General features: G+C 55.1%; 56 protein-coding genes (2 of these 56 running past the window's edge). 46 read left to right on the top strand and 10 right to left on the bottom strand.

The window, feature by feature from the left end:
• The 7 genes from AM410_RS23860 to AM410_RS01410 form a co-directional block, all read left to right on the top strand.
• Positions 1–97, top strand: partial view of a hypothetical protein gene (locus AM410_RS23860; protein ID WP_159082265.1) — the 3' portion only. The gene continues 314 nt to the left of window position 1, outside the view; only the last 97 of its 411 coding nucleotides appear in the window; its start codon lies beyond the left edge, outside the window; it ends in the stop codon at positions 95–97.
• Positions 98–614: 517 nt separating this feature from the next.
• Positions 615–863, top strand: coding sequence for a class II holin family protein (locus AM410_RS01440; protein ID WP_108647448.1), 249 nt, complete (start codon positions 615–617; stop codon positions 861–863).
• A 1-nt stretch (position 864) separates the two neighbouring features.
• Positions 865–1,404 (top strand): lysozyme, encoded by a 540-nt coding sequence (locus tag AM410_RS01435; RefSeq protein WP_108647446.1) that lies wholly within the window; start codon positions 865–867, stop codon positions 1,402–1,404.
• Complete coding sequence (locus AM410_RS01430) at positions 1,401–1,868, top strand: lysis protein (RefSeq protein WP_061715840.1); 468 nt, start codon at positions 1,401–1,403, stop codon at positions 1,866–1,868. Before AM410_RS01435 ends, AM410_RS01430 begins: the two co-directional genes overlap by 4 nt.
• A gap of 59 nt (positions 1,869–1,927) precedes the next feature.
• Positions 1,928–2,308, top strand: a complete 381-nt coding sequence (locus tag AM410_RS01425) for a hypothetical protein (protein ID WP_108647444.1) — start codon at positions 1,928–1,930, stop codon at positions 2,306–2,308.
• Positions 2,309–2,806: 498 nt separating this feature from the next.
• Positions 2,807–2,995 carry a hypothetical protein gene (locus tag AM410_RS01420; protein WP_064673402.1) on the top strand — a complete coding sequence of 63 codons (189 nt, stop codon included), beginning with the start codon at positions 2,807–2,809 and terminating at the stop codon, positions 2,993–2,995.
• Positions 2,996–3,491: 496 nt separating this feature from the next.
• Positions 3,492–4,949, top strand: a complete 1,458-nt coding sequence (locus AM410_RS01410) for a glycosyltransferase family 2 protein (RefSeq protein WP_108647443.1) — start codon at positions 3,492–3,494, stop codon at positions 4,947–4,949.
• 147 nt (positions 4,950–5,096) lie between these two features.
• Here AM410_RS01410 and AM410_RS01405 read toward each other — a convergent pair whose 3' ends face one another.
• On the bottom strand, positions 5,097–5,618 hold the full coding sequence (locus AM410_RS01405) for a hypothetical protein (RefSeq protein ID WP_108647441.1): 522 nt from the start codon (positions 5,616–5,618) through the stop codon (positions 5,097–5,099).
• 107 nt (positions 5,619–5,725) lie between these two features.
• On the opposite strand from AM410_RS01405, the gene AM410_RS01400 reads away from it, so the two are divergent.
• The 21 genes from AM410_RS01400 (at position 5,726) to AM410_RS01300 (ending at position 25,218) form a co-directional block, all read left to right on the top strand.
• Positions 5,726–6,319, top strand: a complete 594-nt coding sequence (locus AM410_RS01400) for a hypothetical protein (protein ID WP_108647439.1) — start codon at positions 5,726–5,728, stop codon at positions 6,317–6,319.
• Positions 6,319–6,669 (top strand): HNH endonuclease, encoded by a 351-nt coding sequence (locus tag AM410_RS01395; RefSeq protein WP_108647437.1) that lies wholly within the window; start codon positions 6,319–6,321, stop codon positions 6,667–6,669. Before AM410_RS01400 ends, AM410_RS01395 begins: the two co-directional genes overlap by 1 nt.
• Before the next feature lie 157 nt (positions 6,670–6,826).
• Positions 6,827–7,300: a phage terminase small subunit P27 family gene (locus tag AM410_RS01390; RefSeq protein ID WP_032636952.1), complete on the top strand. Its 474-nt coding sequence runs from the start codon at positions 6,827–6,829 to the stop codon at positions 7,298–7,300.
• Positions 7,300–9,036 (top strand): terminase large subunit, encoded by a 1,737-nt coding sequence (locus AM410_RS01385; RefSeq protein WP_108647436.1) that lies wholly within the window; start codon positions 7,300–7,302, stop codon positions 9,034–9,036. The genes AM410_RS01390 and AM410_RS01385 overlap by 1 nt, the downstream gene beginning before the upstream one ends.
• Positions 9,036–10,340 (top strand): phage portal protein, encoded by a 1,305-nt coding sequence (locus tag AM410_RS01380; RefSeq protein ID WP_108647434.1) that lies wholly within the window; start codon positions 9,036–9,038, stop codon positions 10,338–10,340. The genes AM410_RS01385 and AM410_RS01380 overlap by 1 nt, the downstream gene beginning before the upstream one ends.
• A gap of 13 nt (positions 10,341–10,353) precedes the next feature.
• Entirely contained in the window at positions 10,354–11,202 is an 849-nt protein-coding gene (locus AM410_RS01375) for a head maturation protease, ClpP-related (protein ID WP_108647432.1), read from the top strand.
• Positions 11,203–11,211: 9 nt separating this feature from the next.
• On the top strand, positions 11,212–12,423 hold the full coding sequence (locus tag AM410_RS01370; RefSeq protein ID WP_108647430.1) for a phage major capsid protein: 1,212 nt from the start codon (positions 11,212–11,214) through the stop codon (positions 12,421–12,423).
• Between the two features lie 42 nt (positions 12,424–12,465).
• Complete coding sequence (locus AM410_RS01365; protein ID WP_108647429.1) at positions 12,466–12,792, top strand: head-tail connector protein; 327 nt, start codon at positions 12,466–12,468, stop codon at positions 12,790–12,792.
• A 9-nt stretch (positions 12,793–12,801) separates the two neighbouring features.
• Positions 12,802–13,140, top strand: a complete 339-nt coding sequence (locus tag AM410_RS01360) for a phage head closure protein (protein ID WP_108647427.1) — start codon at positions 12,802–12,804, stop codon at positions 13,138–13,140.
• Positions 13,137–13,586: an HK97-gp10 family putative phage morphogenesis protein gene (locus AM410_RS01355; protein ID WP_108647425.1), complete on the top strand. Its 450-nt coding sequence runs from the start codon at positions 13,137–13,139 to the stop codon at positions 13,584–13,586. The genes AM410_RS01360 and AM410_RS01355 overlap by 4 nt, the downstream gene beginning before the upstream one ends.
• The gene (gene gp17, locus AM410_RS01350) at positions 13,583–13,930 is read left to right on the top strand and encodes a tail completion protein gp17 (protein WP_059290927.1); all 348 of its coding nucleotides are present in this window, start codon (positions 13,583–13,585) and stop codon (positions 13,928–13,930) included. Before AM410_RS01355 ends, gp17 begins: the two co-directional genes overlap by 4 nt.
• 53 nt (positions 13,931–13,983) lie before the next feature.
• Entirely contained in the window at positions 13,984–14,454 is a 471-nt protein-coding gene (locus AM410_RS01345) for a phage tail tube protein (RefSeq protein ID WP_108647423.1), read from the top strand.
• Positions 14,455–14,508: 54 nt separating this feature from the next.
• The gene (locus tag AM410_RS01340; protein ID WP_108647421.1) at positions 14,509–14,910 is read left to right on the top strand and encodes a phage tail assembly chaperone; all 402 of its coding nucleotides are present in this window, start codon (positions 14,509–14,511) and stop codon (positions 14,908–14,910) included.
• Between the two features lie 23 nt (positions 14,911–14,933).
• Positions 14,934–15,197, top strand: coding sequence for a phage tail assembly protein T (locus AM410_RS01335; RefSeq protein WP_108647420.1), 264 nt, complete (start codon positions 14,934–14,936; stop codon positions 15,195–15,197).
• Between the two features lie 34 nt (positions 15,198–15,231).
• Positions 15,232–18,486: a phage tail tape measure protein gene (locus AM410_RS01330; protein ID WP_108647418.1), complete on the top strand. Its 3,255-nt coding sequence runs from the start codon at positions 15,232–15,234 to the stop codon at positions 18,484–18,486.
• Between the two features lie 13 nt (positions 18,487–18,499).
• A complete protein-coding gene (locus AM410_RS01325) occupies positions 18,500–19,093 on the top strand; it encodes a hypothetical protein (RefSeq protein ID WP_108647417.1) in 594 nt (197 codons plus the stop codon).
• Positions 19,093–19,677, top strand: a complete 585-nt coding sequence (locus AM410_RS01320) for a hypothetical protein (RefSeq protein WP_108647415.1) — start codon at positions 19,093–19,095, stop codon at positions 19,675–19,677. Before AM410_RS01325 ends, AM410_RS01320 begins: the two co-directional genes overlap by 1 nt.
• A 6-nt stretch (positions 19,678–19,683) precedes the next feature.
• On the top strand, positions 19,684–20,082 hold the full coding sequence (locus tag AM410_RS01315) for a DUF6950 family protein (protein WP_063214805.1): 399 nt from the start codon (positions 19,684–19,686) through the stop codon (positions 20,080–20,082).
• Positions 20,082–22,880, top strand: coding sequence for a phage tail tip fiber protein (locus AM410_RS01310; protein WP_108648568.1), 2,799 nt, complete (start codon positions 20,082–20,084; stop codon positions 22,878–22,880). Before AM410_RS01315 ends, AM410_RS01310 begins: the two co-directional genes overlap by 1 nt.
• Positions 22,881–22,883: 3 nt before the next feature.
• On the top strand, positions 22,884–23,852 hold the full coding sequence (locus tag AM410_RS01305) for a DUF6453 family protein (RefSeq protein WP_108647413.1): 969 nt from the start codon (positions 22,884–22,886) through the stop codon (positions 23,850–23,852).
• A 64-nt stretch (positions 23,853–23,916) separates the two neighbouring features.
• Entirely contained in the window at positions 23,917–25,218 is a 1,302-nt protein-coding gene (locus AM410_RS01300; protein ID WP_108647411.1) for a phage tail fiber protein, read from the top strand.
• Positions 25,219–25,334: 116 nt separating this feature from the next.
• On the opposite strand, the gene AM410_RS01295 is transcribed toward AM410_RS01300, so the two are convergent.
• On the bottom strand, positions 25,335–25,511 hold the full coding sequence (locus tag AM410_RS01295) for a helix-turn-helix transcriptional regulator (RefSeq protein WP_236900130.1): 177 nt from the start codon (positions 25,509–25,511) through the stop codon (positions 25,335–25,337).
• A gap of 564 nt (positions 25,512–26,075) precedes the next feature.
• On the opposite strand from AM410_RS01295, the gene AM410_RS01290 reads away from it, so the two are divergent.
• The 9 genes from AM410_RS01290 to AM410_RS01250 all read left to right on the top strand — a co-directional run bounded on the left by AM410_RS01290 (position 26,076) and on the right by AM410_RS01250 (position 38,269).
• Positions 26,076–27,092, top strand: a complete 1,017-nt coding sequence (locus AM410_RS01290; RefSeq protein ID WP_108647407.1) for an iron ABC transporter substrate-binding protein — start codon at positions 26,076–26,078, stop codon at positions 27,090–27,092.
• A 24-nt stretch (positions 27,093–27,116) separates the two neighbouring features.
• The gene (locus AM410_RS01285; RefSeq protein WP_014168956.1) at positions 27,117–28,691 is read left to right on the top strand and encodes an ABC transporter permease; all 1,575 of its coding nucleotides are present in this window, start codon (positions 27,117–27,119) and stop codon (positions 28,689–28,691) included.
• 1 nt (position 28,692) lies between these two features.
• Positions 28,693–29,733, top strand: a complete 1,041-nt coding sequence (locus AM410_RS01280) for an ABC transporter ATP-binding protein (protein WP_063156326.1) — start codon at positions 28,693–28,695, stop codon at positions 29,731–29,733.
• Positions 29,734–29,948: 215 nt separating this feature from the next.
• Positions 29,949–32,132: a TonB-dependent receptor gene (locus AM410_RS01275; protein ID WP_073395651.1), complete on the top strand. Its 2,184-nt coding sequence runs from the start codon at positions 29,949–29,951 to the stop codon at positions 32,130–32,132.
• A gap of 102 nt (positions 32,133–32,234) precedes the next feature.
• Positions 32,235–33,623 carry a phenylalanine transporter gene (gene pheP, locus AM410_RS01270; protein WP_047955158.1) on the top strand — a complete coding sequence of 463 codons (1,389 nt, stop codon included), beginning with the start codon at positions 32,235–32,237 and terminating at the stop codon, positions 33,621–33,623.
• 184 nt (positions 33,624–33,807) lie between these two features.
• A complete protein-coding gene (locus AM410_RS01265; protein ID WP_025204781.1) occupies positions 33,808–35,046 on the top strand; it encodes an MFS transporter in 1,239 nt (412 codons plus the stop codon).
• A gap of 15 nt (positions 35,047–35,061) precedes the next feature.
• Positions 35,062–36,087 (top strand): sugar phosphate isomerase/epimerase family protein, encoded by a 1,026-nt coding sequence (locus tag AM410_RS01260; RefSeq protein WP_050737443.1) that lies wholly within the window; start codon positions 35,062–35,064, stop codon positions 36,085–36,087.
• Entirely contained in the window at positions 36,080–37,222 is a 1,143-nt protein-coding gene (locus AM410_RS01255; protein ID WP_073395652.1) for a Gfo/Idh/MocA family protein, read from the top strand. Before AM410_RS01260 ends, AM410_RS01255 begins: the two co-directional genes overlap by 8 nt.
• A gap of 75 nt (positions 37,223–37,297) precedes the next feature.
• Positions 37,298–38,269 carry a LacI family DNA-binding transcriptional regulator gene (locus tag AM410_RS01250; protein WP_073395654.1) on the top strand — a complete coding sequence of 324 codons (972 nt, stop codon included), beginning with the start codon at positions 37,298–37,300 and terminating at the stop codon, positions 38,267–38,269.
• Here AM410_RS01250 and AM410_RS01245 read toward each other — a convergent pair whose 3' ends face one another.
• A complete protein-coding gene (locus AM410_RS01245) occupies positions 38,270–39,514 on the bottom strand; it encodes a mechanosensitive ion channel family protein (protein ID WP_014168964.1) in 1,245 nt (414 codons plus the stop codon).
• Positions 39,515–39,580: 66 nt separating this feature from the next.
• Positions 39,581–41,017, bottom strand: a complete 1,437-nt coding sequence (locus AM410_RS01240; protein WP_032681520.1) for an MFS transporter — start codon at positions 41,015–41,017, stop codon at positions 39,581–39,583.
• Between the two features lie 107 nt (positions 41,018–41,124).
• On the opposite strand from AM410_RS01240, the gene AM410_RS01235 reads away from it, so the two are divergent.
• Both AM410_RS01235 and AM410_RS01230 read left to right on the top strand, forming a co-directional pair.
• Positions 41,125–41,994, top strand: a complete 870-nt coding sequence (locus AM410_RS01235) for a helix-turn-helix transcriptional regulator (protein WP_014168966.1) — start codon at positions 41,125–41,127, stop codon at positions 41,992–41,994.
• Positions 41,991–43,025 carry a hypothetical protein gene (locus AM410_RS01230; protein ID WP_020885137.1) on the top strand — a complete coding sequence of 345 codons (1,035 nt, stop codon included), beginning with the start codon at positions 41,991–41,993 and terminating at the stop codon, positions 43,023–43,025. The genes AM410_RS01235 and AM410_RS01230 overlap by 4 nt, the downstream gene beginning before the upstream one ends.
• A gap of 121 nt (positions 43,026–43,146) precedes the next feature.
• Here AM410_RS01230 and nfsB read toward each other — a convergent pair whose 3' ends face one another.
• From nfsB to AM410_RS01215, 3 genes are all read right to left on the bottom strand, one after another.
• Positions 43,147–43,800 (bottom strand): oxygen-insensitive NAD(P)H nitroreductase, encoded by a 654-nt coding sequence (gene nfsB / locus AM410_RS01225; protein WP_049023163.1) that lies wholly within the window; start codon positions 43,798–43,800, stop codon positions 43,147–43,149.
• A gap of 121 nt (positions 43,801–43,921) precedes the next feature.
• Positions 43,922–44,290, bottom strand: a complete 369-nt coding sequence (locus AM410_RS01220) for an MmcQ/YjbR family DNA-binding protein (RefSeq protein ID WP_073395655.1) — start codon at positions 44,288–44,290, stop codon at positions 43,922–43,924.
• Positions 44,280–44,870: a TetR/AcrR family transcriptional regulator gene (locus AM410_RS01215; protein WP_020885134.1), complete on the bottom strand. Its 591-nt coding sequence runs from the start codon at positions 44,868–44,870 to the stop codon at positions 44,280–44,282. The genes AM410_RS01220 and AM410_RS01215 overlap by 11 nt, the downstream gene beginning before the upstream one ends.
• Positions 44,871–45,060: 190 nt before the next feature.
• On the opposite strand from AM410_RS01215, the gene AM410_RS01210 reads away from it, so the two are divergent.
• Both AM410_RS01210 and AM410_RS01205 read left to right on the top strand, forming a co-directional pair.
• The gene (locus AM410_RS01210) at positions 45,061–46,164 is read left to right on the top strand and encodes an MBL fold metallo-hydrolase (RefSeq protein WP_020885133.1); all 1,104 of its coding nucleotides are present in this window, start codon (positions 45,061–45,063) and stop codon (positions 46,162–46,164) included.
• Positions 46,165–46,196: 32 nt separating this feature from the next.
• Positions 46,197–46,538, top strand: a complete 342-nt coding sequence (locus AM410_RS01205; protein WP_020885132.1) for a RamA family antibiotic efflux transcriptional regulator — start codon at positions 46,197–46,199, stop codon at positions 46,536–46,538.
• A 60-nt stretch (positions 46,539–46,598) separates the two neighbouring features.
• Here the strand turns inward: AM410_RS01205 and AM410_RS01200 are convergent, their stop codons facing one another.
• Positions 46,599–46,847: a DUF1158 domain-containing protein gene (locus tag AM410_RS01200; protein ID WP_025204775.1), complete on the bottom strand. Its 249-nt coding sequence runs from the start codon at positions 46,845–46,847 to the stop codon at positions 46,599–46,601.
• A 488-nt stretch (positions 46,848–47,335) separates the two neighbouring features.
• Here AM410_RS01200 and AM410_RS01195 point away from each other — a divergent pair, with 488 nt between their 5' ends.
• The 3 genes from AM410_RS01195 to AM410_RS01185 all read left to right on the top strand — a co-directional run bounded on the left by AM410_RS01195 (position 47,336) and on the right by AM410_RS01185 (position 54,356).
• Entirely contained in the window at positions 47,336–50,044 is a 2,709-nt protein-coding gene (locus AM410_RS01195) for a cation-transporting P-type ATPase (RefSeq protein WP_014168974.1), read from the top strand.
• A gap of 106 nt (positions 50,045–50,150) precedes the next feature.
• The gene (locus AM410_RS01190; protein ID WP_032681515.1) at positions 50,151–51,212 is read left to right on the top strand and encodes an efflux RND transporter periplasmic adaptor subunit; all 1,062 of its coding nucleotides are present in this window, start codon (positions 50,151–50,153) and stop codon (positions 51,210–51,212) included.
• Between the two features lie 9 nt (positions 51,213–51,221).
• Complete coding sequence (locus AM410_RS01185; protein WP_073395657.1) at positions 51,222–54,356, top strand: efflux RND transporter permease subunit; 3,135 nt, start codon at positions 51,222–51,224, stop codon at positions 54,354–54,356.
• Here AM410_RS01185 and AM410_RS01180 read toward each other — a convergent pair.
• Positions 54,307–55,428 carry a YbdK family carboxylate-amine ligase gene (locus AM410_RS01180; RefSeq protein ID WP_073395659.1) on the bottom strand — a complete coding sequence of 374 codons (1,122 nt, stop codon included), beginning with the start codon at positions 55,426–55,428 and terminating at the stop codon, positions 54,307–54,309. The genes AM410_RS01185 and AM410_RS01180 overlap by 50 nt on opposite strands.
• A gap of 143 nt (positions 55,429–55,571) precedes the next feature.
• Between AM410_RS01180 and AM410_RS01175 the strand changes: the two genes are divergently transcribed.
• The gene (locus tag AM410_RS01175) at positions 55,572–56,462 is read left to right on the top strand and encodes an oxidoreductase (RefSeq protein ID WP_063925388.1); all 891 of its coding nucleotides are present in this window, start codon (positions 55,572–55,574) and stop codon (positions 56,460–56,462) included.
• Here AM410_RS01175 and AM410_RS01170 read toward each other — a convergent pair.
• Positions 56,459–57,253 (bottom strand): AraC family transcriptional regulator, encoded by a 795-nt coding sequence (locus AM410_RS01170; RefSeq protein WP_025204769.1) that lies wholly within the window; start codon positions 57,251–57,253, stop codon positions 56,459–56,461. The two genes, AM410_RS01175 and AM410_RS01170, sit on opposite strands and share 4 nt — an antisense overlap.
• 118 nt (positions 57,254–57,371) lie before the next feature.
• Between AM410_RS01170 and AM410_RS01165 the strand changes: the two genes are divergently transcribed.
• On the top strand, positions 57,372–57,671 hold the 5' end (the start) of the coding sequence (locus tag AM410_RS01165; protein ID WP_108647405.1) for an FUSC family protein. Its footprint extends 1,656 nt past the window's final position; 300 of the gene's 1,956 nt are visible here — the first part of the coding sequence; the start codon lies at positions 57,372–57,374; its stop codon lies off the right edge, out of view.

Raw genomic sequence — 57,671 nt, 5'->3', positions numbered from 1 at the left:
GAATTTTGAAGACACTCTTGAAGGTACTATTGAATACGAAATTCTTGAAGGCCACATCGTCATTAGATTGGACGAAACTGCGTGGGATGTAAGATAAACATAAACTTATGTATAGACCTCTTATAGAGGTCTTTTTTTTTATATTTAAAAGACTAACAGCAATTGAGATAGGGTTAGTTTTCCGGTGCATTTTTGACGCAAGGTAGCCGTTGGTGATCTTTTGGTAGCTCGCTTTGAGTACTAAAAAAGTGCGGAGAACGACATCACTCCTCTCCGCATTAATGATGCCAGTGCGCACCCGCTTGTATGTCTTTTATCCATGTAGATATAAGTTGATAACTTAACGCAAATAATAACATCAGAAAACTATGTGAAAAGTTAATTATTTTAAAGGGTTAAATTGTGCTTCTTAAGGATTATTTAATTTATTGCAATATCAAGAGTTGGAAACTCTTGAAATGGAGTTAACTCTTACTTGTCATTAACTTGCCCAGCTTATTGCTGGTTTTTTTATTTCAGGCTCCGGGAACCATCATCGACATGCCTACTTGTTAAATCGTCCCGAGGGCCTGACCCCTTACACACAGCTCCCGCCATTACGCGAGGAGATAGAGATGATCCGATATATGCCTGACAAAATCGCATCCGCAGTCTCGTATTGCGTGTCTGGCAGTCTTATTTGTGGAGGCGGCATTTTGCAATGGTTGCACGACCTCGACTGGAACAATGTTGCTGTGATTGGCGGTTTTCTTATCGGTATCGCCACATACCTGACCAACCTTTACTTCAAAAGACGCCAGACCAAGGCATACGAGAAGGCCCTCAAGAAGGGCTACATCACCGCACCACCACAGGATAATTAACATGGCATTGACAAGAGCAAAACTCAGCGCAGCCATGCTATCCCTGATCGCCGCTGGCGCTTCAGCTCCTGTGCTTTTTGACCAGTTCATCAGTGAGAAAGAAGGCAATGCGCTCGTTGCTGTGATGGATCCCGGTGGCGTCTGGTCACTATGCCATGGCGTGACAGTTATTGATGGCAAGCGTGTCGTAAAAGGCATGACTGCTACTGAAGTGCAATGCAAGAAAGTGAATGCCATTGAGCGTGACAAAGCTCTTGCCTGGGTCGACCGAAATATCAAGGTCCCACTGACCGAACCGCAGAAAGTGGGCATTGCATCCTTCTGCCCATACAACATTGGGCCCGGTAAATGCTATCCATCGACGTTCTACCAGCGCATCAACGCTGGTGACCGTAAAGGGGCATGCGAAGCAATCCGCTGGTGGATTAAAGACGGTGGCCGTGATTGCCGACTAACTAAAGGCCAGAAGAATGGCTGCTATGGTCAGGTTGATCGACGAGACCAAGAAAGTGCGCTGACGTGCTGGGGTATAGATCATTGAGCCGACTAACAGCAATCATCTGCTCTGTCGTTATCTGCCTGCTGGTTTCCATGGCCTGGGCGATTAACCACTATCACGACAACGCCATCACCTACAAATACCAGCGCGATAAAACCACTGAGAAGCTTAACTTGGCGAACGCTACCATCAAAGACATGCAGACCCGCCAGCGCGATGTCGCTGTGCTGGATGCCAAATACACGAAGGAGTTGACCGATGCGAAAGCTGAAAATAATGCTCTGCAGCGCAAGCTTGATAATGGTGGCAGGGTGCTCGTCAAAGGGCGCTGCCCTGTGTCAGCTAAAATTCAAGCCTCCAGTCCCTGCAGCGTGGGCAATGATGCCACCATCGAACTCTCAGACGTTGCTGGACGAAACGTTCTCGGTATCCGGGCCGGAATTCTCAGCGACCAAACCAAAATAAAATACCTCCAACAATACATCTCTGAACAATGTCTGAAATAACTCTTTTTAAACTGGGTTGATAGGAATAGAGTTGAAATCTCAGTTTAAAGGAGATGAGAATGAATAAAAACTATGCAGGCATGGCTGAGCCAAAAAATGGCGATTGTGTTATGTTGGGTTTGGAAATTGGTCCGCATGCAACAGTGAAGTACTTAGGCGATTTTTCGGGAGGGCAGGCTGGGTTTACCGATGGTCGTTCTGGATTTAATGCGAGTTATAAGCTAGTTGGTGAGCCTGGTGGAAATGAGATTCGTCTCTATTCTGGCGATAAGCTTGAATACTGCTTACATGGTAGTAGGGCTGCGCAGCCGCAAAAAGATTCAGATGGGTTTTCATTTTACCCGGACCTTCCGCTAGCTGTCGGACAAACCCTAAGGCTAACTCATGTCTCGAACAGTTTTGTATCTATAGAATTGAGGCTTAACAGCCTGTACAATTAGACTATAGCTTTATTTTCAAGCCACTGACTCACTGGTGGCTTTTATTCCCATCACCATGGGTCGGCTCATCGTAATGGCAATATACCCATAAGCGGATAACCAACCAAATATCCCCGAAGAGGATGGTAAGGCTCCCAAAGTCCGACATCTACCAAATCACGCTAACCATCCAAACAGGCGACACCTTCAAGGGCAAAAGAGGTCTCGACCTCAGGCTGAGTTGGTAGACGGTTTCGTTATGCTCGGTGCAGTAACGATAGAGGGGATGGGGCGACAGGGTAAAACCAATCTACCTGACTGAACATGACAAAGACGTTATGCATCGTGGAAAGAAGGACGACGTTATGATGCATAACAAGCCTTAGAAAAGAAGCTGTTCAAAAACGGTAACAAACAGTGGAGCATCTATAGGTATCAAGTGCGGATGTGCTTGCAACCGACAAAATAGTTTTCTAATATTACCTCTCAGGTAAACGTAATGTTTACTAGGGAGGAAAAATGGAACTAAACATTATCACTTTGATGAAGGCTATCATTGGCGGCGCAAGCTTGGGTTTCGCTTTGCCTGGTGGACTGTCTTTCCTGATCCCTGCATTTACTGTTACTGGTGGCATTGCATACGGGTTTGCTGTCGCAGGTGCTGTTACTCTTCCTGCAATTTACGCAGCCAGGAAGTTAGCTAACTAAGATGAGCCATCTTGCTTGGTTAGCGCCTCAAAACGCTCAAGAGTTAACCAGATTTTACTTCATCCTTTGCGTTCTATACCTTGTTATTCATCTGGTATGGGACGCATTCTGTAAAGAAACGCCAAAGTTTTCACTGGAACGACTTCAATACAAGATGAATGAAGTTTACTCATCGTCGACTTTCGCAACAAGTGCGTTTTTTATTGTCATTTTATTTGATGTCAAAAACCCTCTCCGTACATCTGATGCATTCGTGTTTCCCTTGATTATTGCTGCACTGACTGGATTTATGATTTCCATATCAGCAATAGCGCCAAAAAAAGTAAACATCTAAATTTGACTGCATAAGCAAGGGTTGTAAGGTCGCTACGGCGGCCTTTTTTATTGCGTATCGCACGCGTGTACCGCAGAGAATCTTTCAGAAATGAGCCTAGGTTTTACCTTATCTCTCGGCGGCTTTGCCGTGCGACAGGCTCACGCCTAAAAGGAAAATCAAATGCAGGTCACTATTGATGGTGTCCCGTATGCGCCTGCCTGCTCCATTTCATCGCGGATCGGGATTGCAATAACGACACACCAGCGCGCCGACGTATTGAAAAGAGCGCTTGAACAGCACATGAAGCATCTTCCCGCAGGCGCGCTGGTGGTTGTTATCGATGACGGTTCAAAGCCTGCAGCGATAGCGCCCGACGGCGTGCAGCTGCTTCGCCATGATGAATCACTCGGCATTGTTGCCTCAAAGAACGCCAGCTTAACTGCTCTGATGGATGCCGGGTGTGAGCATCTTTTCCTGTGGGACGATGATGCATGGCCGATTGCTGATAACTGGCACCTGCCTTACATCGAATCACCTGAGCCGCACCTGGCTTACCAGTTTCTCGATCTGGCTGGCCGCAATAAGCTGAATGACCTTTCGGTCCTTTACCGGGACGATAAGCATATTGCATACACCGGGCAGCGCGGAGTGATGCTGTACTACCTCAGCGGCGCTATCGAGAAAGTAGGCGGATTCGATCCGGTATACGGCCGTGGCATGTACGAACACAGCGACCTCGCCCTGCGTATCCATAATGCTGGCCTGACGACCTGGGCTTATGGTGATGTGGTCGGTTCAGAAAAGCTGATTCATTCTCTTGATGAGCATGAGGCTGTAGAGCGTTCGGTACCGAGGCCAGACCGACAGGCGCTGGTGGAACGTAACGTGAAGATCCACAACGAACGGCGTGATTCCGGATATACCGGTTACGTTCAATACCGGCAGCAGCGTGACGCGGTAATCACAACACTGCTTACAAGTCAGCCTGACCCGCAGCGCGGTACCAAACTGACGGCCTCGCCTGACATGCTGGCTAAATGGGCCGCATCACTCCGGCAGTGTGGACGTATCGCGCTGGTGGATGAACTGCAGACAGTCCCGGCAGATGTTGAACTTCACCGCGTCCCTGACGTGCAGATGAATGTCTATTTCCGGCGCTGGCTGTATATCTGGCAGCACCTGCGCGATCACCCTGAATACCGGTTCGTCTGGTGTACCGATGGTACCGATGTCGAAATGCTTCGCGCACCGTGGGAAGAAATGCAGCCCGGAAAGGTATATGTCGGCTCTGAACCAAAGACCTACGCCGACGCCTGGGCAAAGCAGAATCATCCCGAGTGTATCTATCAGGAATTCATTGAAGTGCACTGCAACGATGTGATGCTTAACGCTGGTCTGATGGGTGGCACCCGCGCTGATGTAATGGCGTTCGCTCACGGCATCATCCGTCTTTACTACCGGATCGAGAGTTATCGTTTCTGGAAGAAAGAACAGGCTGGCGCCGCGGTGGGTGACATGCTGGCGTTCGGTATTGTCGCGCAGTCATTTGCTGACAGGCTGATCACCGGCCCTCTGGTGCATACAGTGTTCAAAACTGACGGAGTCGGGAAAGAAAACGCTTGGTGGAAGCACAAATGAGGTTTGTATCAACGATGAAAATTTTCACTGCTGTGATGCATAAGAATAGTTTCTACATACACGCTGACACTCGGAACCCATTTTGGGTGACACTTAGTAAAAAGCTTGGATGGGGCAAATTTGAATTAATCCGCCCCTCAGATGAATTCAGCCCTTCTGGAGGGCTCTTTGAATTAGTTGAATTGCGTTCGGCAGATTCAGAACCCCCTGAGTCAGTAGCTGTAGGGTCAAATGTTTTATGGCGTCTGCCGGAAGCTCTCGAAGTTTTGAAATCAATCCCTTCTTCTGATCTTCAGGCATATTTGCAACGCGGATTATGTCCTCAAGCGCAATTATAGTGTCGTTGTGAAGACGTACAGTTTGAACTTTTAAAATGGCACTCAAGCCGCCATCATCGAGTAAGAAATCTATACCTTTCTCGGTGATGTAGCATACCGATGCATTGAAAATAAATTCCACACCGGCCATTGTGTCGCTACGTACGAATGGTGTTGTTACTAGGCCATGCATTTCGAGATAAAGCATACAGGCCACGAAGTGATCATAATTATCGAACTTTTCAATGAGTTCAATCTCTTGTGCCTTGTTCAACGTGTTGGGGGCACAGTCTATAAGTGCGTTGAGAATTTCCAGTTGTAATGCTCTATCGTATTTTCTTGTTTTATCCATGGATTTACTCCTTTGATGGTTACATAAGAGTAACCTGAATAGCCTTATTAAACACCCTGACAAAAGAACAGTAGCCGCCATCGTGCGGCTTTTTTATTGGAGATTCGCTGGTGGCTGAAGAGATTAAGTTTGTGGTGGTCGGCCATCACACCCGCATAGGACAAGCGCAACGTCTTGCCGCGTTGCTGGATGCTCATCTGCTGATTGACGATGGTAACCATGGCGCGAACTGGAATCATCGACGCGCCCTTGAATGGGCAGCAGAACAAACATGCCGGGTAATTGTTGTTGAAGATGATGCTCAGCCTTCAAGCAGTCTTACTGGGCTGGTGATAGGTCACTGGCTAAACCGCTTCCCTGATTCTCTGGTGAGTTTTTATCTCGGTACAGGCCGACCACCTCAGTATCAAATGCAGATAGCCGAGCGGCTGATTGTTGCTGATAAAACTCAGGCTGACTACATCACTCTGCCGCGACTGATACACGGGGTGTGCTATAGCGTACCTCCGCAACATATCAACCGCGTGCTGTCTCGATGGGATAACAGTAAGCCCGCTGATTATGCCGTGGGTGATGCCTGGGGTGGTGCAGTGGTCTATCCGTGTTACTCGCTGGTGGACCATGCAGACTTTGAATCAGTCGAGTGTCACCCTGACTCAGCACCACGAACAGAACGCCGCAGGGCGTGGAGATTAGCCTGATGCCTGCGTTAATACCGAGAGCATGCCGCAAGCGTGGCTGTCATGGAACAACCACAGACCGCTCAGGCTATTGTGCAAAGCATCTTAACGAAGGCTGGCAGCAGCATCAGCGAGGACAGAGCAGGCACCAGCGCGGTTATGGCAGTAAGTGGGACAGGCTGCGCCCAATCGTTCTCGACAGGGATAAACACCTCTGTCAGGAATGCCTGCGAAATGGAAGGTATACACCCGCTGAGACGGTGGACCATATCACCGCCAAAGCAAATGGGGGGACCGATGACCTTTCCAACCTCGAAAGCCTCTGCAAGCCCTGCCACAGGGCGAAAACAGCGGTCGAAAGACTCAAGTGACATCAATTCTCATTTGAATCGACCGAGGGGGAGGGCGGGTTGAAAGTTCAGGAACGACGCGCCAAAGGACCGCCGCCTAACCTCTTTTCACATCGCCGCAGGTTAGAAAACTTTTTTTAGGGGTCCCCCATTCGATGATTAATAGGAGTTTTCGATTATGTCTGGACCACCGAAAACCCCGACCCATCTACGTTTGGTGAGGGGTAACCCATCAAAACGCCCGATCAATGAGAACGAACCAAAACCCGCTGCAGGGGTACCCCCAACGCCGAAGCATTTCGACAAGCAGGGGAAATACTGGTTTAAGCGGATGGCCGACGAGCTCGATGCTATCGGTGTGATGTCCCAACTGGACGCCAGAGCCCTTGAGTTGCTGGTTGAGGCATATACCGAATACCGGCACCACTGCGACACGCTTGAAATTGAGGGGTACACCTACCGGACCGAAACGCAGAGCGGGGATGTGATGATCAAAGCTCACCCGGCGGCCATCATGAAAGCTGATGCCTGGAAACGTCTTCGCGCCATGCTCGGAGAGTTCGGGATGACGCCAGCCAGCCGCTCGAAAGTGAATGCAAAAGGTCCTGATGCGGTTGATCCGCTGGCCGAGTTTATGAAAGCGAGGGATTAATGGCTAAGGTTGCAGAAGGCATCCGCTACGCCGAGAGGGTCGTGGCCGGGGAAATAATTGCCTGTGAGTTTGTGCGCCTTGCCTGTCAGCGTTTTCTTGACGATCTGGCACACGGCGAAGAGCGCGGAATTTTCTTTAGTGAGCCGCGCGCGCAGCACATTCTGAATTTCTATAAGTTTGTTCCTCACGTAAAGGGCGCGCTGGCAGGCCAGCCTATTGAGCTGATGGACTGGCATGTTTTCATCCTGATTAATATTTTTGGTTTTGTTATCCCGCTGGTTAACGAAGAAACGGGAGAAACCGTCCTGCGTAACGACGGCAGCGGTCGGCCGGTGATGGTTCGGCGCTTCCGTACTGCAGATGTTGAGGTGGCCCGTAAAAATGCCAAATCAACACTTTGCTCAGGCGTTGGGCTGTATATGGCTGGGGCCGACGGCGAGGGCGGTGCGGAGGTTTATTCCGCCGCTACCACCCGTGACCAGGCGAGAATTGTTTTTGAAGATGCGAAGAATATGGTCAAGAAGGCGAAAGCCACTTTTGGGCGACTCTTCGAATTCAACAAACTCGCCATCTACCAGGAGCAAACGGCCTCCAAATTCGAGCCATTATCATCAGATGCGAACAACCTCGACGGCCTGAACATCCACTGCGCCATTGTCGACGAGCTGCATGCACATAAAACCCGTGATGTATGGGACGTTCTAGAGACGGCCACCGGCGCGCGCCTGCAATCACTGCTTTTCGGTATCACCACCGCCGGCTTCAACAAAGAAGGCATCTGTTACGAACTACGCGATTACGCAATCAAGGTCCTGCGCGGCCTGGTTAAAGACGATACGTTTTTTGCCATCATCTACACCTTAGATGAAGGTGACGATCCCTTTGATGAAAAAGTCTGGCAGAAGGCGAATCCGGGGCTGGGTATCTGTAAGCGCTGGGATGATCTGCGCCGCCTGGCTAAAAAGGCGAAAGAGCAGGTTTCGGCCAGGATTAACTTTTTCACCAAGCACATGAATATCTGGGTTACAGCTGAGTCTGCCTGGATGGACATGATGAAATGGGAGAAATGTGAGTTTATCGCTCCGCAGCACGAACTTAAAACCTATCCCTCCTGGGTGGGCGTAGACCTTTCAAACAAAATTGATATCTGTGCGGCCGCCAAAGTATGGCGCGCGCCAGGTGGCCACGTTCATGCGGATTTCAAATTCTGGCTGCCGGAGGGACGCCTTGAGAAATGTTCACGCCAGATGGCAGAGCTCTATCGTAAGTGGGCTGAGCTGGACAAGCTAATCCTTACCGACGGGGATGTAATCGACCATGCTCAGATTAAGGAAGAGCTGCAGCAGTGGGTTGCTGGTGAGAGCCTGAAAGAAATTGGCTTCGACCCGTGGAGTGCCACGCAGTTCAGCCTTGCGCTGGCAGAAGAAGGGTTGCCGCTGGTGGAAGTGCCGCAGACGGTTCGCAATTTCTCTGAGGCGATGAAAGAGGTCGAAGCACTGGTATACGGTGGCCGCTTCCATCACAGCGATCACCCGGTAATGAACTGGATGATGTCCAACGTAACCGTCAAACCTGACCGGAACGAGAACATTTTCCCGAACAAGTCCACACCAGAGGCCAAGATTGATGGCCCGGCGGCATTGTTCACAGCAATGAGCCGCGTTCTGGTTAACGGTGGCAACGACCAGCAGGATCTCTCCGGATTCTTCAATAATCCCATCATGGTAGGTTTCTGATGAAAAAAAACAAACAGCCAGGCAGGGTGAAAAGCGCTCTGCTTAACTGGCTCGGTGTGCCTATCAGCCTGACTACCGGAACGTTCTGGGAGGAATGGTTTGGCACCAGCAGCAGCGGGAAGGTGGTAACAGCTGATAAAGCCATTCAGTTATCGGCTGTGTGGGCATGCGTAAGGCTGTTAAGCGAGTCTATTTCAACCCTTCCGCTGAAAATATACGTTCGACAGCTTGACGGTTCGCGTAAAGCGGCAACCGACCATCCGGCCTATTCGATACTGTGCCGCCGACCCAATTCAGAAATGACACCATCCCGCTTTATGCTGATGGTGGTCGCCAGTATCTGCCTGCGCGGGAATGCCTTCATTGAGAAGAAATTCATCGCGAATCGCCTGGTTTCCCTGGTGCCTTTGCTGCCGCAGAACATGGTGGTTAAACGTCTTACTACCGGGGCGCTGGAATACAAATACACTGAAAATGGCAACGAGCGCGTTATTCCGATCAAAAACATCATGCACATTCGCGGGTTCGGTCTGGATGGCGTTTGCGGCATGATGCCGATGAAGACTGGCCGGGATGTGATCGGTTCAGCAATGGCGGTTGAAGAGTCCGCGGCGAAGATATTCGAACAGGGCCTGCAGAGTTCAGGATTCCTCTCTTCTGATAAAGCTCTGGATGACACCCAACGTGAAAAACTTCGCGGTTACATGGCGGCGTTTACCGGTTCGAAAAATGCCGGGAAGATCATGGTGCTTGAGGGTGGCTTAACGTACCAGGGCGTGACCATGAACCCGGAAGATGCTCAGATGCTCGAAAGCCGCGCATTTAGCATTGAGGAAATCTGCCGCTGGTTTCGCGTGCCGCCTTTCATGGTTGGTCACACCACGAAACAAAGCAGCTGGGCATCAAGCCTGGAAGGTATGAACCTGCAGTTTCTGACCCATACACTTCGACCGCTGCTAGTGAATATTGAGCAGGAAATTGGCCGGTGCTTACTCGACAGCGATGACGAAGTGTTTGCGGAATTCTCTGTTGAAGGTCTACTGAGAGCCGATAGTGCCGGTCGCGCGGCATACTATACCAGCGCGCTTCAAAATGGCTGGATGTCCCGTAATGACGTTCGTCGTCTTGAGAACATGCCGCCGATTGAAGGGGGCGACATTTACACCGTTCAGCTCAACCTGACGCAACTGAAAAATCTCGAAAGCAGCAACCCTGCTGTTCAGGCCCTTGCCCTGCGAGAGCTGCATAACCACGTATTCCCCGACATTTCCTTTGAACAATCTCCGCTGAAACAGGCCGCTTAGGAGCACTTTCCTGATGAGCAAAAAACAACTTCCGGTAGCACCGGCGGGTCGCCCCTGCGCGCGCGTTACCTGTGAAACATTACCGTCCGCACTGGACCGCTGGGACGGCGGGATCAAGGCGGCGGCCACCGACGATAACAGCATTTCTGTTTTTGATGTTATTGGGCAGGACTACTGGGGCGAAGGGGTAACAGCTAAACGTATTGCCGGTGAGCTTCGGGCGATGAACGGTGCCGATGTTACGGTGAATATCAACTCCCCGGGCGGCGACATGTTTGAAGGCCTGGCAATTTACAACCTTCTCCGCGAATACGAAGGCCGTGTGACGGTGAAGGTACTTGGCATTGCCGCCAGTGCCGCCTCAATAATTGCGATGGCCGGGGATGATATTCAGATTGGCCGTGGTGCCTTCCTGATGATTCACAACTGCTGGGTATATGCGATGGGAAACCGTCATGACTTTGCTGAACTGGCTCAGTCACTGGAACCATTCGACACCGCCATGGCTGACATCTACGCTGCGCGTTCCGGTCTGGATATGGCCGCCGTACAGAAGTTGATGGATGCGGAAAGCTATATCGGTGGCAGTGATGCTGTGGCGAAGGGACTGGCAGACAGCCTGCTTTCTGCTGATGCGGTCAGCGATGGTGACGAATCTCCCGCCGCCGCGCTGCGAAAACTCGATGCGTTACTGGCTAAAACCAACACCCCGCGCTCTGAGCGCCGAAAACTCATTAAAGCCTTATCCGGTGGCATGCCTGGCGCTGTCACCAACCACGACGGTACGCCGGGCGCTGCCGAAGATATCAAACCTGAAACCATCAATTCACTTGAAAGCGCCCTGGCGGCGTTAGTCAAATAAGGACCCTTTATGTCTGAAGTAAACGATATTCTGAAAAAAGTCACTGCCAGCATTGAAGAGGCAACCGGCAAATTCAACGCGAAAGCAGAAGAAGCAGTCAAAGAGGCGCAGAAGTCTGGCAAGCTGTCAGAAGAAACAAAGGCCGCCGTTGATAAAATGGCTACTGAGTTCAACGCCCTGCGCGAAGCAGAAAAAACGCTGAAGGCCGCTATGGGCGAGCTTGAACAACACGTTGCCCAGATGCCGCTGGCAAACGCGAAACAGGTTGTGGAATCAATCGGCCAACAGGTGATCTCTGCTGAAGCGCTGAAAACCTTTGCCTCTGGCGTGGAAGGTGGAAAACGTATCAGCATCCCGGTTAAGGCCGCACTGACTTCTACAGATATACCTGATGGTGTCGTCGAACCCCAGCGAATTCCTGGCATCGATACGGCACCAAAACAGCGCCTGTTCATTCGCGATCTGATTGCGCCTGGCCGCACTTCCTCTCCGGCTATTTTCTGGGTGCAGCAGACAGGCTTTACCAACAACGCGAAAGTGGTTCCTGAAAATACGCAGAAACCATACAGCGACATTGAGTTTACGCCGAAAATCACTGGTGTAAGCACTATCGCTCACCTGTTCAAAGCCTCCAAGCAAATCCTGGATGACTTCGCACAGCTGCAGTCAACCGTTGATGCCGAAATGCGCTACGGACTGAAGTACGCAGAAGAGCAGGAAATTCTCTTCGGTGACGGTACCGGTGTGCATCTGCATGGCATCGTTCCTCAGGCGTCAGCGTTTAACCCGGCGTTTACTGTTGAACAGCAGAGCGGTATTGATGATCTGCGTCTGGCAATGCTGCAGGCGCAGCTGGCGCGATTCCCTGCATCTGGCCACGTCCTTCACTTCATTGACTGGGCACGTATCGAGCTGACCAAAGACAGCCTTGGCCGCTACATCCTGGCTAACCCTGCGGCGCTGACTGGACCGACTCTGTGGGGTCTGCCAGTTGTTGCCACCGAAGCGGCAGCCTTCCAGGGTAAATTCCTGACCGGTGCTTTCAACGCTGGCGCGCAAATCTTCGACCGCGAAGATGCGAACGTGGTGATCTCCACGGAGAACGCCGACGACTTCGAGAAAAACATGATCTCCATTCGTTGCGAAGAGCGTCTGGCGTTGGCTGTCAAACGCCCTGAAGCTTTCGTGTATGGTTCATTCAGCACTGGCGCGGGTAGCTGATAAATATTGCGGCCTTCGGGCCGCTTTTTTCGGGGCAAACAAATGCTTGATCAGAATATGGTGAAACAGCACTGCCGCGTTGATACCGATTTTACCGGCGATGATGCTCTGCTGAACATATACATGGGCGCGGCGGCTCGGTACGTCCAGACATGGACAAGACGAACGCTCTATGAGTCTGAAAGCAGCCCTGGCTACGCAGACGACCCGGACCCGATTCTGCTTAATGACGATGTTAAGGCGGCCATGTTACTGCTGATCGGACACTGGTATGCCAACCGTGAATCGGTAGCCATTGGGCAGACCGTTGCAGAGGTCCCGCTTGCAGTTGAAGCCCTGCTGCAGCCGTATCGAATTTACGGGGTATAGGAGGATTTCATGCAGGCAGGAAGACTGAGAGACACGGTGATAATTCAGAATATTACTACATCCAGAGATCCTTCTGGTCAGCCTGTTGAATCATGGCATGACGGCGCAGAAACCTGGGCAGAAGTAAAAGGTATTAGTGGGCGCGAGCTGGTAGCCGCTGGTGCTGAAACCGCAGTCGCCACTATCAGGGTATGGACTCGATTTCGTAGCGATATAACTGCTGCGTCCAGACTCATGGTTATGACTGGCCCGTTCAAGGGGGCTATTTTGAATATCGTTGGTCCGCCAATCCCTGATTCTCGTGGTATTCAGCTCGAAATTCTTTGCAAACAGGGTACCGAAAAATGATTGAGACGAGCCTCGATTTTTCCGGTTTGAATGACATCGCAAAGGACCTGGAGGCGCTTAGCCGCGCTGAAAACAACAAGGTTCTGCGTGATGCCACGCGCGCCGGAGCAGAAGTGCTAAAGGAAGAAGTGATTGCACGCGCTCCTGAGAGAACTGGAAAACTGAAGAAAAACGTGGTCGTTTTGACTCAGCGATCACGCCGCCGCGGGGAGATTTCTTCCGGTGTCCATATTCGTGGCCGCAACATGCGAACCGGTAATAGCGACAACACCATGAAAGCCAGCGACCCGAGAAATGCGTTCTACTGGCGGTTTGTTGAAATGGGGACGGTGAATATGCCGCCTCATCCGTTTGTGCGTCCTGCGTTCGATATTCGCCAGGAGCAGGCGACGGAGGTCGCGATCAGACGCATGAACCAGGCGATTGATAAGGCATTAAGTAAATGACGGAAGATGATCTCTATCCACTGCTCGCGCCGCTGGCCGGTGGGCAGGTTTATCCCTACGTTGCGCCGCTCGGTAGTGACGGGAAGCCTTCAGTCTCGCCGCCCTGGGTAATTTTCTCGATTATTACCGACGTGGCCGCTGACGTTCTCTGCGGTCAGGCTGAATCAGCCGTTTCCGTGCAGGTTGATGTGTATTCCAGCACCATCACTGAAGCGCGCACGATCAGAAATATGGCGCTTGATGCCCTGCAGGTGCTGAAGCCGGAAAGCATTGTTAAAACGCCAGGCTATGAGCCTGATCTGCGATATCACCGGGCGACGCTCGAATTTCAGGTAACCGTTTAACCTTACCCACCACAACAGACCGCTCAGGCGGTCTTTTTTTATCTGGAGAAATCATGACCAGTAAGTATGAAGTCACAAAGGGGATGACCTTTGCCGTCTCCGACGCGCCAGTAACCGCTGAGGATTTTAACTCCTCAACCTTCCCGGGTGCTGGCATTACCTGGCTGGAAGCGGCCTGTGCAACAAAGGAAATCACCTTCACGGGCGGTCAAAAAGGGGATATCGACGTAACCACGCTTTGCTCGACGGAACAGGAGCAAACCAACGGCCTCGCCGCGCCTGCTGAAATGAGCATTACCCGTAACTGGGTTGGCGATGAAGCAGCACAGGAGGTACTGCAGACCGCTTACGAAAATGACGAACTCCGTGCGCTGCGCGTGGTATTCCCGTCTGGCAACGGTTTTTACGTGCTGGTGGAGGTACGCCAGAGCTCGTGGTCTGCAGCAACCTCTTCCGTTGTTGGCGCTACCTATTCTCTGCGTGTACGCGGCAAACCTAAGCGCATCTATGCGTCTGGTTCCTGAGCGGCTTCGGCCGCTTTTTTTATCCCTCCGACCATGTAACAAGAGAAAAATGAAATGGCGCAAAAAACATCACAGAATTCATTACGCAACGTGGCGCTTACAGCATCGAAAGCCTATCGTACCAAAGAAGGTATCACGGTCCCTGAATGGGATGGCGCAAGGGTAACGCTGCGTGAACCCTCAGGCGATGCCTGGGTGAAATTCCGGGAGATCGTTAATCCCCAGCTCGCTGAGGGCGAAGAGGCACCGACGCTGACGGAGGCGGAAAAGTTTCTGCGTAACAAAAAGGCTGATGTGGTTCTGTTTATTGACGTTCTGCTGGATGAAAACGGCGAGCGCGTATTCAGCGACGAGGATCAGGAGTTGGTATCTAAAATTTATGGTCCCGTACACTCCCGCCTGCTGGCTCAGGCCCTAAACCTCGGCATGAGTCAGGAAGAAGCGGGAAAGCCGTAAAGCAGCCGCTGACCTTCTTCCTGATGTCGCTCGCGCTCCGAATGGGGCGCACTCTCCACGAACTGCGCCAGACCATTACCGCCAGTGAGCTAAAAATGTGGATCGAGTTCGACCGCATCAGTCCTGTGGGAGACTGGCGCGCCGATGCACAGGCGGCGCAGATCTCCGTTGCAATGCTGAACTCTCAGGGCGGGAAGTTCACTATCCCTGATGTGATGCTGAAATGGGGTGAGCAGGAAGAGGGTACAGAAGTGTCAGAACTCGAAAAATGGATATCCGGTCTTTGACGCTCGCGGCTGCGGGCTTTTTTATGGGTGAAATATGGCAACGCTGCGCGAGCTAATCATCAAAATTTCGGCGAACTCTTCTTCTTTCCAGTCTGAGATCGCCAGAGCGTCCCGCATGGGAACCGATTACTACCGCACTATGGAGCAGGGCGGAAAAAAAGCTGCAGCGGCCACGCGTGAAACTCAGCGGTCTTTGGCTGAACTGAATTCTCAGCTTGCAACCGTGCGATCTTCTGCTGCCGGGCTTGCCGGAGCGTGGGCAGGTGCATTTGCCACGCATCAGTTGATCGCATTTGCCGACACGTGGAACCAGTTGAATGGACGTCTTCGCCTTGCGTCCTCTTCCAGCGAAGATTATGTGGAATCACAGCGTGTGCTGATGGAGATCAGCCAGCGTACCGGAACATCCCTCGAGGCGAACAGCAACCTATACAGCAGAATTGCGCAGTCCCTGCGTGATGCCGGTTACGCTTCTGCTGACGTCGCAAAAGTTACGGAAACCGTTGCCACTTCACTGAAGCTGTCTGGTGCCAGCACCGAAGAAGCGAGCTCCGTTATCACCCAGCTTAGCCAGGCACTTGGCTCAGGCGTTTTGCGAGGTGAAGAATTTAACTCCATCATGGAGAACGGCGGCCGGCTGGCTAAACTGCTGGCTGATGGGCTGGGTACCACTGTCGGTGGCCTGCGCAACATGGCCAACCATGGCGAGCTGACGACTGACAAAATTGTCCCACTGTTGACAAACGTTGAGATCCTGCGCAAAGAATTCGATACGCTGCCAGCTTCCGTCAGCGGTTCTGCACAGAAAGTGCAAAACGCCTTTCTCGCATGGGTGGGCGGGGCGAACGATGCCGTCGGCGCATCATCAACGCTTTCCGGCGTGCTGGGTGGTCTGGCGAATAACATCGATGATGTGGCAAATACAGCCGGTATTTTGGTTGGTGTTGGCCTCGCTCGTTATTTTGGCAACATGGTCGGCAGCGTTGCTCAGTCAACCCGGGCTGTGCTCGCTAATACGGCCGCCGAGGTCGCGCTGGCGCAGGCTCAGGTTCGCGGCGCTCAGGTTAGCGTTGCTGCTGGTCGCCAGGCTGTTTACCGCGCTCAACAGGCGCGCGCAGCGGCGATGAGTATCGAGGCTCAGATTGTTGCTGAGCGTAATCTTGCTGCAGCTCAGGCATCACTGAATACGGCGCTTGCTGGCAGGGCCTCTGCGGTTAACAACCTCACCAGTACAGCCTCGGTAATGTCACGGCTGGGTAGTGGGGTGATGGGTATTCTCGGTGGCTGGCCTGGAGTGATTATTGGTGCCGGCGCTGCGATGTATGGCCTTTATCAGCATACCCAGCAGGTGCACCGTGAGGCGGTAGGTTTTGCCAACAACCTTGACGAGATCAACACCAAGCTCCAGCAGATGTCGGTGCTTGGCCTGCGTTCGACCGCGGCTGATGCCCGTACATCTTTACAGGCGCAAAAACAGGACCTGGCCGACCTCGACTCACAGATCGCGAAGGTGAAAGACAGCCTAAAAGCGGTTGACCAAATCCAGCAGGACTACAACCGCCATCCGACGCTGACCCTGATTAACACTTTCATGGACCAGGCCGACATCACGGCCAAAAACATCGAGCTGACCGATAAGCTGAACCAGCTGGAGTATCAGCGCGAACAGGCAGCCTCAAAAGTCGAGCAAACGCAGAAGCTGGTAAACAATGCCAGTGACCTGGCCACGCAAAAGGCTATCGAACAGGCTGGAGCCGTCTCAATCCTGAAGGGTGCATATGACCTTCTTAACCGCTCAATGTCAGCGACCGCTGGAGCTAAACCGCCACAGTATGCCGGGCCCGTCGTTTCAATGGCGAACGCAACGCCTCAGCAGCAAACCGCACTGGAGCGCTCACGCCGCGATAATGAGCTGGCCAGCTTAAGTGGTTTGGAGAAACTCCATCAGCAGCACGTCTATGAAGCTGAAGATCTAAAGCTGACGGGGGCTCTTTACACCCAGTACATCTACAACAAGGATCAGGCCGCCAAAAAGGATCAAGCTGCAGCTGAGGCCAAAAAGACCTCAACCGCCGCCTCTAATGCGCAAAGTAAAGCAGAGCGCGAGGCGGCCAGCACCGCCGAACAGTATTCCCGGAAAATGGCCGATCTGAGCGTGGCTATTGATGTTCAGCGCGTGCGGGCAACGGAGGGAGAAAAAGCCTCCGATCTTTATGCTGCTTCCCATCAGGCTGGCACTAAATGGACGGATGAGCAGCGCAGGGCTATTCAGGCATCGTCTACAGAACTGGCAAAGTGGACCCAAAAAGCAGATGAGAACGTGCGCAAGCAGCGCGAACAGGCTGATGCTCTGAAGGATTTAACTGAAGCGGCCAGGAAGTTCAGGGATGAGGCGACGCTGACAACCGAAACCAGAGGAATGAGTGATCGCCAGCGCAGCCGGTTCGATGAAACGCAGCAGATTGACCGTGTTTTTGCGAAAACTGACGGTGGTACCGAAGCCATCACACAGCGTGCGGCGGCTCTCGATGCGCTGGACAAAAAATATAAAGCAATCGCTGCTTCTGAAGCTGACTGGACTGCTGGCGCTGAGAAAGGATTTAAAAACTGGTTTGACACCGCTTCTGATTATTCCTCGCAGACAGCAGACCTTGTTAACAATTCAATGACAGGTCTTATCGGTAATATTTCCGATGCTTTATCGGGCAATAAAGTTGACTGGGAGGATTGGTCCAGATCGGTACTGGCTTCTATGCAAAAAATTATCCTTAACGCAATGTTGGTCAATTCGTTGAAGTCTGCAGGTGGCGGTGGTCTGTTTGGTTCTCTCGGTGGCATTTTTGGTGGGGGGGATGCAACCTTTGCAGGAAATACACCATCAGGCGCATATTCCGGCGCGGCCAGCGGACTGAAATTTGCCAAAGGCGGCGTCTTTGAATCCCCAAATCTTAGCCATTTCAGCAATTCGATCATATCCAGCCCGACGATGTTCAAATTTGCCAAAGGCGATGGATTAATGGGGGAAGCTGGCCCAGAGGCTGTTATGCCTCTAACCAGGACACCAAATGGCACTCTTGGCGTAAGGATGGTCGGCACTACAACTGCTGGTGGTGGTGAAATCCATATCACCCAGCATATCAATGTTTCTGGTAACGGTGACGCCGCGCTTAAACAGGCTATGCAGGAGGCTGCTGCAAAAGGGGCGGCGGATGGTGCGAAAAAGGCGCGCCAGGACATGCTGAGTGATTTTCAGACCAACGGACAGGCCAGGAGGATGCTTGGCGTTTAACTAAGGAGTGACTATGGCTGTGCTTGAATGGCCTGCAGATGTATGTCCGGCGTCGCTGACGTGGCGGCCGGAAAGTAATACCAAAACCTTTCGCTCCCCGTTTAATGGTACATCACAGACAGTTCGTTTCCCCGGCACCCGCTGGATCTGTTCCCTGACATTTAGCAACCTTACAGACGATAAATCCAGACGCATCGATGCGCTGGTGGCCTCGCTCGATGGTGAGTATGGCAGGGTGAAAATTCACGACTGGGGCCGGGTGGGTAGAACGCCTGCCGGAAATCCGGTGGTGCAGGACGCAAACCAGACAGGAACGCGGCTCAGCAGTAAAGGCTGGACGCCAGGCAAGCTCGTGCTTCGCACCGGGGATTACCTTACTGTGAACGATGAGCTGAAGATGGTAACAGCTGACGTGACCAGTACATCAACCGGTACTGCAATCATCCCTATTGTGCCAATGCTACGTACCTCGCCGCCGGTTAACGGAAAAATTGAGGTGGGGAACCCCTACGGCATTTTTAAGCTGAAGGATAACCAGCAGGGCGCGGGTAATCGCGTCCCGGGTATCTTTACCAGCTACACACTGGAGTTTGAGGAGGCTTTTTAATGCTGTATTCCCCTTTTTCAGATTCGATGATCACCTGGCTCTCGCGCGACAGGGTTACTGCGGTGCTGGCGGCAAATGTCCAGTTTGAGTCCGGTACCGCTTACGTCCATTCCGGCACCGGCACGCTGGTGCTAGGTGGATATGTCTATTACGGCATGGGAACGCTGGGGGCCATCGATGATGTGAATGAAACTAACACGACCAGCCCGACACAACTCAGGATGACGCTTTCCGGGCTGGATATGTCCCTGTTCGCTAAAACCCTCAACGAACGCTGTGTGGGCAAACCTGCAGAACTCTATCTGGTGGCGATGGATGATAACGGGGTTGTGCAGGTTGCAGACCTGATTTTTAAGGGGCGGATTTCCGGTACCGGGGCGACATCGGGCGAAACCAACGCCCTGCAGTACACCGTCAGTAATATTTTTGAAGACTGGCAGCGACCGTTCCCGGACCGCTATACCGACGAATCCCACCAGGCAGCCCAGCCGGGTGACCGAATATTTCGCTACGTCGCTCAAATGGCAGAGCGTTCAATTTACTGGGGCAGCAAAAAAGATGCGCCAGGGTTTACCTATTCGTGAGGAAGCATGAAGCATCCAGACTGGCATAACAGATTAATCGCCGTAATAAGGGCCGCTGAAAAGCGGCCTTTTTTATGGGGCGAGCATGACTGCTGCCTGTTTGCAGCTGACTGTGCCGAAGCGATGACCGGTGATAATTTTGCCAACGGCTGGCGCGGTACGTATGACAGCGAAACGGGCGCGAAAAAGGCGCTGCTGCGTGGTGGCGGCTCTCTTGAGAACGTGCTGGCGAAGTACCTCGACGAGGTGCCTGTGAAGATGGCCCAGCGCGGGGATATTGCTGTTGTTGAAAACAGCGGTACCCGCTGTGCCGGGGTGATTTATGGCGGCGCTGTGTGGGTGCCGGGGGAAGCAGGCCTGGTCTGCCTCAGGATTAAACCACTGAGTACATGGAGGATTCGCTGATGCCTGCTGCAATTCCGATTATCGCTACCGTTGCCGCTGGCGCTGCTGCAGCTAATGGTGCTTATGCCATCGCAATGGCTATCACCATAGCAGCGCAGGTTGCAACACAAATGCTGACGAAAAAGCCTTCACTCGGTGCCTATCGTGATACATCAGAGAGGAAGCAGGTTCTGCGCGCCGCTGCCAGCCCAAAAACGGTGATTTACGGAAGAACGGTATCAGCCGGTACGCTGTTTTTTTCGGAAGAACAGCCGGGTAACCAGACCGATGGGGAATGGCTTCACCTTGCCATCACCCTGGCTGGACATCCGCTTTCCGGCGTAGGGACCATTTATCTCGGTGATGATGATATTGGCTCGTATCCTGATAACGCGACCTGGGAAGTGCATAACGACCGTCAAACTGCCGATCCCTTTATGCTGAAAAATTGCCCGTCATGGAAATCGGACATGATCGGCAAGGGCATTTCGTGGCTTCGTGTGTCCCTGAAGTTTAACGCTGAGAAATTTCCTTCCGGCATCCCAAACATCAAAGTGGAGAAGACGGGGCGCAAAGTCCATGACCCGCGCACCGGCCGCACGGAATACAGCAACAACCTCGCGCTTTGCGTGCTGGATTACTACCGTAATTACCTCAAGGTTCCTGATGCGGATATCAACTGGGATCAGTTTCAGGAAGCCGCCAACATTTGTGACGAGACGGTAACGAATGGCGACGGTACGACGGAAAAACGTTACACCCTCAACGGTGAATTCGATCTCAGTGAAAACAAGGCCAGCATTCTTGAAGCGATGCTGGCTGCGGGTGCAGCTGAACCAACATACATCGCCGGTAAGCACGGTATTCTGGTTGGCGCGTATTACGGCCCGGCGACGGAAGTGATCACTGAAAGCCAGCTGGCTGGTGACATCGAAATCATGCCGGAGGTGTCCCAGTCTGAGCGCGTTAACACCATTAACGGCACGTTTATTGACCCGAAACAGACCTATGCTGAGGCTGATTTTCCGGCTGTTTCTGTCAGTGAGTGGGTTACAGAAGATGGCGTGGAGATTTCACAGGACCTGAAGCTTCGCTTTGTGACCAGTGAGTTTCAGGCACAGCGCCTGGCGGATATTAAACTGAAGCGCACCCGAATTTCGCGCACGATGAATCTCACGCTTAACCTGAGTGGCTACCGCTACCGACCGGGTATGTACGTGAAGGTAGACTTTCCGTCGCTCGGTATCGTTAATGTCGAAATGCGTGTCACTGACTGGAGATTCGGTGTACAGAACGGCGTGCAGATCACCCTGAAACAGGAGACTGCTGACGTCTGGGGGGATGCGATTGGGAAGCCGATTGAGCGCCCACCATTTACGCAGCTGCCGCCGGGTGGCGTGGCACAACCGCAGAATCTCAAATACACCGTCGAGGACATTGGGCAGGTGGTGCAGGGCGTGCTGTCCTGGCAGAACATCGGACAGTTTGTTTATAACAAGGTCGTGATCCGCAAGGCTGGTCAGATGGTGTTATCTGCTCAGGTTCCGGGTTCATTCACCAGGCTGACAGGGCTTGTTCAGGCTACCTACACGGCTCATGTCACTGCGGTAAATCAGATGGGCGCAGAATCGCCGGAGGCATATCTCGAATTCAGCATTCAGGCACCGCCTCCACCGTCCAGGGTCGATATTGAGCAGAGTTATTTTGCCATTACGCTTTATCCGCGCCTGGCAGCAGTAACGAACGTCTCAACGCAGTTTGATTTCTGGACGTCCGGCGAAACCAGACTACCGAATACCAGCACACCCACTGTTGAAGGTGGAGCAACGCGCGCCGGTGTCGGTACCACCTGGAGCAGCCACGGTCTGAAGAACGGCCACACCTATTACTGGTATGTTCGCACAATAAACGCTTTCGGTACGTCTGCGTTTGTCGAAGTGGCCGCGCTGTGCCAGACAGATACATCGGATCTGATAGATGTCATTGACGAAGCTGTCAGAAATTCCGATGCCATGAAAAACGTCGAGAAGGGCGTTGATACCAACCTTGAAGGCATTCTGCAGAACGCGCTGGCAAACAAAGGCACTGTGGATCGCCAGTTCCAGCAACTGGGTGAAGTTAACGCTGAAATACTGACAGTCAGAACAACAATCGCCACAGTAGACCAGGCGCTTGCGCAGCTGACGACCAGCGTTCAGTCTCAGTTTGAGGGCGTTAATTCACAAATACTTCAGCAGCAGACGGCCATCAGCAATAACACGCAGGCAATCGCATCTCTTGATACGTATGTGCAGTCTCAGGTTGGAGATCTGACAGCAGCGGTAAATCAGAAGATGAACGCGGAGGTGACAAGCAACGGTTCTGCGAAGGCGTCCTATACGCTGAATCTGGGTATTGTCCGAAACGGGGTGAAATACAATACCGGATTTGGGATGTCCATTGAACCTTCCGGAGGCAGTTACAAGTCAACCGTAGTATTCGCTGCGGATCAATTCGGTATCTACTCAGGAAGCGATCCGGGAAATTATCAGGCAGCATTTTTTGTCTTTAACGGGCAGGTCTTTATCCGTGACGCGATGATCCAGGATGGCAGTATCACGAACGCGAAGATCGGCAGTTACATCCGCTCGACAAATTTTGCCGCCGGTGTGCGTGGCTGGAACATCGACAAAAACGGCGATTGTGAATTCCATGGAAAGCTTTATGCCGACAGCGGTAACTTTGCCTTCAACGGGACCAATAACACGGTCGTTATTAACAATAACGGTATTACCGTCAATATCCCCGGCGGTGGCCGCATCGTCGTTGGTTCATGGTGATTTATGCCTTCAGGACTTTTAATCGATCTGAACGATGGTGGTAAGCCAATGGAAATTACCGCCGGGTTGCGCTGCCCGACATATGGCGGTGCGATATCCGGCGGTATAGGAAAAGTGAATACCGCGACAGTTGAGGGTTACGTTGCTGGTTCGAATGTCATTTTCATTCCAACCCAGACGGTAATCAGCGATGAGGGAATATTCAAGCTGGACAGCGTGAGCATATCCGGTGCGAACGTCACGCAAAACTGGAGCGGGAACTCTAACCCCGGCTTTCCCAATCCACAGCGTGTGGCATTCTCCGGAACGCTGTGGCAGATACTGCCGGTGAGCCAGAACTCTAATGTTGGCCTTCTGGTTCAGAACAGCACCGACTTTACCGCGATCACTACGGCGTCAAGAGTAGGGTACTGCATTTATAAGGCGAGGGTTACCGTCGGCACCTCAGGCTGGGTGACTCCCACTATAGCCGGGTTTGATCGCAGCAAATACCTTGTCTGCTGTAAGTGGGACAGTCCTTACACACTCGACTATGACGGGAACCGGCTGCTGTTTCTCAACGATGGATCCAATATCGATGATCAGCCGATGAGCGGTACCGTCGATGTGATTATTTTTGCTGGTGGTGTTACGCCCGTGGCCGCGAACCCTGGCTTCAATATTTATAACGCAGCAGGCCAATGTACGTTCTCAACCGCAAGACGGCCGTTTGTTTATCTCGGCATAAATTTTGTGCCATCTGCCACGGCTCAGACCGTACCCGGTGGCGGATATGTGCCGGTTGGCCGTTTTGGTCTGAGGGTGCCCAGTTTCGGCGGCGGCCGCATTTATCACTATCACTATGGACTGGTCATGCAGAACGGCACCCTCCGTGCCGGAAGGGGAGTGTATGTCGGCTGGGCAGACAGACAGCTGGCAAATGACGGGGTTACGCCGATCTCGTTACCCGTTATCCCCGATATGTACGTCTAAACCTTTACAGTATTAACACCAACCTCGCTCCGGCGGGGTTTTTTATTGCCTCAAAGGAGCATCTATGTCCGCAGGAACACTGACACTGACCAATAACTCAGCAGCAGTCACCGGCAGTGGCACGGCCTTTACCACCGAACTGACCGCCGGAGATTTTATTGTTGTGACCGTCGGCGGTATTCCATACACGCTCGCCATCAAAACCCTAAACAGTAATACTTCCCTGACGCTGGTCAGCAACTATACCGGACCTACGCAGGCTGGCGCAGCATGGTACGCCGTACCGCGAGTCGCTATGAACCTGGTCACCGCAGCGCTGGTGGCACAAAGCGCAGAAGCGCTGCGCGGTCTGAACTATGACAAACAGAACTGGCAGCGCATTTTCAGCGGAACGGGTAATGTTACGGTGACGCTACCTGACGGCAGCAGCTTCACCGGTCCGGCCTGGAGTGGTATCACCAGTTCGCTCGCCGGAAAGCTGGATAAATCACAGAATCTGAATGATGTTGCAGACAAAGCTGCCTCTCGCACAAACCTCGGTTTGGGAAGTGCGGCTACGGTAGACCGCCAGTCCTCGATTACTGATACGACAGCGGGGGTCGCTTTGATGCAGGGCGCATTTGGTCTTGGCCAGGCTATACCAAATCAATTTTCGGCAGGAATTCCATTAGACAGGCCTCAGTTCTTTGGAGCTACAGGAGGTAATACCAGCAATCCCGTTGGTCAGCGAATGGGTGGGATGGTTCTTGCATATGCCGGTGGATCATATGCCTGCGCGATAGCGGCGGCACTTGACACTACTAGCCCGACGATTTGGTTTAGGGGTATGGCAGGCGGTACAGCAGGTGCCTGGCAGAAGTTCTACACATCTACCAATACCACCGTAGCATCTGATGGCACCATTAAAGCCGCATCGCCAGTGGCGCGTATTGTTAAGTCTCAGGATGAGAGTAAGCGTACTGATGTGGCAGATGATGGTTTTACGTGGTGCGGCTGTGGTACTGCAAACGCTGAGGCTGAAGGCATTACCATTTCACGCCTTGATGTCGGTGTTTATGCCTTGATTGGTTCGGCAGGCCTGGCTTCCGATGGATGGCAGCTACTTCCTCCAATGGATCCTGGCGGCATGGGCGAGCTTGGCGTGGTCGAAGCGGAGCAAACCGAAAGCGGTGGGCTGACAATCCGCCTGTACAAACGCAAATATATGCTTAGCGATGACGGAGAAATCGTTAAAACAAAAGGGGAACCAATCGACGTACCAGTTAATAGTTGGATCGATGTGCGACTCGACATGCCTGAAAACAGTGTATGGCATCAGTGTCAGAAAGATGCGACAGACTCAGCATCTCAAGAACCAGCTTCGTAAAGTAAACCGCAGCCCGTTGTATGCAAGAACGGGCTGTGGTTGGGTGCCCAGTGTTCATGCCAAGCTACCGAATTGTATTTTACTTCAGTTGTATTTGAGTGTCTCTTTTCTGAATCCTACTCATCCTTACTTGATGCTCGAACTTTTTCAGCTATCCATGCTTCCACCTCCGTTGATACCCATCTTACTGACCTACCTATTTTTATTGATTTTGGAAACTCACCTCCATTCATCCACTTATAAATGACCGTCTTTTTGAAGCCTACAGTGCTGCAAACCTCTTTCAGATCCATCAAGTATGTGTTCAAGTTATGCTCTCCTCATTGAATGATAAATGTACGCCTTCTCGGAAAAGCTAACATTGAAACGAAAGGAAAACCGAAGGATTTAACAAAAGAAAACCCTACTCGGTACCCATGCAAACAAACATGGGGGTACTTTAGGGGGTATCTATTTTTATTGAATGGCATATTTGCTATCATTATCAATATATTATTTAAATATATCGAATCCTACAGGGCGTGCCATTTACTGCCTTCACCCTTTTTCGCTTCCACTCTCCCGTTTTACGCTAAATACACGTTTATGCCGATCTCATTCTGTCGATTAAATAATCGGGAAATAAATAGAACGCTAATGAATATTTGTTATTTTTCCAGCCTAAAGTTTTCTTAATCTTTATTTCATCCATTTTTATAATCTGGATTTTTATCATATTTATCCGCTGTATAAGAATATTTTACACTTTTACGACTAAACTTGATTGATACTAATTATCATTAGCGTTTTTGTATGCTTTAATCCTGTCCCACAACGCTATGCGTGGTAAATCACCCTGGTCTATAAAGGATATGTTCATGAATTCTCGCCTGTTGTCATGCTTCTCGCTTGCCTTGTTGTCTTCATCTCTTTTCCTTTCCACACAAGCACTTGCCGCTGATAACAACGAAGGTATCGTTGTTTATAACGCGCAGCATGAAAATCTGGTGAAGGCGTGGGTTGACGGTTTTACCAAAGAAACGGGTATTAAGGTGACGCTGCGTAATGGCGATGACAGCGAGCTGGGTAATCAGCTGGTTCAGGAAGGCACGGCATCACCTGCAGACGTGTTTCTGACGGAAAACTCGCCATCAATGGTTCTGGTGGATAATGCCAAACTGTTCGCGCCACTGGATGCAGAGACCCTGAAGCAGGTGCCTGCGGAATTTCGTCCTGCGCACGGCCGCTGGATCGGGATTGCTGCGCGTAGCACGGTGTTTGTCTATAACCCGGAAAAATTGAGCGAACAGCAATTGCCAACATCGCTGATGGATCTGGCGAAACCTGAGTGGAAAGGCCGCTGGGCGGCATCGCCGTCAGGCGCGGATTTCCAGGCGATCGTGAGTGCAATGCTGGCCCTGAAAGGCGAGCAGGCCACCCTTGAGTGGCTGAAGGCGATGAAAACCAATTTTGTGGCCTACAAAGGTAACAGCACCGTGATGAAAGCCGTTAACGCCGGCCAGATTGATGGCGGTGTGATTTATCACTACTACCGTTTTGTCGATCAGTCCAAAACGGGTGAAAACAGCAAAAACACCCAACTCTACTACTTCAAACATCAGGATCCGGGTGCCTTTGTCAGCCTTTCCGGCGGTGGCGTACTGGCGTCCAGCAAACACAAAGAACAGGCTCAGGCATTCATCAAGTGGATCACCGGCAAAGAAGGTCAGGAGAGCCTGCGCACCAACAACGCGTTTGAATATGCGGTTGGCATGAACGCGGCCTCTAACCCGAAACTGGTTCCGCTGAAAGATCTGGATGCGCCGAAAGTGGAACCTTCAACGCTTAACAGCAAAAAAGTTATCGAGCTGATGACGCAAGCCGGCCTGCTGTGATCCTGAGAGTTAAGTGAACGCCTTATGTCTGGTCTGAGTCTCGACATCGGAAAAAACAGGATGCAGGAGCCTGCCCGCAGGCGACCTGCGCTGCCGATGGTTGCGTTAGCTGTCTTATTTTCATTAATGGCGCTTCTGCCTCTGGGTTTTATCATTGCCATTGGCATTGAGACGGGCTGGGAGACCATTAAGACGCTGGTGTTCCGCCCGCGTGTTGCTGAACTGCTCAGCAACACGCTGTGGCTGACGGCCTTAGCGGTTCCGCTTTGTATTGTGACCGGCGTGGCGATAGCCTGGCTCACGGAGCGTACCCGGCTGGCCGGGCGGGGAATATGGTCTGCGCTGGCGGTCGCCCCGCTGGCAATCCCCGCGTTTGTACAAAGCTATGCCTGGGTGAGCGTCGTCCCCTCCCTGCACGGTCTCTCCGCGGGAGTATTCCTCTCTGTTTTAGCCTACTACCCGTTTATCTACATGCCGGTTGCCGCGGTACTGCGCCGCCTCGACCCGACGCTTGAAGATGTGGCCGCGTCGCTCGGCACGCCGCCGTGGCGGGTCTTTTTCCGCGTAGTGTTGCCGCAGCTCAAGCTTGCTATCTGCGGCGGGGCGCTGCTGGTCGCGCTGCACCTGCTGGCGGAATACGGCCTGTACGTGATGATCCGCTTTGATACGTTCACCACCGCGATTTATGACCAGTTTCAGTCTACCTTCAGCGGCCCGGCAGCCAATATGCTGGCGGGCGTGCTGGCCTTATGCTGTCTGGCCATCTTAATGCTGGAAGGGGTGACGCGCGGAAAAGCACGCTATGCGCGCATCGGCGGCGGGGCTGCACGTGAACAGAAACGCTGGCCGCTGAAGCCGGTCGCGGCCACGCTGGGCCAGCTGTTTTTCCTCACGCTGATCGTGCTGGCGCTGGGCGTACCGTTAATTGTGCTCTGTCGCTGGGTCTGGCTGGGCGGTATTGAGAACTGGATGAGCGCGGACCTCTGGCACTCCCTGCGCCAGACGCTCATGCTCGGCGTGGGTGGGGCACTGCTGACCACGGCCTGCGTGATCCCCATTGCGTGGCTTGGTATCCGTTATCCGCACCGCGTCTTCCGGATGCTGGAAGGGTGTATCTACATCACCAGCTCGCTGCCGGGGATTGTGACCGCTCTCGCGCTGGTAACGGTGACGATTCATTACGCCCGTCCCATTTATCAGACGGAAATTACGCTGTTCCTCGCCTATCTGCTGATGTTTATGCCCCGAGCGCTCATCAACCTGCGGGCCGGGATTGCCCAGGCGCCAGTAGAGCTGGAAAACGTGGCGCGTAGCCTTGGCAGCACGCCTGCGAAGGCGCTGTGGAGCGTCACCATGCGGCTGGCCGCGCCGGGTGCCGCCGCGGGGGCTGCGCTTGTTTTCCTCGGCGTCAGCAACGAACTGACCGCCACGCTGCTGCTCTCCCCGCTGGGAACACGCACGCTTTCCACCGGTTTCTGGGCGCTGACCAGTGAGATCGATTATGTTGCCGCCGCGCCGTACGCGATGCTGATGATCCTGATTTCACTCCCGCTGACCGCCATCCTCTACGTGCAGTCGAAAAAAATTGCAGGACTATGACATGCTTGAATTAACGTCCATTTCTAAATCCTTTTCCGGTGTGCAGGTGCTCGACAGCTTAAACCTGAGCGTTGCGCCGGGGAGCCGGACGGCGATAGTCGGGCCGTCCGGGTCAGGGAAAACGACGCTGCTGCGCATTCTTGCCGGCTTCGAAACGCCGGACGCCGGGCGGATAGTGATGCAAGGCCGAACGCTGTTTGACGAAAACAGCTTCGTTCCCGCCCATCTGCGCGGCATCGGCTTTGTTCCCCAGGAGGGGGCGTTATTCCCGCATCTCAGCGTTGCAGACAACATTGCCTGGGGGCTGGACGGCACGCGCCACGAAAAGCGCCAGCGCGTAGAGGCGCTGATGGAGATGGTGTCGCTGGACAGGCAGCTCGCGACCCACTGGCCGCATGAGATTTCTGGCGGACAGCAGCAGCGTGTGGCGCTCGCCCGCGCGCTGGCTCAACGTCCTTCATTGATGCTGCTGGATGAGCCGTTCTCGGCGCTTGATACCGGTCTTCGCGCCATGACCCGCAAAGCGACCGCTGACCTGCTGGCGGAAGCGGGCGTTGCCTCGATTCTGGTGACGCACGATCAAAACGAAGCGTTATCTTTTGCCACCCAGGTGGCGGTAATGCGTTCCGGGCGCTTCACCCAGGTGGGTACCCCGTATGACGTCTACACTCAGCCCGTTGATGAAGAGACCGCGCTGTTTCTGGGCGACGCGGTGATCCTGCCCGCTCAGCTTACCGCCGGCCATGCGGTGTGCGCGCTGGGTGAGATACCCACCAACAATACGCATGCCACCGGGCAGGGCCGCGTCATGATGCGCCCTGAACAACTGCGCGTGACGGCGTGCGCGCCGCATGAAAGCCCGGTGTCGATAATTGATGTCGATTTTACCGGTCATTTGTCCACGCTCACCCTGGCGTTTGCCGGGCAGCAGGAGCCTGTTGTTCTGAAGACCGTAAGCCAGCCCGGCTGGAATCCGGGTACGGCTGTGCGTATTGATGTTGCGGGAACCGCCCGCGTTTTATCGTTCTCCTGCCGCGCCTGAAAGACCGTCCCGGAAACGGGGCGGTTATGCCACGCTATCCTGTCCATACGTCCTCCTGCTTTCCCACGCCTGTTAACCGATTTTCTCACGCAGTGACGTGCGTTTACGCTTGCCAACAATCATGTAATGCGTATAGTTCTCATTTGCATTGCACTTGATTACATTCTAAGGCCCGACAACGGGCCCTTTTTGCGCGCACGTTTAATGAGTTAATTATGAACAACACGAAAAGGCATAAAACGCTGCTGGCTCTCGCCATTGGCGCGGTCACGCACTCCGCCCTGGCGGCGGATCAAAAGAAAGAAGACACCCTGATTGTCCAGTCTGCGCCTGCCAGCGATTTTAAACCCGGCGGCGACCAGCTTGTGCCGGCGTTCCTTGACGGGCAGGTGGCGAACGGTGGACGCATGGGGATGCTGGGGCAGCAGAACGCCATGGACGTGCCGTTTAATATCATCAGCTACACCTCGAAGCTGGTAGAAGATCAGCAGGCGAAAACCATTGCTGATGTGGTCGCTAACGACGCGGGGGTGCAGTACGTGCAGGGTTACGGCAACAGCGCCGAAACCTTCCGTATCCGTGGCCTGAAGTTTGACGGAGATGACATGACCTTCGGCGGCCTGTCCGGCGTTCTGCCGCGTCAGGTGGTGGATGCGCAGATGGTCGACCGCATTGAGATTTTTAAAGGGGCAAACGCCCTGATGAACGGCGCGGCAAGTTCAGGCGTGGGGGGAATGATTAACCTTGAGCCGAAACACGCGGATGAAACGCCGCAGGCAAAAGTGGGCGTCGATTACACCTCTGATTCCCAGTTTGGCACCACGCTGGATGCGGGCCGTCGCTATGGCGACAACGACCAGTTTGGCGCGCGCGTGAACCTCGTTCATCGCGAAGGGGAAAGCGGGGTGCCCAACGATCGCCGCCGCACTACGCTGCTCTCCACCGGCCTCGACTACAAAGGCGACAATTTCCGCACCTCTCTGGATGTGGGGTATCAGAAGAAAACCTTCCATGGCAGCCCTACCAGCGTCAATATCTCCGCCGTGGATTTCATGCCTGAACCGCCGAAAAACGATCGCAACTTCTCGCAGAAATGGGCCTACAGCAACATCGAAAATGAATTCGGGATGTGGCGCAGCGAGTACGACATTACCGATAACTGGACGGCCTATACCGGCCTCGGCGCACAGCACGCTCACGAAGAAGGGATTTACAGCGCGCCGAAGCTGCTGGATAAAAGCGGTAAGGCGACGGTCAGCCGTCTTGATACCAACCGCATCAGCGATTCCGTCAGTGGGATGGCGGGTATTCGCGGTAACTTTGCTACCGGCTTCGTAACGCATAAAGTCAACGTCGGTTACTCCGCGATGACCAAAAACGAAAAAATCGGCTGGAAAATGTCGTCGGCGGCGGATAACCCAACCACCAATATCTACCACAATACCGGTGTGGATATGCCGGATAGCTCCAGTTTCAACGGCTTAGGCGGAAATTACAGCGATCCGCTCACCAGCGGGCGTACCCGGACGCAGGGCTGGCTGTTGAGTGATACGCTGGGCGTGCTGGACGACAAACTGCTGTTTACCGCCGGGGCGCGTCATCAGAAGGTGGTCATTCGCGGATACAACAAAATTACCGGGCAGGAAAATAAAGCAGACGGTTTCGACGGCAGCCGCTGGATGCCTACCTACGGCGTGGTTTACAAGCCGTGGGAGGCGATCTCCCTGTATGCCAACCACACCGAAGCGCTGCAGCCGGGTCAATCAGCCCCTAACACCGCCACCAACTACGGGCAGAGCACCGGCATCGTTCACTCTAAGCAGAACGAAGTGGGCGTGAAGGCGGATTTTGGTCGCGTGGGCGGCTCCCTGGCGCTGTTTGAGATCAAAATGCCGTCGGCGATCCTCAACAGCAACGGTCATTATGGTCTTGATGCCGAGCAGCGTAACCGCGGCGTGGAGCTGAATGTGTTCGGCGAGCCCCTGCTGGGCGTCCGTCTGAACGCCAGCGCTACCTGGCTGCAGGCGGAGCTGACCAAAACCAACAACGGCCTCAACCAGGGCAATGATGCGATTGGCGTTCCGAATTTCTATGCTGTTCTGGGCGCAGAGTATGACATCAAACCGATTGATGGCCTGACCGCTACCGCGCGCGTGAACCACTCCGGCACGCAATACGCGGACCTGGCGAACACCAAAAAGCTGGACAGCTACACTACGCTGGATCTGGGTATGCGTTATCGCTTCGCCGTTAACCACAATCAAAATCAGATGACGGTGCGTGCGGGTATCGACAACGTGACCAATGAAAACTACTGGTCCAGCGTGGATGATTCAGGTACCTACATCACCCAGGGCGAACCGCGTACCTTTAAAGTCTCGGTGGGCTACGCATTCTGAGAACGCCGCTCGTTATCCGGGGCAGGGATGCCCCATTCCCTTGCTACCACCAGCCTGAAGTGTTAAAACGTGCCCCTTCTAAAAAAGAGACAGGGGTAGGGCGTGAAAGACGCGTCATCCGCTTCAGGCACCGGTAGCGCTGAAGCTTCGTCGGAACAGAATCCGACGCTGCAACGTGGTTTGCAAAATCGACATATACAGTTAATTGCCCTCGGTGGGGCTATCGGTACCGGGCTGTTTCTCGGCATCGGCCCGGCCATTCAGATGGCGGGGCCGGCGGTATTGCTGGGTTATGCCCTCGCCGGGATTATCGCCTTCCTGATCATGCGCCAGCTCGGCGAGATGGTCGTCGAAGAGCCTGTGTCAGGCTCGTTCGCGCACTTTGCGTATAAATACTGGGGCCCGTTTGCGGGGTTCCTCTCCGGCTGGAACTACTGGGTGATGTTTGTGCTGGTGGGGATGGCAGAGCTGACCGCCGCTGGCATCTACATGCAGTACTGGCTCCCGGATGTGCCCACCTGGATTTGGGCGGCGGCCTTCTTCATCATCATCAATGCCATCAACCTTGTGAACGTCCGTTTGTACGGTGAAACCGAGTTCTGGTTTGCGCTCATCAAGGTGCTGGCGATTATCGGCATGATCGGTTTTGGCCTGTGGTTGCTGTTCTCGGGTCACGGCGGTGAGCGTGCCACGATCGACAACCTGTGGCAGCACGGGGGGTTCCTGGCGACCGGCTGGAAGGGGCTTATCCTTTCGCTGGCGGTGATCATGTTCTCTTTCGGCGGGCTGGAGCTGATTGGTATCACTGCCGCTGAAGCGCGCGACCCGCATAAAAGCATTCCGAAAGCGGTCAACCAGGTGGTGTACCGTATTCTGCTGTTCTACATCGGTTCGCTGGTGGTATTGCTCGCGCTCTATCCCTGGGTTGAGGTGAAATCAAACAGCAGTCCGTTTGTGATGATTTTCCACGATCTCAACAGCAATGTGGTGGCTTCAGCGTTGAACTTCGTTATTCTGGTGGCGTCACTTTCGGTCTATAACAGCGGCGTCTACTCCAACAGTCGAATGCTGTTTGGCCTCTCCGTGCAGGGGAATGCGCCGAAGTTCTTAACCCGCGTCAGCCGTCGCGGCGTGCCGGTGAATTCTCTGCTGTTGTCCGGTGCGATCACCTCTTTGGTGGTGGTGATCAACTACCTGCTGCCAAAAGAGGCGTTTGGGCTGCTGATGGCGCTGGTGGTTGCCACCCTGCTGCTGAACTGGATCATGATCTGCCTGGCGCACCTGCGTTTTCGTGCCGCGATGCGTCGCAAGGGACGTGAGACGCAGTTTAAAGCGCTGCTTTATCCGGCAGGAAACTATCTCTGCATTGCTTTCCTCGGGTTGATCCTTGTGCTGATGTGCAGCATGGACGACATGCGGCTTTCCGCGATGTTGCTCCCGGTATGGGTCATCTTCCTGTTTGCGGCATTTAAACTTTCCCGCAAGCAATAATGCATGCCGTCCTCTCCCGGTGGGAGAGGGCGAGCCATCCAGTTTCCCATCCCAACGCGATAAACCTCTTTATCGTGACCCCTCTCCCAAATCTCTCCTGATCCACAGGATCTTTGTTTTGTAATCGATTACTTTTCATTTGATGGTATTTGTAATCGATTACTTTTCTAGGGTGAGGCTCATTATGGTGTCAACAACTGAAAGTAGTGGAAAGGTGATAGCGCAGCACCGGCTGCTGGTTCCGCGTCTGTCGCTGATGATGTTTCTGCAGTTTTTTATCTGGGGTAGCTGGTCGGTCACGCTGGGTCTGGTGATGACCCAGCACAACATGTCGTTGCTGATTGGCGATGCGTTCTCCGCCGGGCCCATCGCCTCTATTTTGTCGCCGTTTGTGCTCGGGATGCTGGTGGATCGCTTCTTCGCCTCGCAGAAGGTGATGGCGGTAATGCACCTGGCCGGCGCGGCTATCCTGTGGTTCGTTCCGGGGGCGCTGATCGCTGAAAATGGTGCGCTGCTGATCGGCCTGCTGTTTGGCTACACGCTTTGCTATATGCCGACGCTGGCGTTAACGAACAACATCGCGTTTCACAGCCTGGCAAACGTCGATAAAACCTTCCCGGTGGTGCGCGTGTTCGGCACGATCGGCTGGATTGTCGCGGGGATCTTTATCGGCGTTACCGGCGTAGCCTCCAGCGTCACGATCTTCCAGGTTGCGGCGGCGAGCTCCGTGCTGCTGGCGCTCTACAGCCTGACGTTGCCGCACACGCCCGCCCCGGCAAAAGGGCTGCCGGTCCAGGTTCGCGATCTGTTCTGCGCTGATGCGTTTGCCCTGCTGAAAACCCGCCACTTCCTGGTCTTTTCCGTCTGCGCAATGCTGATTTCCGTGCCGCTTGGCACCTACTACGCTTACACCGCCTCGTATCTGGCGGATGCCGGGATTGCTGATGTCAGCACCGCGATGTCGTTCGGCCAGATGTCAGAGATTGTCTTCATGCTGGTGATCCCGCTGCTTTTCCGCCGTCTGGGCGTGAAAGTCATGCTGCTGGTCGGCATGCTGGCGTGGTTTGTCCGTTACGCGATGTTTGCCATGGGGGTGAGTGAGGAGGGACGTTTCCTGCTCTATCTCGGCATCCTGCTGCACGGTGTGTGCTATGACTTCTTCTTTGTGGTGGGCTTTATCTATACCGACCGCGTGGCGGGCGAAAAGGTGAAAGGCCAGGCGCAGAGCATGATCGTGATGTTCACCTATGGCATCGGCATGCTGCTTGGTTCACAGATTTCTGGCGCGCTGTATAACCGTCTGGTGGCGGGACAGGCCGTGCCGCAGGCGTGGGTCACCTTCTGGTGGATCCCGGCGGTGGCGGCAGCGGTGATTGCGCTGATTTTCCTTCTCACGTTCAAATATGACGATGACAAGGCGTAACGTTCAGGAGGTGGTATGAGAACGATTAAGGGACCCGGTATTTTCCTGTCGCAGTTTATCAGCGCAGAAGCGCCGTTTAACTCGCTGGATGGGCTGGCAGGCTGGGCAGCAGGTAAGGGCTACAAAGCCGTGCAGATCCCCTGCAATCATCCGCACATTTTTGACGTGGAGAAAGCGGCTGAGAGCCAGGCTTACTGTGACGACATTACCGGCACGCTGGCGGAGCACGGACTGGCGATCAGCGAGCTGTCGACTCATCTGGAAGGGCAGCTTATTGCGGTGAACCCGGTCTACGGCGACGCGTTTGACCATTTCGCGCCGGCAGACGTGCGGGGTAACGACGCGGCCCGTCGGGCGTGGGCAACCAGCAAACTGAATCAGGCGGCTGCAGCCTCCGCAAAATTAGGCCTGACAGCGCACGCCACTTTTTCTGGATCGCTGGCGTGGCCATTTTTCTACCCGTGGCCGCCGCACAACGCGCAGCGTTTTCAGGACGCTTTCCAGACGCTGGCAACCCGCTGGCGGCCCATTCTGGACACCTTTGATGAGCACGGCGTCGATGTCTGTTATGAGCTGCATCCGGGGGAAGACCTGCATGACGGCGTGACGTTTGAGCGTTTTCTGGCGCTTGTGGACAACCACCCGCGCTGCAATATTCTCTACGATCCCAGCCATATGCTGCTTCAGCAGATGGACTACCTGACGTTTATCGATCTCTACCATGCGCGCATTAAAGCGTTTCACGTCAAAGATGCAGAGTTTCGTCCCAACGGGCGCAGCGGTGCATACGGTGGCTACCAGTCGTGGATCCATCGCGCGGGTCGCTTCCGGTCGCCGGGCGACGGGCAGATCGACTTCACCGGTATTTTCAGCAAACTGACCCAGTACGACTACGAGGGCTGGGCAGTGCTGGAGTGGGAGTGCTGTCTTAAGGATGGCGATACCGGTGCCCGCGAAGGCAGCGAATTTATCCGTCGTCATATCATTCCGGTATCCGGGCGCGCGTTTGACGATTTCGCCGCGGGAGGCAGCCATGATTAACGTCGGGATCGTCGGCAGCGGCTTTATCGGCCCGGCGCACATTGAGGCGCTGCGGCGTCTCGGCAGTGTGCAGGTGGTCGCCCTGTGCGACAGCTCGCTTTCACAAGCGCAGGAAAAGGCGCGCCAGCTGAATGTGCCCCATGCTTACGGGAACGTTGAGGCGCTGCTCGCCCATCCGGATCTGCACGTGGTGCATAACTGCACGCCAAACCATCTGCACGCAGAGATTAACCGCCAGATTTTGCGGGCGGGTAAGCATGTTTTTTCCGAAAAGCCGCTGTGTATGACCCCGGAAGAGGCCCGCGAGCTGGTGGCACTGGCTGAGCAGGCGGGCGTGGTACACGGCGTCAGCTTTGTCTATCGCCAGTTTGCGATGGTGCGCCAGGCGGCCAGCATGAGGCGCGAGGGCAGTCTCGGTCGGCTGTTTGCCACGCATGGCAGCTACCTGCAGGACTGGATGCTGCTGGAAACCGACTACAACTGGCGGGTGGATGCCACGCTGGGCGGTGCGTCGCGCGCGGTGGCGGATATTGGCTCCCACTGGTGTGACACGGTGCAGTTTGTGACCGGGCGGCGGATCACCGACGTGATGGCCGACCTCACCATCGTCTGGCCAACGCGCAAGGCCAGTGCGGCGGGAAACCGGACCTTCACGGATGATCGCAGCGCGAACGATGAAGACAAACCGGTCACCACCGAAGATTTTGGCTCGGTGCTGGTGCGCTTCGACGATGGCAGCAAAGGCAGCTTTAACGTCTCGCAGGTCAGCGCCGGGCGCAAAAATCGGCTGACGTTTGAAATTAACGGCAGCGAACGGTCCGTGGCGTGGGATCAGGAGGTGCCGCAGCAACTCTGGATCGGCCATCGCGCGCAGGCAAACCAGACCCTCTCCGACGATCCAAACCTGATGAACCGTGACGTGGCCGAAAGCGCCCATTTTCCTGGCGGACATATCGAAGGCTGGCCTGATGCCTTTAAAAATATGATGGTGCAGTTTTACCGCGCCGTGATGCAGGGGGAGATGCCGGCACAGCCGCTGTTTGCGACGTTCCATGACGGCGCGAACGTCATGTATATCATTGATGCGATAGTGAAAAGCCATCAGCAACAGCGCTGGGTGCGCGTTGCGTATTGACGTGTTGCCCGGTTCGCCGGGCAACGAATTTATGGTAGCCTGCATAAAACGTTAACCGCAGGAAATGCCGTCGCTATGTCCATTCAGAAAATCGCTCAGCTTGCCGGGGTGTCCGTGGCAACGGTCTCCCGCGTGCTTAACAACAGCGATACCGTGAAAGCGAAAAACCGCGAACGCGTCCTGCAGGCGATCAAAGAGAGTAATTACCAGCCCAACCTGCTGGCGCGCCAGCTGCGGACTGCCCGCAGCTATATGATTCTGGTAATGGTGTCGAACATCGCTAACCCGTTCTGCGCCGAAGTGGTGAAAGGCATTGAAGAGGAAGCCGAAAAGAACGGCTACCGCATTCTGCTGTGCAACTCCGGCTCTGACATTGAACGCTCGCGTTCGGGGCTGAGTTTGCTGTCCGGTAAAATTGTCGACGGCATTATCACCATGGATGCCTTCTCAAAGCTTCCAGAACTGGCCGCCCTGATTGGCACTGCGCCGTGGGTGCAGTGCGCCGAATACGCCGATGCCGGTGCGGTCTCCTGCGTCGGGATTAACGATGTGGACGCCTCGCAGCATGCCGTCAGCCAGCTTGCCGACGGCGGGCGCGGGCGGATCGCGATGATTAACCACGACCTGAGTTATAAATATGCCCGCCTGCGCGAGCGCGGCTATAAGAGCGTTATCCACCTGAAAGATCTGGCTTACCAGGCGGTGGAATACGCCAGCGATCTCAGCTTCAGCGCCGGAATAGCGGCGATGCAAAATCTGCTGAAGGAAAACCCGCCTGACGCGGTCTTTGCCGTTTCCGATACCCTGGCGGCAGGCGCATTGCATGCGATCCAGCAGGCGGGATTACGCGTGCCGGAAGACATTGCGGTAGTCGGGTTTGACGGTACGGAACTGGCGGAGATGATTTCGCTCACCACCATCGAACAGCCGTCGCGGGATATTGGGCGCAAGGCGGTCGATTTGTTGTTGAATAAAATCGATAACCCGGATGCGCCCACGGAAAGAGTGATGATGGACTGGCGCTTTATCTCCCGCGCCAGCGCCTGATTATTTCGCTATTACGCCAGCCAGCGAGCGAATATCGTTTCCGGTCGGAGATTGATGAATACGCAGACCAAATTCATCCACCACCGCGAATATATGGTCGAAAATATCGGCCTGAATCGCCTCATATTCCGCCCAGACGACCGTGTTAGTGAACGCGTATATTTCAACTGGCAGCCCGTTAGCTTCTGGCGCTAACTGGCGAACCATCAGCGTCATATCTTTGCGGATCCGCGGGTGATTACGCAGATATTCATTTAAATAGGCGCGGAAGGTTCCAATATTGGTCATTTTGCGCAGGTTCAGCACCGATTCGCCTTCACCGTTTTCCTGATTCCAGAGAGAAATTTCTTCGTGACGCGCCGCCATGTACGGCTTAAGCAGCTTCGCCTGAATCAGCTGCTGTTGCTCCTGCTCGTCGAGGAAGTGGATGCTGGTGGTGTCTATATTCAGGCTACGCTTGATGCGTCGCCCGCCGGAGGCCGACATGCCGCTCCAGTTGATAAAGGCATCAGAGACCAGCGCCCAGGTCGGAATGGTGGTGATGGTATTGTCGAAGTTGCGCACCTTGACGGTGGTCAGGCCAATGTCCGTGACCGTGCCGTTGGCTCCGTATTTTGGCATCTCCAGCCAGTCACCGAGTTTAAGCATGTCATTGGCGGAGAGCTGGATCCCGGCGACAAGCCCGAGGATCGGGTCTTTAAACACCAGCATTAACACCGCAGCCATGGCGCCCAGGCCGCTAATCAGAATGGCTGGCGACTGACCAATCAGCAGCGAGATAATTAAAATCCCCACCAGAATAGCGCTCACCAGTTTTATCCCCTGGAAGATGCCCTTCAGCGGGAGCTGCGAGGCTGTCGCCATCTTTTGCGAAAGATTGAAAATGACGTCCAGCAGCGAGAAGAACGAGAGCAGGGCATACACCATCACCCACAACTTTGCGCAGGTGGTGAGCATTTCCGCGGCTTCGCTGCCTTTTTGCAGCCACAGTACCGCCTGAACGTTGACAATTATCCCCTGCAGGGTAAAAGCGACGCGGTGAAATAGCTTGTTCTGGGTAATGATTTGCAACCATAAATGGCTGCTGGCCTGCGCGCGCTTCTCAAAGGCCCGCAGGACCACTTTGTGCAGAATAAAATGAACGATGAGTGCGGTAAGAAAAATAATACCAAAGATAATCACTAAAGAGGTGGTGTGATTAATTTCAATGCCTAACTCTTCAACCTGAGCAATTAATTCCTGCATAACGTCTCCTGTATTGATGCAGCCCCATAATGGCGGCTGCGGATCTATTATGCAAATTCGTCAGGGTTATTTGACGGCGTGGCAGGTCGTCACCACCGGCAGGCACAGTCGATGGCGAACCCGCAGCGTCGCCAGCGCGAGGATCACCATCAGGCCAGTTTCCACCGCGAGGAAGAGGGTGATCGCCTGGGTGTAATCTCCGTGATGATTCTGCAGACCGTGCAGCAAAATCGCGCCAAAGATGGCCGGGCCGAGTCCAAGCGCCGCCTGCTGCAGCGTGCTCAAAATGGCGCTCGCCGCCCCGGCGTCATCAGGCTGAATATCGCGCATGCCAATACGATAAAAACTGTTCACGATCAGCGCCTGACCGTAGCCGACCAGCCCGGTCGCGGGTGCCAGCGTCAGCGCGGTATTGTGCATTCCCCAGAGGCGGAAGGTGACAATCAGCGCCAGCAGTCCCGCTATCTGGATCGCCAGACCGGTGAGCAGAATGGTACTGGTGCTGTAGCGGGCAATCAGACGTGGGGCAAACCACGCTGAAATAAAGTAGGTGACACCCAGGGCGATAAAACTGTTGCCAGACTGCCACGGCGCCATCCCCAGACCGGTTTGCATGGTTAACGCCATGCAGAACATAAAGCCGGACCAGACGCTAAAAAAGAGCAACGCAATCAGCACGCCAAAGCGGATACTGCGCAACTGCAGCAGGCGCGGCGGGATCAGCGGATGCGCATCGTCCCGCTCTTTTTTGCGGGCGTTAAGGGCCATTAACCCGGCAAGCGGAATAATGGCGATGAGCGCGACCTTAAGCGGCCAGGACCAGTGCCACTGCGGGCCAAGCGCCATCGGGAACAGCAGGCAGCAGAGGATGATCGCCAGCAGGACGGTGCCCGTCCAGTCAATGCTTGATGGCGTGTCGCGGCGGGTTTCCGGCACGTAGCGGCGGCTCATGGCCAGCACCACCAGACAAATTGGCACGTTGATAAAGAAGGCGTTACGCCAGCCGAGGCCGGCAATGTCCGCCGATACCAGCCAGCCTCCGCCCATCTGGCCGACGATAAACGCGATGCCGCCGATGCCGCCAAAGAGGCTGATGGCCTTCGCGTGGGCCGTGCCTTTCAGCGTTACGTGCAGGGTGGCGAGAATTTGCGGCATGATCAGCGCCGCGCCAGCCCCCTGAAGAATACGGGCGCCCAGCAGTTGTTCAATGTTGCCTGCCATTCCGCACAGCAGCGAGGCCAGGCCAAAGCTCGCCACGCCCCACATGAAAAGACGACGGCGGCCAAGGTTATCCCCCAGCTTGCTGCCGAGGGCAAGGCAGACGGCAAAGGCCACACCGTAGAGGGCCACAATTAATTCCAGCTCGGTGGCCGTAGCGTGCAGCGAGTGGGTGATAGCATCCAGCGCCACGTTGGTGATTGAGGTATCAATCAGCGGCAGCATCTGGCCGGTTAACAGCAATATCAGGCCTGCGCGGCCCGGTGAAACGACTGACGTATTCATGGTAACTCCATTGCGTCATTCAACAGATGGTCGTAGCATCAACGATCTGATAAACGGGTACCAGTTCTTGCTTATACTGGTACTGGCACTACCATGCAGGGGGATTTATGGCGCTGATGTCTGAACCCGTCGTCTCGCTCAAGGATGACACCCGAAAACAACTTGGTGCGTTTTTACGCGCCCGACGCGAAAGCCTCGATCCGCAGCGGCTCGGCCTGCCGCGCAGCGGTCGACGCCGCACGCCCGGGCTGCGCCGTGAAGAGGTGGCCCTGCTGGCGGACGTCGGGGTAACCTGGTACACCTGGCTTGAGCAGGGCAGGGACGTCAATCCGTCCAGCGCGGTGATGGCCGCCGTGGCAAAAGCGCTGCAATGCACCCCGACCGAAGCGCGCCATCTTTTTGTGCTGGCCGGGCTACCGCCGGGTGAAGCACCGCAGGCCACCTGCTGTGAAGGGATCAGCGAAGGCACGCGCCGCCTGCTTGATACGTTGATGCCGAAACCGGCCAGCATTCAGAAACCCAATTTCGACATCGTGGCCTGGAACGACAGCTTTGGTCATCTGATGGGGGTCGATTTCAATGCGATCCCCCCGGAAGACCGCAACTGTATTTATCTGTTCCTCACCCACCCGGCATGGCGCGCCCGTCTCGGCAGACGTGACGATGTGCTGCCCGTCTTTGTCTCCTATTTCCGGGCGGCGATGGCCGAGCACCGGGGTGACCCGCTGTGGGAAGCCAAACTGGCGCGCTTCTTTGCGGTGTCTGAGGAGTTTAAAAATCTGTGGCATCAGCGCAATGACGTGCGCGGTGTGGAAAACCAGCTCAAGTTGTTTACCCATCCTGAGCTTGGGGAATTTACCCTGCAGCAGATGTACTGGTACTCTGCTCCACGAAACGGTTCCCGGTTGCTGGTGTATCTGCCAGTGGATGAAGCCGGGGAGAGAGCAATGGAATGGCTGACGGAGCAGGCAAAATGAAGGTTACCGGCAAACAGGAGCGGCTGCTACGCCGCGCACTCAACGAGTGGCAACAGGAAGGCACATTAACCGCTGACGACCACCAGCGGCTGGCCGGTACGCTTCAACGCGTGACCATGGACTGGCAGCGGCTGAGCCGCTATGCCTTCTGGACGGCACTCGCCTGCGTCATTATCGCCATCGGCAGCCTGTTTTCGGACAGCGAACTGATGGCGCGCATTATCGAATTCTTCGCTTTTTCCTCCCTTGCCCGCATCGGGCTGCCGGCGCTCCTGGCCGTGCTGTTTTATTTGTGGGGCTTCAGCCGCCAGCGGCGGGAGACGCAGTGGCATTACAGCACCGAAGCGATTTTGTTCCTCGGAGTCTTGTTTACCGCCATCGCGCTCTGGCAGCTGGGTGAACGGCTGGATAACGGCAGCGGCCACATCGCGCCCCTGTTCCTGGCCGGCTGTGCCGTCTATGGCCTGGTAGGCTTTTTCGGCCGCTCCGGGCTGGTCTGGCTGTTTTTCTTGCTCTCGCTTGGCAACTGGTTTGGCGCGGAGACGGGCTATATGTCCGGCTGGGGCGCTTACTGGCTGGGGATGAACTATCCGGTGCGCTTTATCTTTTTCGGCGGCGCGCTGCTGGCCCTGTGCTGGATCCTGCGCGCTGTGCTGCAGTCCCGTCATCTCTACACCACCAGTAAAGCGATGGGGCTGACGTATCTCTTTGTCGCCCTGTGGATCATGTCGATATTTGGTAATTACGATATCGATAACTGGTACAGCGTGACCCAGGCCTCGTTGCTGCCGTGGGCGCTGCTGTTTGCGGTGGCGGCGGTTCTCTGTATTTACATCAGTCTGAAAACCGACGACGGCATGCTGCGCGGGTTTGGCCTGACGTTCCTCGCCATTAACCTCTATACCCGCTACTTCGAATACTTCTGGGATGGGATGAACAAGGTGGTGTTCTTCCTGATTCTGGCGGCGTCGCTGGCGGTGATAGGGCGGTATGCGGAGCGGATCTGGCATGCCGGGCGTGCGGAGAAGTAAGTTTTACGCGTTTTTATCGGGAAGACGCAGAAAACGCCGTCTGCGTGAGATGCTGACTCAATGGCGAAACCAGGCAGATGACGCGTGATTGAAAACGGGCCGCAGTAGCGGCCCGTTTGTCTTAGCACTCGGTCACAATCGTGCTCAGCGGCAGGCGAGATTTTGGCAGCGTGGCGTTGAAATCTTCCACGCTGTGGTGTCCAACCGGGACCACCACCAGGCTGGTGAAGCCTTTCTCTTTCAGGCCAAACTCGTCGTCGAGAATGGCGGCGTCAAAACCTTCAATGGGTACGGCATCCAGGCCCAGCGCGGCCACGCCTAACAGGAAGTTACCGACGTTGAGGTAAACCTGTTTCGCCATCCACTGGTCGTCATCTTTCAGATCCACGCGGTGCATGTCGGCGAAATAGCAGCGACCTTTGTGATTCGCCGCTTTTGCTTCTGGGGTGTTGAAGCGACCGTCGGCCTCTTCCTGATCCACGACGCGCTCAAGCCACGCATCGTCCATGGCGGTTTTCGCGCAGAACACTACCACATGAGAGGCGTCCATCATTTTGCGTTCGTTGAACACGTAAGTGCCTGCCGCAGATTTGGCCACGCGCGCTTTACCTTCCTCAGTGCTGGCAATAATAAAATGCCATGGCTGGGAGTTCGTGCTGGACGGGCTGTACTGCAGCAGGGTTTTGATCTTCTCCGCTTCTTCAGCGGTCAGTTTCTTGCTTGGGTCAAACGCCTTGGTGGAGTGGCGTTTCAGGGCAACGGAAATGATATCCATAACAACTCCTGGTGATAAAGTTCGCCCGCGTGCGGGCGCGAAAAGGAGTGCAGATTACCGTGCGAAGCGGGAAAAGATAAGTGCATTTTGAGCGCTTAATCTGTTCGTCTCAGACGAACAATCAGCGCGGCCTGATCCATTTCTGGTCTTTTTTCGGCAGCTTATCGACGACCAGATTCCAGGAGTCGTTGATGAGATCGGCCACCAGTTCCGGCGTAACATCGTCGGTGCCGTAGAGTGAAATCCAGTGCTTTTTATTGAGATGATACCCCGGCTCAACGCCGCGGTAGATCTGCTGGTTTAACAGGGATTTTTCCGGATCGGATTTCAGGCTGACATGCGGTCGCCCGTGAGCAACCGCAACAATCATGAAAATCTTGCCACCCACTTTAAACACATCAAATTCCGGCCCGAACGGCCAGCAGTGTTCGATGAACGGCAGTTCCAGCGCCACGCGTTTGGCGTGTTCCTGCAGCGATTTACTGTCCATCAATATCCTCGGAGGCGAGTCCACGCCACATGGCTTCAAAGCCCAGCGCTTTAAAATCGACGGCGCGGGACGGATCGCGGGTGGCAAATTCCATGGTGGTTTCGGCAAGCGATAAGAACATGGCATCACCAAAGGTACGAAACTCATCGGACATAAATACCGGGCGCACTGCGCGACGGCACAGTTCATGCAGTTCCGGGAACATCTCCTGCACGGCCTGCTCCGTTTCGGCGCTGATCTTCTCGCTGACGCCAAGCTGGCGAATGGCGGCGTGAGCGACAGGATTACGGATGCCCCAGTCCACGTAGCTGTTCCAGATATTGCGGGTATGTTCTTTGGGAAGGGTGAGCGTGCGATCAAGCTCCGCCAGCATCGTCTGGCAGAGATCCTGCTTCAGGTGCAGATAGAGGGCATTCAGCAGATCGTCTTTGGTAGCAAAGTAGCGGAACAGTGTGCCTTCAGCGACGCCCGCGTTCCGGGCAATTAAGGCCGTTGAGGCGGCAATACCTGACTGTGCAAATGCAGCGGTTGCTGCGTCCAGTAAGGCCTGTTTTTTATCTTCACTCTTCGGACGTGCCACTAAATTGTTCCTCCTGTCAATTGTAAAAACCTTGATTGAAACACGTGCTTTGACAGGCTGCAACGCGCAATGTCAAAGATCGAAAACGTCTTGACGACTTTATCATCATATCTATAATGAGTGCTTACTCACTCATAATCAAGTTCAACCCGCGTAAACCATCGGATGGGGCGCGTTTTCGGGTCAGGATATGAAAAAGCCTCTATTCATCTGCGTGGTGTTCGTCATGATTATTGCTTCAGCTGCGAGTTTACCTTTTGTCCTGAATCCTGGATTTGGCCAGCCACCGCAGGGTGCGCAGCTTACCGAAGTGGAGGCCTCCCCGCAGTATCGCGACGGGAAATTCCACAATACGTTGCCGACACCGGGCTTCACCGGCGAGCAAAATATGCTGGTGGCGTGGTGGCAATTTCTGACCCGCAAAACCGAAAATGCCCGTCCCGCGCAGCCGCTGCCGCTGGTGAAAACCGATCTCGCCAGTCTGCCGCTGGAGCAGGACACGCTGGTCTGGCTCGGTCACTCGTCGTGGTATATGCAGCTGGCGGGTAAACGTATTCTGATTGACCCGGTACTCAGCAACTATGCCGCGCCGTTCTCGTTCCTCAATAAAGCTTTTGCGGGCGAGTATCCCTGGCATGCGCAGAACATGCCGGAGATCGACCTGCTGATCATCTCCCACGATCACTACGATCATCTGGATTACGCCACCATCAGGGCGTTACTGCCGAAGGTGAAACGTGTGGTTACCCCGCTGGGCGTTGGATCTCATCTGCGCTACTGGGGCATGAAGCCGGAGATTATCGACGAGCGCGACTGGAACCAGTCGGTGCGCATCAGTGATGACTTAACGGTGCACGTCCTGCCGGCACGTCACTTCTCCGGACGCGGGATTAAACGCGATCAAACCCTGTGGGGGAGCTTTATGTTCGTCACGCCGGCGCAGAAGGTTTATTACAGCGGAGACTCCGGTTACGGCCCGCACTTCAGGGCCATCGGTGAGCAGTTCGGCGAGGTGGATTTAGCCATCATGGAAAACGGCCAGTACGATCGGGACTGGAAGTACATTCACATGATGCCGGCGGAAACGGCGCAGGCGTCGGCTGACCTTAACGCGAAAGCTGTCGTGCCCGGTCATAACGGACGCTTTGTGCTGGCGAAACACACCTGGAACGATCCGCTGATCCAGCTGGCGCAGGCCAGCAAAGATAAAAATTATCGGCTACTGACGCCGGAGCTGGGTGAACCTGTTCACGTGAGTGATACCACGCAAACCTTTCGTGAGTGGTGGGAATAATGTTTAAGCGAGAAGCAGAGGGGGAGAGCTGTATGACCATTTCCGCTCAAGTCATCGACACCATCGTCGAGTGGATCGACGACAACCTGCACCAGCCATTACGTATCGAAGAGATCGCCCGCCACGCGGGTTACTCGAAATGGCATCTGCAGCGTTTGTTTATGCAGTATAAGGGCGAAAGTCTCGGGCGTTACATTCGCGAACGCAAGCTGCTGCTGGCAGCGCGTGACCTGCGTGAATCGGACGAGCGTGTCTACGATATCTGTTTGCGCTACGGCTTTGATTCGCAGCAGACGTTTACGCGTATCTTTACCCGTACCTTCAACCAGCCGCCTGGCGCGTACCGCAAAGAGAACCACAGCCGGACACACTGAACGTGTCGTTATGCAGAAATCCGACCGGGTAAGGCGCAGCCGCACCCGGTTTTTTTTTACTTACGATGCCAGTGAAAACCAGCGACGCCAGACGAAACGCAGGATGAAGAATTCGAGGGCGCCAAGCAGTAAAAACCACACGCAGAACAAAATGGTGTACAGCTGGTTAAGATCGACCATGTGGAAGATCGTCATCAGCTTTTTCGCCAGCACCAGCCCAAGCGACGGCGCAGGTAACAGCAGGCAGGAGAGCAGGGCCATCAACAAAATGCCCCCCGCTGTGAGCAGCGATTCTAACGGGTGTTTCATCTTAATGTTAATCGTCAGTTAAAAATGTCATTGTCCGGCATCGCGGAACGTAAAGCAATATAAACCCGGCAGACGTTTTTTGTTAAATCAAATGCGCTTTTCTGCGAATAAATAACAGAAAGAGAATAATCTCTCAGAAGCGATTAAATTATTATCGCGTTATGTAAATAAATGTCCTTGTCATGCAAATAATTTTACAAACATATAAGTGCTATATCCAATTAACGTGGCAATAACAATGGCTGCGACAATGTATAACGCCAGGCGGCGTGCGCGATAAATACCAAACATGGTTCCTCCTCGTTTAGCGTTGGTTTAGAAATATTTTGTAAAAATCATCGTATTCGAATAATAGTTATTAGTTTTGAATATCCCGGCAGTAATTATATTGCGGTAGATCAATTTTACCCGCAAGCCTTAAAAATGAATTTATTAAAGCCAGAAAGGAATTCAGGCTTCCGTCCACCGTATATTGAAGGAAAAATACGATGACCAAAAAAAATCTCTCTCAGAACATGCCACCTGCTGGTGGGCAGGCGTATCAGCAGACCGTTGAGCAAGTGCTTGCTAACAAGCAGAGCCAGGCAAATGGCCTCGACCGTGCTGAAGCGCAGGCACGTCTGCATCAGTATGGCCCTAATGCGTTGCCGGAGAAAAAAGGCAAACCCGCCTGGCTACGTTTTCTCGCCCATTTTAATGATGTACTGATTTACGTTCTGCTTGCCGCGGCGGTATTAACCGCGGTTATGGGCCACTGGGTCGATACGCTGGTTATCCTCGGTGTGGCGGTAATCAACGCGTTAATTGGCCATATTCAGGAAAGCAATGCGGAAAAATCCCTGAAGAGTATTCGCAATATGCTCTCCAGCGAAGCGCGCGTCATTCGCAATGGCAATCATGAAACGCTACCGACAACTGAAATAGTCCCGGGCGATATTATTGTATTACGCGCGGGGGATCGTATTCCGGCGGATATGCGTTTAATCGAAGCGCATAATTTACGCGTGGAAGAGGCTATTCTGACCGGCGAATCTACCGTGGTGGATAAACACATTAATCCGCTGACCGGTGAATTACCGCTGGGCGACCGCACTAACCTGGTCTTTTCCGGTACGACCGTGAGTGCAGGGGGCGGCATTGGCGTGGTCATTGCCACCGGGCAAGAGACTGAACTTGGCCACATTAACCAGATGATGGCGGGTATTGAAAAGCATCGTACGCCGCTGCTGGTGCAGATGGACAAGCTGGGGAAAGCGATCTTCGCCATTATTCTGGCGATGATGGCGGCTCTATTTGTCTTCAGCCTGGTGTTCCGCGAAATCCCCATGGGCGAGCTGCTGCTCTCTCTGATTAGCCTGGCGGTCGCCTCCGTGCCGGAAGGTCTGCCAGCCATTATTTCTATCATCCTTTCTCTTGGCGTGCAGGCGATGGCACGCAAGCGGGCGATTATCCGCAAGCTGCCAACGGTTGAAACCCTGGGGGCGATGACCGTGGTCTGCTCGGATAAAACCGGCACCCTGACCATGAACGAGATGACGGTGAAAGCCATCATTACTGCCGACAGTTGCTACCGCGTGGACGGTAACAGCTACGAGCCGGCGGGGAACATTTATCTGGAAGGCAGCGACGAGCCGATGCAGATCCAGCCGGGCACCGTGCTGGAGCAGTACCTGCGCACTGTCGATCTCTGTAATGACAGTCAGCTGATACAGGACGAACGCGGTCTGTGGGGCATCACCGGTGGGCCGACCGAAGGGGCGCTGAAGGTGCTGGCGGCGAAGGCGCATCTTGAGCCGGTGATGACCACCCTGATTAACAAGATCCCGTTCGATTCGCAGTACAAGTACATGAGCACCCACTATCAGATTGGTCACGAGGAGCACATCCTGATTACCGGCGCGCCGGACGTGATTTTCGCGCTGTGTAAACAGCAGCAGGCCCGTAACGGCGCTGAAGCGTTCGACCGCGCTTACTGGGAAACCGAGATGGAGCGCTATGCACGCCAGGGGCTGCGTATGGTTGCCGCAGCGTTCAAACCGGCGAACGGTGAGCAGGCGCTGACGCATGACGATCTGAATCACGGGCTGATCTTCCTCGGTATTGCCGCAATGATGGATCCACCGCGTCCTGAAGCGATTGATGCGATTCATGCCTGCCAGCAGGCCGGGATCCGCGTGAAGATGATCACCGGGGATCACCCGCAGACGGCAATGAGCATCGGCCAGATGCTCGGGATCACCAACAGCGAGCAGGCGGTGACGGGCTACCAGCTGGAGAAAATGGACGACGCTGAGCTTGCAGACGCCGCGGTGAAATATGACATTTTCGCCCGTACCAGCCCGGAGCATAAGCTGCGCCTGGTGAAAGCCCTGCAGGACAAGGGTGAGATCGTGGGCATGACCGGCGACGGTGTGAATGACGCTCCGGCGTTGCGCCAGGCGGACGTGGGCATCGCAATGGGCATCAAAGGCACCGAAGTGACCAAAGAGGCGGCGGACATGGTCCTGACCGACGATAACTTCGCCACCATCGCCAGCGCGGTAAAAGAGGGGCGTCGCGTTTACGACAACCTGAAGAAAACCATTCTGTTCATTATGCCGACCAACCTGGCGCAGGGGTTACTGATTGTTATTGCGCTGCTGGCAGGGAACATTATCCCGCTGACGCCGGTACTGATTTTGTGGATGAACATGGCAACCTCCGCCACGCTCTCCTTTGGCCTGGCCTTTGAAGCCGCTGAGCGCAACATCATGAAGCGTCCGCCGCGTCAGACCGGACAGCACGTGATGGATGCGTACGCCGTATGGCGCGTGGCCTTCGTCGGGACCATGATTGCCATCGCCGCCTTTGCGCTGGAAGCCTGGCTGGCACCGCGCGGCCACAGCGCGGAGTTCATCCGTACCGTGCTGCTGCAGATGCTGGTCTGCGCCCAGTGGGTATACATGATTAACTGCCGCAACACTGAAGGGTTCTCCCTGAACCGTGGCCTGCTGGCGAACAAAGGGATTTGGCTGGTCACAGGCGTGTTGTTCCTGCTCCAGGCGGCAATCATCTACCTGCCGTTTATGCAGATGCTTTTCGGCACGGAAGCGCTGCCTCTGCGCTACTGGTTCGTCACGCTGGCGGTAGCTGCGGTGATGTTCTTCGTTGTTGAAATCGAGAAGCGACTGACCCGCAGGTTCCGTAAGGCTGCATAACCCTTTGCCCTCACCTTAACCCTCTCCCGCCGGGAGAGGGGATGCTGACCTCCCTTTCATTGGGCAGAGGGCCGGGGTGAGGGAAACACATCAGAGGTACATCCCCATGAAATTCCCGCTCCTGTTTGTCCTCCTCGCCCTCTTTCAACCCGCGTTTGCTGCTGCCATTCCGGTTCGCGTGGCGGTTGTGGAGCAAACGACCCACGCAGCTGAACGGCACGTGCCTGGCCGCATTGAAGCCATTCATACCGTCGAGATAAGAGCGCGCACGGAAGGCGTGATTACCCAGGTTCATTTTCGCGACGGACAATACGTGAAAAAAGGTGACGTGCTGTTTGAACTGGACGATGCCGAGCCACGCGCCGCCGTGCGTCTGGCACAGGCTGAGGTAAAGAGCGCGGAAGCCACGCTGCGTCAGGCGCAGCAGCAGCTTTCACGCTTTGAAAGCCTGGGCAACAGCAATGCCATCAGCCGTCATGACGTGGATAACGCGCGCATGCAGCGCGATGTCGCCAGCGCTGCGCTGGAGCAGGCGAAAGCTCGCCTCGAAACCCGTAACGTGACGCTGGCGTACACGCGCATCACATCGCCGATTGATGGCCGAGTGGGGCACAGCCAGTTCCATGCCGGCAGCCTGGTGAACCCGTCAAGCGGCGTGCTGGTGGATGTCGTGCAGCTTGATCCGATCCGTATCGCCTTTGCGCTGGAAGAGGGGGCGTTTGCCACCAAAGCCGGACAACATGCGGATATCAGCGCCCTGAAGCGCGCCTGGCAGGCGCGGATTGACAGCAATGGTCAGCGCCTGAGCGGTGAACTGACCTCCGTGGACAATCGTATCGACCCGCGTACCGCCAGCGTGATGCTGCGCGCTGAATTTGCCAACCCGCGCCATCAGCTGCTGCCGGGCGGCAATGTGAATGTCTACCTGCGTCCGGCAAGCGCGCAGCCGGTGCTGACAGTGCCCGCTGCGGCGGTACAGCAAAACGGCGAGGGATTCTTTGCCTGGGTGGTTAACGCAGAAGGCAAAGCAGAAAAACGCCCGCTGAAGATTGCCGGACAGATTGGTCAGCAGTTTGAGATTTCATCCGGCTTACATCCCGGTGAGCGAGCGATCACCGACGGTGCCCAGCGCGTACAGCCTGGCGCAGCCGTCCAGATACTGAATTAAGGAGCCATCATGCTGACGTTTTTCATCAAACGCCCGCGCTTCGCGATGGTGATTGCGCTGGTGATAACCCTGCTGGGTGCCATCGCGCTGAAGATTATCCCGGTGGAGCAGTACCCGCAGATCACCCCACCGGTGGTGAATGTCTCCGCCAGCTGGCCCGGTGCCAGTTCGGCTGACGTGGCGGAAGCCATTGCCACGCCTCTGGAGACTCAGCTTAACGGCGTGGATCACATGCTCTATATGGAATCCACCAGTTCCGATGAAGGTGCCTACAGCCTGAACATCACATTTGCGGCAGGGACCGATCCGGATCTGGCCGCCATCGACGTGCAAAACCGCGTGGCGCAGGCTGTGGCGCAATTGCCCACCGAGGCGCAGCAAAACGGCGTGCAGGTGCGTAAACGCGCTACCAATCTGATGATGGGGGTAAGCCTTTACTCACCGGACAATACCCACACGCCGCTTTTCGTCAGTAACTACGCCAGCACGCAGGTGCGTGAAGCGCTGGCGCGTTTGCCGGGCGTCGGGCAGGTGCAGATGTTTGGCGCACGCGACTACAGCATGCGTATCTGGCTGCGTCCGGATCGCATGAACGCCCTGAACGTGACCACCGATGACGTGGCTCAGGCGTTACGCGAGCAGAACGTCCAGGGGGCGGCAGGCCAGGTCGGAACGCCGCCGGTATTTAACGGCCAGCAGCAAACCCTGACGATTAACGGCCTGGGGCGTTTAAATCAGGCTGAGGACTTTGCAGACATCATTATCCGTGCAGGGGAGATGGGCCAGCTGGTGCGCCTGAAAGATGTCGCCACGATTGAACTGGGGTCGCGCAGCTACAGCTCCGGCGCCCAGCTGAACGGGCATGACTCGGCCTATCTTGGCATCTACCCTACGCCGTCCGCCAACGCCCTGCGCGTAGCCGATGCGGTTCGCGCGGAGCTGGCGCGACTCTCCGCACGCTTCCCGGACGATCTGACCTATGAAGTAAAATTCGATACCACCACCTTCGTCGCTGCGACCATCAAGGAGATTGGCGTCTCGCTGGCGCTGACCCTGCTCGCCGTCGTGGTGGTGGTTTCCTTATTTCTGCAGAGCTGGCGTGCGACGCTGATTGTGGCGCTCGCCATTCCAGTGTCGCTGGTCGGCACCTTTGCGGTGCTCTATACCCTCGGTTATTCGGCCAACACGCTCAGCCTGTTCGCCATTATTCTGGCGCTTACCATGGTGGTGGATGACGCCATTGTGGTGGTGGAGAGCGTTGAAACGCTGATGGCGGAAGGGCAAAGCCGCACGGCGGCTACCGCACAGGCGCTGCGCCAGATTGCCGGGCCGGTGATTGCCACCACCCTGGTGCTGCTGGCGGTGTTTGTGCCGGTGGCGCTGCTGCCGGGGATCGTGGGGGAGTTGTATCGCCAGTTCGCGGTCACGCTCTCCACCGCCGTCACGCTCTCAAGCCTGGTGGCGCTGACCCTGACGCCAGCGCTCTGTGCGCTGTTGCTGCGCCCGCGCCCGAAGAAGCCAGCCGCGGTTTACCGCGTTTTCAACCGCGGACTGGAAACCACGCGCACCGTTTATACCCGCATCGTTAACTGCATTACCCTCCGTCCGTGGCTGGTGCTGCTGGCAACGGCTGGCGCGGCGGGCGTGGTGGTGTTCAGCTTTATGTCGATGCCAAAGGGCTTCCTGCCGCAGGAAGATCAGGGCTACTTCTTCGCCAGCGTGCAACTGCCGGAAGCGGCGTCGCTGGAGCGTACTGAAGCGGTGATGACCACCGCGCGGGAGCTTATCGCCAGACACCCTGCGGTCGAGGATGTGATTCAGGTCTCCGGTTTTAATATTCTCAACGGTACCAGCGCGTCTAACGGCGGGTTTATCTCCATCATGCTGAAGACATGGGGGGAGCGTCCGCCGCTTGATGAGGTGATGGGAACGCTGCAGCTTCAGCTGCTGGCGCTGCCGGAAGCGACCATCATGACCTTCGCCCCGCCGACGTTGCCGGGGCTGGGCAACGCCTCCGGCTTCGACCTGCGTATTCAGGCCCAGGCGGGGCAAAGCCCGGCGGAGCTGGAACGCGTTACCCGCAACGTTCTGATAAAAGCTAACCAGCATCCGCAGCTTAACCGGGTGTTTACCACCTGGAGCAGCAACGTGCCGCAGCTGACGCTGACCGTTGATCGCGAGCGCGCTGCCCGCCTCGACGTGCCGGTCTCGCGCATCTTCAGCAGCCTGCAAACCGCCTTTGGCGGCACGCGTGCCGGGGATTTTAGCGTTAACAACCGCGTCTACCACGTGGTGGTACAGAACGAAATGCAGTGGCGCGAGCGTGCCGGGCAAATCAGCGAATTGTTCGTGCGCAGCAATAACGGTGAGCGGGTGCGTCTGAGTAATCTTGTCACGATTACCCCGACCGTTGGCGCACCGTTCCTGCAGCAGTACAACCAGTTCCCGTCGGTGTCAGTGAGCGGGTCGGCGGCAGACGGCGTGAGCAGCAGCACGGCGATGGCCGTGATGAGCGAGCTTCTGGCGGAAAACCTGCCTGCCGGGTACGACTATGCCTGGAGCGGGATGTCTTATCAGGAGCAGCAGACCGGAAATCAGGCCATCTGGATTGTCCTGGCCGCGGTGGTTATGGCGTGGCTGTTCCTTGTCGCGCAGTATGAGAGCTGGACGCTGCCCGCGAGCGTGATGCTCTCAGTCCTGTTCGCCATCGGGGGCGCGCTGGTGTGGCTGTGGATCGCGGGATACGCCAACGATGTGTATGTGCAGATTGGCCTGGTGCTGTTAATCGCGCTGGCGGCCAAGAACGCGATCCTGATCGTCGAGTTTGCCCGCGCACGGCGTCATGAGGGGATGGCGATTGTCGATGCGGCCCGTGAAGGCGCCTCCCGCCGCTTCCGGGCGGTGATGATGACGGCGGTGTCATTTATTATCGGTGTGCTGCCGATGATGCTGGCGTCCGGGGCAGGGGCGCAGAGCCGCCGCATCATTGGCACCACGGTGTTCAGCGGGATGCTGGTGGCCACCGTGGTCGGCATTCTGTTTATCCCGGCGCTGTTTGTGCTGTTCCAGCGCCTGCGTGAGTGGGGGCATCGCCTTACGGACTCGTCGCCCACAGCTCGCAATGTTTCTGAACCAGAGAAATAAGCGAACCGCCGTCTGCGATAAAATCGCGCATGCGCTGCGCCTCGCTCTTGCCCTGTTTTAACATCAGGGCTATTTCCTTAATCGCGCTCGTCGCGCCGAGCTTCTCGGCCGACGGCGCAACCTGCTCCAGCAGCCACGCAATATCTTCCGCCACGGTTTTGTGCTCACCAGTCTGCACGTCTGTCAGAATGCCCTCTAACCCATAACGACATGCCTGAAAACGGTTAAAGCGGTACAGCAGAAAATCCTTTTCCTGATGCTTATAGGGCCGCGTGGTCAGCAGCCAGTGAGACGTCGCCTGAATCAACCCGGCGATGTTGATCGCGTGGCCGAGCGTCAGCGGTGTATCCATCACCCGCACCTCGACCGTGCCAAAATGCGGGCTGGGGCGAATATCCCAGTGCAAATCTTTAATGCTGTCGATCATGCTGGTGGCGCTCAGACGACGAAACAGCCCTTCGAACTCCTGCCAGTTGTTCACCCACGGCATCTGTCCATTATCCGGAAATCCCGAGAAGATATTGAGTCGCGACGAGGCGAACTTTGTGTCCGTACCCTGCATATAGGGTGAGGACGCCGCCAGAGCAATAAAGTGGGGGACAAAGCGCGACAAACCATGCAGCAGATAAATAGCGTCGTCGCCGGTCCGACACCCGATATGCACGTGCTGGCCGAATACCGTCGCCTGCAAAATCAGATAGCCAAACCGTTCGAGCGTGACGTTATAGCGCTCGTCATCGCACACCTCCTGACGCTGCCACTTCTGGAAAGGGTGCGTCCCACCGCCGCAGATCTGAATATGCTGCTCCGCAGCGGCGCGCAGAATACTTTGCTGCATCACCGAGATTTGTGCGGCGGCCTGATCAATGTTCTGACACACGCCGGTGGCGATTTCGAGCATGCTCTCGGTGATATCGTGCTTCACTTCCCCACCTTTGATGTCGTCTTTGACGGCAGCGATAAGGGCGGAGGAGTCCTGGCTCAGATCGTACCCCGGCGGGTTAACCACCTGCAGTTCAAGTTCAATACCAAGGGTATAAGGTTCAGAGGAATGGAAATCGGGTAATGGCATGGTGCACTCCGTTGTCGTAGATGAAATGAGTATAGACAACGGGTATGGCTCCCACTTCAGGCGGTGGTATAAAGGGACGTGTGGCGGCTATGCTGAACGCCACGGCACACTGATTAGGGCTTTAGCGACCAGGGGAGTTAACAATGTCTGACTATCCAACCATTGCGCTGATTGGACCCGGTGCAATCGGAACCACTATCGCTGCGGTGCTGCATGAGGCTGGCCGCACGCCGCAACTGTGCGGACGTACCGCACACCCGCAATTACGTTTGCGGCACGATGAGGGTGAAATCGTGGTACCCGGTCCGGTATTAACCGATCCGACGGTCATCGATCGTCCGTACGATCTGGTTTTTATCGCAGTGAAAACGACCCAGAACGCCGACAGCGCGGGATGGCTGAACGCGCTGTGCGATGAAAACACGGTGGTCTGCGCGCTGCAAAACGGCGTCGAGCAAAAAGGCCAGCTGGCACCGTGGGTCAATGGCGCGACGGTACTGCCGTCGGTGGTCTGGTTCCCGGCACAGCGTGAGCCGGATGCCTCCGTCTGGCTGCGGGCCAGTCCGCGGTTGACGCTGCCGGATGTGCCGCAGGCAAAACGGGTGGCTGATGCGCTGAACGGCACGCGCTGCGCGGTAGACTTGTCGGCAGATTTTCTTACCGTCGCATGGCGCAAGCTGCTGCAAAATGCGGTTGCAGGCCTGATGGTGCTTGCGAATCGTCGTGCCGGGATGTTCTCCCGTGAGGATATCAGCGAGCTGGCGCTGGCGTATCTGCGCGAGGGGCTTGCCGTGGCCCGAGCAGAAGGGGCGGTGCTGCACGATGACGTTGCGCAGGAGATCCTGGCGAATTTCCAGCGCGCGCCTGCCGATTTAGGCACGTCTATCCTCGCCGATCGTCAGGCCAACCGTCCCATGGAGTGGGATATCCGCAACGGCGTGATCCAGCGCTACGGTCGTGCCCACGGAATTCCCGTTCCGATTAGCGATGTGCTGGTTCCTCTGCTTGCTGCAGGCAGCGAAGGGCCGGGTTAACGGCCGCTGACTTTTCGTTCGGCAAAATAGTGCGCGGGCGTGGTGCCCATGGCTTTCCTGAACATGGTGATAAACGCATTCACGGATTCATACCCAAGCGTTGTCGCCACGTTCTGGACCGGGACACCGCTTGCCAGCTCCTGCAGGGCAATAATCAATTGCAGCTGCTGACGCCAGCGGCCAAAGCTCAGCCCGGTCTCGCGCGCCATCAAACGTGCAAAGGAGCGCTCGCTCAGCGCCAGCCGTTTCGCCCATGCTTTCAGGGTGCTTCTGTCGTCAGGATGGCTGACCAGCGCGTCGGCCATGGCGCGTATTTTGGGATGGGCTGAAACGGGCAGGCTCAGCTTCTGCTGCGGCATGCTGGCGAGCTCATCAAGCGTCACTCTGGTCAGCCGCGCGGCATGGCTCTCTGGCGGATAATCAACGCGTTCATGCGTCAAACGGTCAACCAGCGCTTTGATTAACGGGGAAATGGCCAGCGTGCAGCATTTCTCCGGCAGCGCGGCGGCACCGGGCTCAATAAACAGATAGTTGAGATGAGCATTCCAGGTCGCTTTGGCGCTGTGTGCGATCCCGCCAGGGATCCAGACGGCACAGTCTGGCGGCACGATCCAGATATCATTTTCCGCATGACAAATCACCGCGCCATACAAAGCAATAATCAGCTGCCCCTTACGGTGGGTGTGCACCGGCACTTCCGCGGCGTACTCCACGAAATCCAGATGTCGGGCTACGGCCGGGCATGCGGTGGCGTCAGGATCGAAGAGCGTATTGGCAAGTTGAGGTTTCACGTTTCTGGCAACATTTAGGTATTTTTTGACAGAATAGAGTATTTAAGCGGGTTCGCAAGCCAGTAATAATTCTGGCATGAACACATTAAACGCTTTTCATTTTCATTCGTGGCGCGCCATGCGTGAGCGCTTATCTCCCGTGCTGCATAACGATGCCAGCGCGCTGCTCTATTCCGCGAGAAGTTTTGCAGCGGCGATGCTCGCTTACTACATTGCGCTGTCGATAGGCCTCGAACGTCCATCGTGGGCCATTATTACCGTCTATATCGTGTCGCAGACGTCGGTGGGGGCCTCGCTGAGCAGAAGTCTCTATCGTCTGGCCGGCACCGTTGTGGGGGCCTGCGCCACCGTTGCCATCGTACCTGCCTTCGTCAATATGCCGATCCTCTGCAGCGTGATGCTGTCGGGCTGGATCACG

Source organism: Enterobacter cloacae complex sp. FDA-CDC-AR_0164 (assembly GCF_003071645.1).
In the GTDB taxonomy this organism is placed as follows: domain Bacteria; phylum Pseudomonadota; class Gammaproteobacteria; order Enterobacterales; family Enterobacteriaceae; genus Enterobacter; species Enterobacter ludwigii.
This window is presented reverse-complemented; position numbering and strand designations above follow the sequence as displayed.

Bases quoted from the DNA above. Each gene is read 5' to 3' on its own strand.
- AM410_RS01315 (WP_063214805.1), top strand. From the start codon at position 19,684: ATGAAGCATCCAGACTGGCATAACAGATTAATCGCCGTAATAAGGGCC.
- gp17 (WP_059290927.1), top strand. From the start codon at position 13,583: ATGACGGAAGATGATCTCTATCCACTGCTCGCGCCGCTGGCCGGTGGG.
- AM410_RS01310 (WP_108648568.1), top strand. From the start codon at position 20,082: ATGCCTGCTGCAATTCCGATTATCGCTACCGTTGCCGCTGGCGCTGCT.
- AM410_RS01410 (WP_108647443.1), top strand. From the start codon at position 3,492: ATGCAGGTCACTATTGATGGTGTCCCGTATGCGCCTGCCTGCTCCATT.
- AM410_RS01245 (WP_014168964.1), bottom strand. From the start codon at position 39,514: ATGCAGGAATTAATTGCTCAGGTTGAAGAGTTAGGCATTGAAATTAAT.
- AM410_RS01370 (WP_108647430.1), top strand. From the start codon at position 11,212: ATGTCTGAAGTAAACGATATTCTGAAAAAAGTCACTGCCAGCATTGAA.
- AM410_RS01280 (WP_063156326.1), top strand. From the start codon at position 28,693: ATGCTTGAATTAACGTCCATTTCTAAATCCTTTTCCGGTGTGCAGGTG.
- AM410_RS01265 (WP_025204781.1), top strand. From the start codon at position 33,808: ATGGTGTCAACAACTGAAAGTAGTGGAAAGGTGATAGCGCAGCACCGG.
- AM410_RS01305 (WP_108647413.1), top strand. From the start codon at position 22,884: ATGCCTTCAGGACTTTTAATCGATCTGAACGATGGTGGTAAGCCAATG.
- AM410_RS01180 (WP_073395659.1), bottom strand. From the start codon at position 55,428: ATGCCATTACCCGATTTCCATTCCTCTGAACCTTATACCCTTGGTATT.
- AM410_RS01190 (WP_032681515.1), top strand. From the start codon at position 50,151: ATGAAATTCCCGCTCCTGTTTGTCCTCCTCGCCCTCTTTCAACCCGCG.
- AM410_RS01420 (WP_064673402.1), top strand. From the start codon at position 2,807: ATGGAACTAAACATTATCACTTTGATGAAGGCTATCATTGGCGGCGCA.
- AM410_RS01320 (WP_108647415.1), top strand. From the start codon at position 19,093: ATGCTGTATTCCCCTTTTTCAGATTCGATGATCACCTGGCTCTCGCGC.
- AM410_RS01175 (WP_063925388.1), top strand. From the start codon at position 55,572: ATGTCTGACTATCCAACCATTGCGCTGATTGGACCCGGTGCAATCGGA.
- AM410_RS01365 (WP_108647429.1), top strand. From the start codon at position 12,466: ATGCTTGATCAGAATATGGTGAAACAGCACTGCCGCGTTGATACCGAT.
- AM410_RS01345 (WP_108647423.1), top strand. From the start codon at position 13,984: ATGACCAGTAAGTATGAAGTCACAAAGGGGATGACCTTTGCCGTCTCC.
- AM410_RS01405 (WP_108647441.1), bottom strand. From the start codon at position 5,618: ATGGATAAAACAAGAAAATACGATAGAGCATTACAACTGGAAATTCTC.
- AM410_RS01220 (WP_073395655.1), bottom strand. From the start codon at position 44,290: ATGGACAGTAAATCGCTGCAGGAACACGCCAAACGCGTGGCGCTGGAA.
- AM410_RS01340 (WP_108647421.1), top strand. From the start codon at position 14,509: ATGGCGCAAAAAACATCACAGAATTCATTACGCAACGTGGCGCTTACA.
- AM410_RS01250 (WP_073395654.1), top strand. From the start codon at position 37,298: ATGTCCATTCAGAAAATCGCTCAGCTTGCCGGGGTGTCCGTGGCAACG.
- AM410_RS01435 (WP_108647446.1), top strand. From the start codon at position 865: ATGGCATTGACAAGAGCAAAACTCAGCGCAGCCATGCTATCCCTGATC.
- AM410_RS01285 (WP_014168956.1), top strand. From the start codon at position 27,117: ATGTCTGGTCTGAGTCTCGACATCGGAAAAAACAGGATGCAGGAGCCT.
- nfsB (WP_049023163.1), bottom strand. From the start codon at position 43,800: ATGGATATCATTTCCGTTGCCCTGAAACGCCACTCCACCAAGGCGTTT.
- AM410_RS01185 (WP_073395657.1), top strand. From the start codon at position 51,222: ATGCTGACGTTTTTCATCAAACGCCCGCGCTTCGCGATGGTGATTGCG.
- AM410_RS01210 (WP_020885133.1), top strand. From the start codon at position 45,061: ATGAAAAAGCCTCTATTCATCTGCGTGGTGTTCGTCATGATTATTGCT.
- AM410_RS01360 (WP_108647427.1), top strand. From the start codon at position 12,802: ATGCAGGCAGGAAGACTGAGAGACACGGTGATAATTCAGAATATTACT.
- AM410_RS01380 (WP_108647434.1), top strand. From the start codon at position 9,036: ATGAAAAAAAACAAACAGCCAGGCAGGGTGAAAAGCGCTCTGCTTAAC.
- AM410_RS01290 (WP_108647407.1), top strand. From the start codon at position 26,076: ATGAATTCTCGCCTGTTGTCATGCTTCTCGCTTGCCTTGTTGTCTTCA.
- AM410_RS01230 (WP_020885137.1), top strand. From the start codon at position 41,991: ATGAAGGTTACCGGCAAACAGGAGCGGCTGCTACGCCGCGCACTCAAC.
- AM410_RS01390 (WP_032636952.1), top strand. From the start codon at position 6,827: ATGTCTGGACCACCGAAAACCCCGACCCATCTACGTTTGGTGAGGGGT.
- AM410_RS01300 (WP_108647411.1), top strand. From the start codon at position 23,917: ATGTCCGCAGGAACACTGACACTGACCAATAACTCAGCAGCAGTCACC.
- AM410_RS01260 (WP_050737443.1), top strand. From the start codon at position 35,062: ATGAGAACGATTAAGGGACCCGGTATTTTCCTGTCGCAGTTTATCAGC.
- AM410_RS01335 (WP_108647420.1), top strand. From the start codon at position 14,934: ATGTCGCTCGCGCTCCGAATGGGGCGCACTCTCCACGAACTGCGCCAG.
- AM410_RS01385 (WP_108647436.1), top strand. From the start codon at position 7,300: ATGGCTAAGGTTGCAGAAGGCATCCGCTACGCCGAGAGGGTCGTGGCC.
- AM410_RS01240 (WP_032681520.1), bottom strand. From the start codon at position 41,017: ATGAATACGTCAGTCGTTTCACCGGGCCGCGCAGGCCTGATATTGCTG.
- AM410_RS01295 (WP_236900130.1), bottom strand. From the start codon at position 25,511: ATGGATCTGAAAGAGGTTTGCAGCACTGTAGGCTTCAAAAAGACGGTC.
- AM410_RS01235 (WP_014168966.1), top strand. From the start codon at position 41,125: ATGGCGCTGATGTCTGAACCCGTCGTCTCGCTCAAGGATGACACCCGA.
- AM410_RS01275 (WP_073395651.1), top strand. From the start codon at position 29,949: ATGAACAACACGAAAAGGCATAAAACGCTGCTGGCTCTCGCCATTGGC.
- AM410_RS01200 (WP_025204775.1), bottom strand. From the start codon at position 46,847: ATGAAACACCCGTTAGAATCGCTGCTCACAGCGGGGGGCATTTTGTTG.
- AM410_RS01375 (WP_108647432.1), top strand. From the start codon at position 10,354: ATGAGCAAAAAACAACTTCCGGTAGCACCGGCGGGTCGCCCCTGCGCG.
- AM410_RS01255 (WP_073395652.1), top strand. From the start codon at position 36,080: ATGATTAACGTCGGGATCGTCGGCAGCGGCTTTATCGGCCCGGCGCAC.
- AM410_RS01395 (WP_108647437.1), top strand. From the start codon at position 6,319: ATGCCTGCGTTAATACCGAGAGCATGCCGCAAGCGTGGCTGTCATGGA.
- AM410_RS01355 (WP_108647425.1), top strand. From the start codon at position 13,137: ATGATTGAGACGAGCCTCGATTTTTCCGGTTTGAATGACATCGCAAAG.
- AM410_RS01330 (WP_108647418.1), top strand. From the start codon at position 15,232: ATGGCAACGCTGCGCGAGCTAATCATCAAAATTTCGGCGAACTCTTCT.
- AM410_RS01325 (WP_108647417.1), top strand. From the start codon at position 18,500: ATGGCTGTGCTTGAATGGCCTGCAGATGTATGTCCGGCGTCGCTGACG.
- AM410_RS01440 (WP_108647448.1), top strand. From the start codon at position 615: ATGATCCGATATATGCCTGACAAAATCGCATCCGCAGTCTCGTATTGC.
- AM410_RS01195 (WP_014168974.1), top strand. From the start codon at position 47,336: ATGACCAAAAAAAATCTCTCTCAGAACATGCCACCTGCTGGTGGGCAG.
- AM410_RS01425 (WP_108647444.1), top strand. From the start codon at position 1,928: ATGAATAAAAACTATGCAGGCATGGCTGAGCCAAAAAATGGCGATTGT.
- AM410_RS01205 (WP_020885132.1), top strand. From the start codon at position 46,197: ATGACCATTTCCGCTCAAGTCATCGACACCATCGTCGAGTGGATCGAC.